57 protein-coding genes and 6 pseudogenes are annotated in these 57,671 nt (G+C 40.6%); 44 read left to right on the top strand and 19 right to left on the bottom strand.

Going from position 1 to position 57,671, the window contains the following annotated elements:
• Positions 1–46: 46 nt before the first annotated feature.
• Positions 47–649 carry a thymidine kinase gene (locus tag LC033_RS02615; RefSeq protein ID WP_226566715.1) on the top strand — a complete coding sequence of 201 codons (603 nt, stop codon included), beginning with the start codon at positions 47–49 and terminating at the stop codon, positions 647–649.
• 237 nt (positions 650–886) lie between these two features.
• Positions 887–2,593, top strand: coding sequence for an oxaloacetate-decarboxylating malate dehydrogenase (gene malS, locus LC033_RS02610; protein WP_226566714.1), 1,707 nt, complete (start codon positions 887–889; stop codon positions 2,591–2,593).
• Positions 2,594–3,552: 959 nt separating this feature from the next.
• On the opposite strand, the gene racA is transcribed toward malS, so the two are convergent.
• Complete coding sequence (racA, locus tag LC033_RS02605; RefSeq protein ID WP_226566713.1) at positions 3,553–4,101, bottom strand: chromosome-anchoring protein RacA; 549 nt, start codon at positions 4,099–4,101, stop codon at positions 3,553–3,555.
• A 211-nt stretch (positions 4,102–4,312) separates the two neighbouring features.
• On the opposite strand from racA, the gene prfA reads away from it, so the two are divergent.
• From prfA to LC033_RS02500, 21 genes are all read left to right on the top strand, one after another.
• The gene (gene prfA, locus LC033_RS02600) at positions 4,313–5,380 is read left to right on the top strand and encodes a peptide chain release factor 1 (RefSeq protein ID WP_226566712.1); all 1,068 of its coding nucleotides are present in this window, start codon (positions 4,313–4,315) and stop codon (positions 5,378–5,380) included.
• A complete protein-coding gene (gene prmC, locus LC033_RS02595) occupies positions 5,370–6,257 on the top strand; it encodes a peptide chain release factor N(5)-glutamine methyltransferase (protein WP_226566711.1) in 888 nt (295 codons plus the stop codon). The genes prfA and prmC overlap by 11 nt, the downstream gene beginning before the upstream one ends.
• Positions 6,258–6,395: 138 nt before the next feature.
• Complete coding sequence (locus LC033_RS02590) at positions 6,396–6,905, top strand: hypothetical protein (RefSeq protein WP_264188612.1); 510 nt, start codon at positions 6,396–6,398, stop codon at positions 6,903–6,905.
• Positions 6,906–6,995: 90 nt separating this feature from the next.
• A complete protein-coding gene (gene spoIIR, locus LC033_RS02585) occupies positions 6,996–7,652 on the top strand; it encodes a stage II sporulation protein R (protein ID WP_226566709.1) in 657 nt (218 codons plus the stop codon).
• Between the two features lie 66 nt (positions 7,653–7,718).
• Positions 7,719–8,162 carry a GNAT family N-acetyltransferase gene (locus tag LC033_RS02580; protein ID WP_226566708.1) on the top strand — a complete coding sequence of 148 codons (444 nt, stop codon included), beginning with the start codon at positions 7,719–7,721 and terminating at the stop codon, positions 8,160–8,162.
• A gap of 159 nt (positions 8,163–8,321) precedes the next feature.
• Positions 8,322–9,374, top strand: a complete 1,053-nt coding sequence (locus LC033_RS02575; protein ID WP_226566707.1) for an L-threonylcarbamoyladenylate synthase — start codon at positions 8,322–8,324, stop codon at positions 9,372–9,374.
• Positions 9,375–9,434: 60 nt separating this feature from the next.
• Positions 9,435–9,989, top strand: coding sequence for a manganese efflux pump MntP (locus LC033_RS02570; RefSeq protein ID WP_226566706.1), 555 nt, complete (start codon positions 9,435–9,437; stop codon positions 9,987–9,989).
• Between the two features lie 59 nt (positions 9,990–10,048).
• Complete coding sequence (locus LC033_RS02565; RefSeq protein WP_226566705.1) at positions 10,049–10,507, top strand: low molecular weight protein arginine phosphatase; 459 nt, start codon at positions 10,049–10,051, stop codon at positions 10,505–10,507.
• A gap of 142 nt (positions 10,508–10,649) precedes the next feature.
• Positions 10,650–11,099, top strand: a complete 450-nt coding sequence (gene rpiB / locus LC033_RS02560) for a ribose 5-phosphate isomerase B (protein WP_226566704.1) — start codon at positions 10,650–10,652, stop codon at positions 11,097–11,099.
• Between the two features lie 12 nt (positions 11,100–11,111).
• Positions 11,112–11,651 carry a TIGR01440 family protein gene (locus LC033_RS02555; protein WP_226566703.1) on the top strand — a complete coding sequence of 180 codons (540 nt, stop codon included), beginning with the start codon at positions 11,112–11,114 and terminating at the stop codon, positions 11,649–11,651.
• Between the two features lie 176 nt (positions 11,652–11,827).
• The gene (gene glyA / locus LC033_RS02550) at positions 11,828–13,075 is read left to right on the top strand and encodes a serine hydroxymethyltransferase (RefSeq protein ID WP_226566702.1); all 1,248 of its coding nucleotides are present in this window, start codon (positions 11,828–11,830) and stop codon (positions 13,073–13,075) included.
• Positions 13,076–13,221: 146 nt separating this feature from the next.
• The gene (gene upp / locus LC033_RS02545) at positions 13,222–13,851 is read left to right on the top strand and encodes a uracil phosphoribosyltransferase (RefSeq protein WP_003214553.1); all 630 of its coding nucleotides are present in this window, start codon (positions 13,222–13,224) and stop codon (positions 13,849–13,851) included.
• Positions 13,852–14,347: 496 nt separating this feature from the next.
• Positions 14,348–14,731, top strand: a complete 384-nt coding sequence (locus tag LC033_RS02540) for an ATP synthase subunit I (protein WP_226566701.1) — start codon at positions 14,348–14,350, stop codon at positions 14,729–14,731.
• A gap of 7 nt (positions 14,732–14,738) precedes the next feature.
• A complete protein-coding gene (atpB, locus tag LC033_RS02535; RefSeq protein ID WP_226566700.1) occupies positions 14,739–15,473 on the top strand; it encodes a F0F1 ATP synthase subunit A in 735 nt (244 codons plus the stop codon).
• Between the two features lie 48 nt (positions 15,474–15,521).
• Complete coding sequence (atpE, locus tag LC033_RS02530) at positions 15,522–15,734, top strand: F0F1 ATP synthase subunit C (RefSeq protein WP_003214968.1); 213 nt, start codon at positions 15,522–15,524, stop codon at positions 15,732–15,734.
• Positions 15,735–15,854: 120 nt separating this feature from the next.
• Positions 15,855–16,376, top strand: a complete 522-nt coding sequence (gene atpF / locus LC033_RS02525; protein WP_226566699.1) for a F0F1 ATP synthase subunit B — start codon at positions 15,855–15,857, stop codon at positions 16,374–16,376.
• On the top strand, positions 16,373–16,918 hold the full coding sequence (locus tag LC033_RS02520; protein ID WP_226566698.1) for a F0F1 ATP synthase subunit delta: 546 nt from the start codon (positions 16,373–16,375) through the stop codon (positions 16,916–16,918). Before atpF ends, LC033_RS02520 begins: the two co-directional genes overlap by 4 nt.
• A 16-nt stretch (positions 16,919–16,934) precedes the next feature.
• The gene (gene atpA / locus LC033_RS02515) at positions 16,935–18,443 is read left to right on the top strand and encodes a F0F1 ATP synthase subunit alpha (RefSeq protein ID WP_226566697.1); all 1,509 of its coding nucleotides are present in this window, start codon (positions 16,935–16,937) and stop codon (positions 18,441–18,443) included.
• Positions 18,444–18,531: 88 nt separating this feature from the next.
• A complete protein-coding gene (locus LC033_RS02510) occupies positions 18,532–19,398 on the top strand; it encodes a F0F1 ATP synthase subunit gamma (protein ID WP_226566696.1) in 867 nt (288 codons plus the stop codon).
• A gap of 24 nt (positions 19,399–19,422) precedes the next feature.
• The gene (atpD, locus tag LC033_RS02505; protein ID WP_226566695.1) at positions 19,423–20,844 is read left to right on the top strand and encodes a F0F1 ATP synthase subunit beta; all 1,422 of its coding nucleotides are present in this window, start codon (positions 19,423–19,425) and stop codon (positions 20,842–20,844) included.
• 24 nt (positions 20,845–20,868) lie between these two features.
• Positions 20,869–21,264, top strand: a complete 396-nt coding sequence (locus tag LC033_RS02500) for a F0F1 ATP synthase subunit epsilon (protein ID WP_226566694.1) — start codon at positions 20,869–20,871, stop codon at positions 21,262–21,264.
• A gap of 48 nt (positions 21,265–21,312) precedes the next feature.
• On the opposite strand, the gene LC033_RS02495 is transcribed toward LC033_RS02500, so the two are convergent.
• Positions 21,313–21,780: a YwmA family protein gene (locus tag LC033_RS02495; RefSeq protein ID WP_226566693.1), complete on the bottom strand. Its 468-nt coding sequence runs from the start codon at positions 21,778–21,780 to the stop codon at positions 21,313–21,315.
• Between the two features lie 169 nt (positions 21,781–21,949).
• Between LC033_RS02495 and LC033_RS02490 the strand changes: the two genes are divergently transcribed.
• The 6 genes from LC033_RS02490 (at position 21,950) to LC033_RS02465 (ending at position 27,415) form a co-directional block, all read left to right on the top strand.
• Positions 21,950–22,180, top strand: a complete 231-nt coding sequence (locus tag LC033_RS02490; RefSeq protein ID WP_226566692.1) for a DUF1146 family protein — start codon at positions 21,950–21,952, stop codon at positions 22,178–22,180.
• Positions 22,181–22,304: 124 nt separating this feature from the next.
• The gene (locus LC033_RS02485; protein WP_226566691.1) at positions 22,305–23,039 is read left to right on the top strand and encodes a YwmB family TATA-box binding protein; all 735 of its coding nucleotides are present in this window, start codon (positions 22,305–22,307) and stop codon (positions 23,037–23,039) included.
• A gap of 32 nt (positions 23,040–23,071) precedes the next feature.
• The gene (gene murA, locus LC033_RS02480; protein WP_226566690.1) at positions 23,072–24,379 is read left to right on the top strand and encodes a UDP-N-acetylglucosamine 1-carboxyvinyltransferase; all 1,308 of its coding nucleotides are present in this window, start codon (positions 23,072–23,074) and stop codon (positions 24,377–24,379) included.
• A 230-nt stretch (positions 24,380–24,609) separates the two neighbouring features.
• Positions 24,610–25,635, top strand: coding sequence for a stage II sporulation protein D (gene spoIID / locus LC033_RS02475; protein WP_226566689.1), 1,026 nt, complete (start codon positions 24,610–24,612; stop codon positions 25,633–25,635).
• Between the two features lie 325 nt (positions 25,636–25,960).
• Positions 25,961–26,659: a VWA domain-containing protein gene (locus LC033_RS02470; RefSeq protein ID WP_226566688.1), complete on the top strand. Its 699-nt coding sequence runs from the start codon at positions 25,961–25,963 to the stop codon at positions 26,657–26,659.
• A gap of 81 nt (positions 26,660–26,740) precedes the next feature.
• Complete coding sequence (locus tag LC033_RS02465; protein WP_226566687.1) at positions 26,741–27,415, top strand: VWA domain-containing protein; 675 nt, start codon at positions 26,741–26,743, stop codon at positions 27,413–27,415.
• A 50-nt stretch (positions 27,416–27,465) separates the two neighbouring features.
• Here the strand turns inward: LC033_RS02465 and LC033_RS02460 are convergent, their stop codons facing one another.
• Both LC033_RS02460 and LC033_RS02455 read right to left on the bottom strand, forming a co-directional pair.
• A complete protein-coding gene (locus LC033_RS02460; RefSeq protein ID WP_226566686.1) occupies positions 27,466–29,814 on the bottom strand; it encodes an FdhF/YdeP family oxidoreductase in 2,349 nt (782 codons plus the stop codon).
• Between the two features lie 112 nt (positions 29,815–29,926).
• Positions 29,927–30,277: pseudogene (locus tag LC033_RS02455) on the bottom strand (MFS transporter); the annotation flags it as partial.
• A 134-nt stretch (positions 30,278–30,411) separates the two neighbouring features.
• Between LC033_RS02455 and fdhD the strand changes: the two are divergent.
• Both fdhD and moaA read left to right on the top strand, forming a co-directional pair.
• Positions 30,412–31,200 (top strand): formate dehydrogenase accessory sulfurtransferase FdhD, encoded by a 789-nt coding sequence (fdhD, locus tag LC033_RS02450; RefSeq protein WP_264188606.1) that lies wholly within the window; start codon positions 30,412–30,414, stop codon positions 31,198–31,200.
• Between the two features lie 10 nt (positions 31,201–31,210).
• Positions 31,211–32,218, top strand: coding sequence for a GTP 3',8-cyclase MoaA (moaA, locus tag LC033_RS02445; RefSeq protein WP_226566685.1), 1,008 nt, complete (start codon positions 31,211–31,213; stop codon positions 32,216–32,218).
• A gap of 253 nt (positions 32,219–32,471) precedes the next feature.
• Here moaA and rpsN read toward each other — a convergent pair.
• The 4 genes and pseudogenes from rpsN to LC033_RS02425 all read right to left on the bottom strand — a co-directional run bounded on the left by rpsN (position 32,472) and on the right by LC033_RS02425 (position 34,747).
• Positions 32,472–32,728, bottom strand: a pseudogene (rpsN, locus tag LC033_RS02440) (30S ribosomal protein S14).
• A gap of 16 nt (positions 32,729–32,744) precedes the next feature.
• Positions 32,745–33,939: pseudogene (locus LC033_RS02435) on the bottom strand (GTP-binding protein).
• Positions 33,940–34,020: 81 nt separating this feature from the next.
• A complete protein-coding gene (gene rpmG / locus LC033_RS02430; protein ID WP_226566684.1) occupies positions 34,021–34,170 on the bottom strand; it encodes a 50S ribosomal protein L33 in 150 nt (49 codons plus the stop codon).
• A 142-nt stretch (positions 34,171–34,312) separates the two neighbouring features.
• Positions 34,313–34,747 carry a hypothetical protein gene (locus LC033_RS02425; RefSeq protein ID WP_226566683.1) on the bottom strand — a complete coding sequence of 145 codons (435 nt, stop codon included), beginning with the start codon at positions 34,745–34,747 and terminating at the stop codon, positions 34,313–34,315.
• A gap of 228 nt (positions 34,748–34,975) precedes the next feature.
• Between LC033_RS02425 and LC033_RS02420 the strand changes: the two genes are divergently transcribed.
• Positions 34,976–35,317 (top strand): TlpA family protein disulfide reductase, encoded by a 342-nt coding sequence (locus tag LC033_RS02420; protein WP_226566682.1) that lies wholly within the window; start codon positions 34,976–34,978, stop codon positions 35,315–35,317.
• A 231-nt stretch (positions 35,318–35,548) separates the two neighbouring features.
• Here LC033_RS02420 and LC033_RS02415 read toward each other — a convergent pair whose 3' ends face one another.
• Positions 35,549–36,043 (bottom strand): GNAT family N-acetyltransferase, encoded by a 495-nt coding sequence (locus LC033_RS02415; protein WP_226566681.1) that lies wholly within the window; start codon positions 36,041–36,043, stop codon positions 35,549–35,551.
• 131 nt (positions 36,044–36,174) lie between these two features.
• On the opposite strand from LC033_RS02415, the gene spoIIQ reads away from it, so the two are divergent.
• On the top strand, positions 36,175–37,071 hold the full coding sequence (spoIIQ, locus tag LC033_RS02410) for a stage II sporulation protein SpoIIQ (protein WP_226566680.1): 897 nt from the start codon (positions 36,175–36,177) through the stop codon (positions 37,069–37,071).
• A 337-nt stretch (positions 37,072–37,408) separates the two neighbouring features.
• Here spoIIQ and LC033_RS02405 read toward each other — a convergent pair whose 3' ends face one another.
• The 3 genes and pseudogenes from LC033_RS02405 to LC033_RS02395 form a co-directional block, all read right to left on the bottom strand.
• Positions 37,409–38,149, bottom strand: a complete 741-nt coding sequence (locus LC033_RS02405; RefSeq protein WP_264188605.1) for an amino acid ABC transporter ATP-binding protein — start codon at positions 38,147–38,149, stop codon at positions 37,409–37,411.
• A gap of 10 nt (positions 38,150–38,159) precedes the next feature.
• Positions 38,160–38,837, bottom strand: a complete 678-nt coding sequence (locus tag LC033_RS02400; protein WP_226566679.1) for an amino acid ABC transporter permease — start codon at positions 38,835–38,837, stop codon at positions 38,160–38,162.
• A gap of 39 nt (positions 38,838–38,876) precedes the next feature.
• Positions 38,877–39,721 (bottom strand): annotated as a pseudogene (locus tag LC033_RS02395) (transporter substrate-binding domain-containing protein); the annotation flags it as partial.
• A 216-nt stretch (positions 39,722–39,937) separates the two neighbouring features.
• On the opposite strand from LC033_RS02395, the gene LC033_RS02390 reads away from it, so the two are divergent.
• Positions 39,938–41,326 carry an MFS transporter gene (locus LC033_RS02390; RefSeq protein ID WP_226566678.1) on the top strand — a complete coding sequence of 463 codons (1,389 nt, stop codon included), beginning with the start codon at positions 39,938–39,940 and terminating at the stop codon, positions 41,324–41,326.
• 38 nt (positions 41,327–41,364) lie between these two features.
• On the opposite strand, the gene LC033_RS02385 is transcribed toward LC033_RS02390, so the two are convergent.
• Entirely contained in the window at positions 41,365–41,964 is a 600-nt protein-coding gene (locus LC033_RS02385; protein ID WP_226566677.1) for an undecaprenyl-diphosphatase, read from the bottom strand.
• Between the two features lie 472 nt (positions 41,965–42,436).
• Between LC033_RS02385 and spoIIID the strand changes: the two genes are divergently transcribed.
• From spoIIID to LC033_RS02365, 4 genes are all read left to right on the top strand, one after another.
• Entirely contained in the window at positions 42,437–42,715 is a 279-nt protein-coding gene (gene spoIIID / locus LC033_RS02380; protein ID WP_008343327.1) for a sporulation transcriptional regulator SpoIIID, read from the top strand.
• A 184-nt stretch (positions 42,716–42,899) separates the two neighbouring features.
• Positions 42,900–43,901, top strand: coding sequence for a cell shape-determining protein Mbl (gene mbl, locus LC033_RS02375; protein WP_226566676.1), 1,002 nt, complete (start codon positions 42,900–42,902; stop codon positions 43,899–43,901).
• Between the two features lie 138 nt (positions 43,902–44,039).
• Positions 44,040–44,879, top strand: a complete 840-nt coding sequence (locus LC033_RS02370; protein ID WP_226566675.1) for a flagellar hook-basal body protein — start codon at positions 44,040–44,042, stop codon at positions 44,877–44,879.
• Positions 44,880–44,909: 30 nt separating this feature from the next.
• Positions 44,910–45,728: a flagellar hook-basal body protein gene (locus LC033_RS02365; RefSeq protein WP_226566674.1), complete on the top strand. Its 819-nt coding sequence runs from the start codon at positions 44,910–44,912 to the stop codon at positions 45,726–45,728.
• 19 nt (positions 45,729–45,747) lie between these two features.
• On the opposite strand, the gene LC033_RS02360 is transcribed toward LC033_RS02365, so the two are convergent.
• The gene (locus LC033_RS02360) at positions 45,748–46,803 is read right to left on the bottom strand and encodes a tetratricopeptide repeat protein (protein WP_226566673.1); all 1,056 of its coding nucleotides are present in this window, start codon (positions 46,801–46,803) and stop codon (positions 45,748–45,750) included.
• Positions 46,804–47,021: 218 nt separating this feature from the next.
• On the opposite strand from LC033_RS02360, the gene fabZ reads away from it, so the two are divergent.
• Together fabZ and mscL are read left to right on the top strand one after the other, a co-directional pair.
• The gene (fabZ, locus tag LC033_RS02355) at positions 47,022–47,456 is read left to right on the top strand and encodes a 3-hydroxyacyl-ACP dehydratase FabZ (RefSeq protein ID WP_226566765.1); all 435 of its coding nucleotides are present in this window, start codon (positions 47,022–47,024) and stop codon (positions 47,454–47,456) included.
• Positions 47,457–47,581: 125 nt separating this feature from the next.
• Entirely contained in the window at positions 47,582–47,977 is a 396-nt protein-coding gene (mscL, locus tag LC033_RS02350; RefSeq protein WP_226566672.1) for a large conductance mechanosensitive channel protein MscL, read from the top strand.
• A gap of 26 nt (positions 47,978–48,003) precedes the next feature.
• On the opposite strand, the gene LC033_RS02345 is transcribed toward mscL, so the two are convergent.
• Positions 48,004–48,414, bottom strand: a complete 411-nt coding sequence (locus LC033_RS02345) for a YwpF-like family protein (RefSeq protein ID WP_226566671.1) — start codon at positions 48,412–48,414, stop codon at positions 48,004–48,006.
• 593 nt (positions 48,415–49,007) lie between these two features.
• Here LC033_RS02345 and LC033_RS02340 point away from each other — a divergent pair.
• Positions 49,008–49,865: a Cof-type HAD-IIB family hydrolase gene (locus LC033_RS02340; RefSeq protein WP_226566764.1), complete on the top strand. Its 858-nt coding sequence runs from the start codon at positions 49,008–49,010 to the stop codon at positions 49,863–49,865.
• 480 nt (positions 49,866–50,345) lie between these two features.
• On the opposite strand, the gene LC033_RS02335 is transcribed toward LC033_RS02340, so the two are convergent.
• Together LC033_RS02335 and LC033_RS02330 are read right to left on the bottom strand one after the other, a co-directional pair.
• Positions 50,346–53,123 (bottom strand): DEAD/DEAH box helicase, encoded by a 2,778-nt coding sequence (locus tag LC033_RS02335; RefSeq protein ID WP_226566670.1) that lies wholly within the window; start codon positions 53,121–53,123, stop codon positions 50,346–50,348.
• On the bottom strand, positions 53,110–54,717 hold the full coding sequence (locus LC033_RS02330; RefSeq protein WP_226566669.1) for an SWIM zinc finger family protein: 1,608 nt from the start codon (positions 54,715–54,717) through the stop codon (positions 53,110–53,112). The genes LC033_RS02335 and LC033_RS02330 overlap by 14 nt, the downstream gene beginning before the upstream one ends.
• Before the next feature lie 186 nt (positions 54,718–54,903).
• Here LC033_RS02330 and LC033_RS02325 point away from each other — a divergent pair, with 186 nt between their 5' ends.
• Positions 54,904–55,047, top strand: a complete 144-nt coding sequence (locus LC033_RS02325; protein WP_003214884.1) for a YwzD family small protein — start codon at positions 54,904–54,906, stop codon at positions 55,045–55,047.
• A 116-nt stretch (positions 55,048–55,163) separates the two neighbouring features.
• Positions 55,164–56,483 carry a UDP-glucose dehydrogenase family protein gene (locus LC033_RS02320; RefSeq protein WP_226566668.1) on the top strand — a complete coding sequence of 440 codons (1,320 nt, stop codon included), beginning with the start codon at positions 55,164–55,166 and terminating at the stop codon, positions 56,481–56,483.
• A gap of 98 nt (positions 56,484–56,581) precedes the next feature.
• Here the strand turns inward: LC033_RS02320 and budA are convergent.
• A pseudogene (gene budA, locus LC033_RS02315) lies at positions 56,582–57,016 on the bottom strand (acetolactate decarboxylase); the annotation flags it as partial.
• 15 nt (positions 57,017–57,031) lie between these two features.
• On the opposite strand from budA, the pseudogene LC033_RS02310 reads away from it, so the two are divergent.
• Positions 57,032–57,520 (top strand): annotated as a pseudogene (locus LC033_RS02310) (flavin reductase family protein); the annotation flags it as partial.
• Positions 57,521–57,592: 72 nt separating this feature from the next.
• Here LC033_RS02310 and LC033_RS17135 read toward each other — a convergent pair.
• Positions 57,593–57,671, bottom strand: a 79-nt coding sequence (locus tag LC033_RS17135; RefSeq protein WP_326849188.1) for an IS3 family transposase, incomplete at its 5' end; no start/stop codon positions are given.

Raw genomic sequence — 57,671 nt, 5'->3', positions numbered from 1 at the left:
TTTTTTACGTGGATTGATGGAATTTTAAAACGGGGGAGAAGACCTTATGTATGTGATGAAACAAAGCGGTTGGCTTGAAGTCATCTGCGGTAGTATGTTTTCTGGAAAGTCGGAAGAATTGATTCGGAGAGCCAAAAGAGCCACCTTTGCCAAACAAGAAGTGAAAATATTCAAACCAGCAATTGATAATCGATATAGCACAAGCTCAGTTGTATCACACAACGGTTTATCAGTAGATGGAATTGCAGTAGCCTCACCAAAAGACATAATAACGCACATATCAGAAAAAACAGATGTCATTGGCATTGATGAGGTGCAATTTTTTGATGAGACAATCATTGATATTGTCACTCAATTGGCCGATAAAGGCTACCGAGTCATTGTTGCAGGCCTTGATCAAGACTTCAGAGGAGAGCCATTTGGTGTTGTTCCTCATTTAATGGCATCTGGAGAGCTTGTAACAAAACTTCAAGCAGTTTGTTCGGTATGCGGCTCCTCAGCGAGTAGAACACAACGATTGATCGACGGTAAACCCGCATCCTATGATGATCCCATTATTTTAGTAGGTGCGCAGGAATCATACGAAGCACGCTGCAGACATCACCATGAAGTACCAAAGCTTGATGTTGGTAAAACACTTGACAATTAAAGAAATAGTAAATGATGCTATGATTTGTTTTTCTAAATTTTGGCTGAACCTTAAATAACACTAAGGAAAAATACGCTTGCGTTTTGGCATAAGCAGGCATAAAATGACTAACTGTAGTGTAGTAAAGCATTTCAACGAAAGTTTGATTTCTTGTCGTATTTTTTTGGTTAAGGATTTTTCTCCTTAATCATTCTTTTGAATAATATTTAACCTTATTTAAGGAAGAGGGTATTTTTGATGAACAACGTGAAGAAGACAAAAGAAGGGTATCTCGAAACCAATTTGACAGGTAAAGATGTATTATCGATTCCAACGTTGAACAAAGGCGTTGCTTTCTCTGAAGAAGAAAGACAAGAGCTTGGCCTAGAAGGATTGCTTCCACCAACTGTTCTCACATTAGAACAACAAGCGGAAAGAGCGTACAAGCAATTTCTTGCTCAGCCAGATCGTCTTCGTCAAAACGTATACTTAAATGATTTACAAAACCGTAACGAAGTGTTGTTTTACAAGCTTTTAACAGACAAGCTTCGTGAAATGCTTCCTGTTGTCTACACACCAACTGTTGGTGAAGCGATTCAAGAATACAGCCATGAATACAGAAGACCTCATGGTGTCTATCTTACAATCGACAACATCGACGGCATTGAGAAAGCATTTGAAAACTTGCATGCAACAGCAGGCGACATTGACCTCATCGTTGCAACTGACTCTGAGAGTATTCTTGGAATTGGTGACTGGGGTGTTGGTGGTATTAACATCGCGATTGGTAAATTGGCTGTTTACACTGCAGCAGCAGGTATTGATCCAAGCCGTGTTATTCCAGTTGTATTAGATGTTGGAACAAACAATGAAAAACTATTGAATGATCCATTATACATCGGTAACCATCACAAACGTGTACAAGGTGAAAAATACGAAGAGTTCATTGATGCTTATGTTAAAGCAGCACTTAAATTCTTCCCGAAAGCGTTGCTTCACTGGGAAGACCTCGGAAACAAAAATGCACGTAACATCATGAAAAAATACAACGACAACATCCTAACGTTCAACGACGATATTCAAGGTACTGGTGCCATTACTTTAGCGGGAGTTCTTGCTGCTGTCAAAAAAACTGGTACTCAATTGAAAGATCACCGTGTTGTCATCTTCGGAGCTGGATCAGCTGGTATCGGAATCGCAGATCAAATGCGTGACACAATGGTACTTGAAGGTTGTCTGACTGAAGAAGAAGCAAACAATGCATTCTGGACATTAGACTACAGAGGGTTGTTAACAGACCAATTTGAAGCTGAAGTGCTTGATTTCCAAAAACCGTACCTTCGTACATCTGATGAAGTGAAGGGCTGGGCACGTGATGAAAAAGGACAAATCTCATTTGCAGAAACAGTGCGACAAGTAAAGCCAACGATCCTTATCGGGACATCAGGTCAAGGCGGCGCATTTACTGAAGAGATCATTAAAGAAATGGCAGTTCATACAGAACGTCCTGTTATCATGCCAATGTCTAACCCAACACCACTTGCTGAGGCAGTGCCAGAGGATCTATTCAAATGGACAGACGGCCGTGCACTTGTTGCAACAGGTAGCCCATTCGAAAACGTTGAGTACAGCGGAATTGAACATGAAATTGGACAATCAAACAATGCATTTGTTTTCCCTGGACTTGGTCTAGGTTCTATCGTAACGGAATCAAAAATCATCACAAAAGGCATGTTCGTCGCTTCTGCGAATGCGATTGCTGAAATGGTTGACCATGATAAACCAGGAGCTGGTCTCCTTCCAAGCATTGATAAATTACAAGAGGTGTCAATCCGAGTGGCGATTGAAGTTGCGAAAGCAGCGATTGAAGATGGAGTTGCAAGAAAAACACCTGATAATATTGAACAAGCTGTGAAAGACGCAATGTGGATTCCTAAATATAAAAAAATTGTAAGAGCATATTAAAATGTGTAATGCGGCATTGTTTAGGATCATCTAAGCAATGCCGCAATCAAAAGAATAGTAAGATGGACTTTTTAATCGTTGAAACTGCACTTTTGTGAAAAAAGAAAACAAAGATCGCATGTTGCGCATCTCAATTAATCAGAAAGCAGCGGATCCTCACGCGGAAAGATTCTCCTTTCCATACGGCCAGAAACCGTTGAGTTCAGTTTTTCACACAGCAAGGAACTCACGGCGGTATGCACGTTACCGTTGAGCCAGATAGTAAAAATGGGCCAAACTCCGCTCTCTCAAGCTAGTATTAGGTATTATTCATGGGGTATTTATTTTTCAAAAAAACAGTTTTTACTAGATTTTTTGTACTTTGTTATTATACTATTTTTATTGACATTACTTGCTGCTGTTACAGAAGCATTCATAACGCCTTATTTACTGAACAAATTAACATTTGGACTCTTATGTTTAATAAAAAGCAGATAGATAAATTACTGGACGATCATACAGAAGAAGAACAAAAAGAAACGAAAAGTAAAGTTAATACTTCATTTATAATAGTATTTTATTTCTCGATACTACTATCAATCTGTACTTTCTTTTTTGATTATAGATATTTTTTGATTACTTTGTTTGGCCCGACCATTTTAGTCATATCCCCACCTTTACAATTAAAAAAAGGTATTTATAGAATTTTTTCAGCCCTATATTTAATACTTTTATTTACAGTTACTTTCTTTTGGCTAAATTAAGTGAAGAAAAACTCGAACTGATTGCCGGCATCGCGGGTTTAGCAACTTCCAAAAATAAACAAAGATGACGTGCTTGCCATTCTCCGTATTTCCATACTGTTGAATAACAAATTGTTCTATGTGAAAATATGAAATTAACCATAAAATCCTTCTCGGAAATGGAATTGCACTTACCATATAATATAGTTGAAAGGCTGCCTAGCGAGGCAGCCTTTCTTAGCGAAACGAATGAAATAGAGGGAAGAGTACACGCTTCTTTTTGATCTCAGGGTGTGCGATTTTCTTCTCTTCTTCTACTTGTGACGATTGTTTCAATGTTGTAGTGAGGCGTTCAAGTTTAGTCGTTAAATCTTCAATTTCTCTTCGGTGCTGAAGCAACTGATAGGACACACATTCATCTGCCTTTTTGGCCAGTTTTCGTTCAAGCTCTTGTAAACGTTCTTCAACATGAGCGACTTGTGATTGCTGCTGAAGGAGCTTCTTCACTTGTCCTTCTAAAGCTTCAAGCCGTTGTGTAGCAGCGGTAGTTTCTACAGCGGGTGATAACTGCTGAACCGTCTCCTCATGGATGGACATTTTAATGTCCTGAAGGAATACGCCTTCATTCATTTGGTGTTTGACCTCTTTAAGTAGCTTTACAATGTCTTCATGAAATTCATAATGTCCAAGTTCATTCCGGGCGACAGGAATGTTGAGCTTCTTGACCCAACGATGAATCGTTTTTGAAGAGACACCAATTTCCTTAGCAACCTCATTTGTATTCAAACCAAATGCCCTCCCTTTTTTCAATTACAAGTATCATTCTCTTGAAGGAGGACATGTTCCTTCACGTTAGACAAAACAAGTAACCAATCGCCAAAGATCGTGTTTTCTAGCAAAAAAATGTAGCGACATCATTGTTTTGGAAATTTTTTTTGACTGTCATACCCCTCTATACTATAATTAGACTGTTACGCACAAAACAGAGGTGAAGGCCATGTTAGACCGTTTAAAATCAATCGAAGAACGCTATGAAAAGCTAAATGAATATTTAAGTGATCCTGAAGTGGTAAACGATCCTAACAAGCTTCGTGAATATTCAAAGGAACAATCAGATATTCAAGAAACTGTTGAGGTATATAGACAATATCGTGCAGCTTACGACCAGCTGAATGATGCGAAAGCGATGCTAGAAGAGAAGCTGGATTTCGACATGCGCGACATGGTCAAGGAAGAAATTTCAGAGCTCACAGAGGAAACGGACCGTTTAGAAGACGGGCTGAAAATCCTGTTGATTCCAAAAGATCCGAATGACGATAAGAACGTTATTGTTGAGGTTCGTGGTGCAGCAGGTGGAGAAGAGGCTGCTCTTTTTGCAGGAAACCTTTACCGTATGTACAGTCGTTATGCTGAAATGCAAGGCTGGAAAACGGAAGTCATGGAAGCAAGTATCACTGGAACGGGCGGTTATAAAGAGATCATCTTTATGATCAGCGGGAAAGGCGCTTATTCCAAATTAAAGTTTGAAAATGGCGCACATCGCGTGCAGCGTGTCCCCGAAACAGAATCAGGCGGACGAATTCATACATCGACTGCGACAGTGGCTGTATTACCTGAGGCAGAGGAAGTTGAAATTGATATTCACGAAAAAGATATTCGTGTCGATACGTTTGCATCAAGCGGACCCGGTGGGCAGAGTGTAAACACAACCATGTCTGCTGTTCGATTAACTCACCTTCCAACAGGTGTTGTTGTTTCCTGTCAGGATGAAAAGTCGCAAATCAAAAACAAAGAAAAAGCAATGAAAGTGTTACGTGCTAGAATTTATGATAAATTCCAGCGTGAAGCACAAGCTGAATATGATCAAACACGTAAATCTGCTGTTGGAACAGGGGATCGATCGGAGCGTATCCGTACGTACAATTTTCCGCAAAACCGTGTAACAGATCACCGCATTGGGTTGACGATTCAAAAGCTTGATCAGATTTTAGAAGGAAAACTTGACGAGGTCATAGATGCATTAATTATGGAAGACCAAGCAAGAAAGCTTCAAAATGAAAAATAATCAACGAACGATTTTCGAAGCCCTTAAATGGGCTTCTTCTTTGTTAACGGAAGCGGGCAGAGACCAAAATGCAGCAAAACTTCTTCTGATGCATGTGCTTGGGTGGAGCAGAAGTGAACTTCTTGCACGTTTTCATGATCCGCTGCCAGAGGCGCAAGATCGACTGTTCAGCGAGTTTGTCACACAGCATGAGCTTGGCGTGCCTGTTCAGCATTTAACGGGTGTTGAATTTTTTTATGGCCGTCCTTTTGAGGTGAACAAACATGTTCTCATTCCTCGTCCTGAAACAGAAGAAGTCGTTCTGGCGGCGTTGAATATGGTGAATGAAGTATTTCCGCATGATCTGCCGCTGACAGCAGTTGACGTTGGCACAGGAAGCGGAGCAATCGCTATTACGTTAGCTCTTGAAAAAGAATCTTTATCTGTCATAGCGACTGATATCTCACGTGATGCTCTGGCGGTAGCGAAGCGGAATCAAGAAGCGCTAGGTGCAGACGTTCATTTTTTACATGGAGATTTACTTGAACCTATCGTGGATCATGGCATCAAAGTGGATTTGTTTATTTCCAATCCACCCTATATTGCAGTAGAAGAAATGGACAGTCTATCAGAGGTTGTCACAAAGCATGAACCAGTCAATGCGCTGACTGACGGACGTGATGGGCTATGGTTTTATCAGCGGCTCGTTCGTGATCTCCACAACGTATTAAATAAGCAAGCGGTCGTTGTCTTTGAAATTGGACACACGCAAGCACAAGATGTAAAAGCCCTTCTCGTGCAGGCATTCCCTACAGCTAATGTTCGCATCGTAAAAGACATTAACGGAAAGGACCGAGCTGTTTGCGTACACATTCAAAACGGAAGTCCGGCTGAATAAAGTCGGACTATTTTATTATGTAAAGATGAAACTTATGGTAAAAGAGAAACGTATATACATAAGAATGAACATTCTGATCATGATGTTTTTACATAAATTTGTTTTGAAGGAGCGAATGGTGTGAACAGAAGGTATGCGATGGTGTTGGTCATCGTCGGTGTACTATTGATTGTGAGTGCTTGCGGTAAACCTAGCTTTAAAAAAGAGGCAGCAGCATTTGGAGAAAGCTATAAAAAAGCACAATACACAGTGAATCGAACGGATGACCTATCTGACATGAAGGAGAAGTTAAAGTATTATTTAACCGAGCATGAATATCAGGAATATACACAAGACAGCATGTTCCCAAGTGTTTTAGAAGCAGCTGAGGATCAAGATTGTCAAATTGAGCTGAAGAATATTACGTTTACGCCTTCTGATGAAAGTGATGACAGAATTGAATTTGATTATGAAATGACGATTCAATTTATTGATCAAAAAGGAAAGGTCAAAAAAGAAATCGAGAAAAAAGGGCAAATGACGGTCATCCAAACAGAATCAGGTTTAAAAATCAGCCGAGATTGGGACGGGAGACTATATCCCTCTGACTACCAATCCTCACTCCAAAGTCGTTCTGAAATGGAACGGCTTTTTTCATTTGACTCATAATCTATTAAAAAAATCATTTTTGCTGTTTAAGAGATAAATTTCCTGGACACAATGTTTGTAGCGAAGAAAAAAAGTGGGGGAGAACACAACATGTTCAAAAGTAAAATGATAATTTGTCTTTATATATTCCTATTATTATGTGGGGCTTTTGCAAACCTTGGACGAGAGGAGACAGCGACTGCTTCTGCAAACCAGCCTGTTGTGATACCAGATGAAGCGATTCGTTTACGCATTTTAGCGAATAGTGATCGTTCAGCGGATCAAGATGTGAAAAGAAGCATTCGTGATGAGGTCAATGCCAATATCACTGAGTGGGTCAAAGACCTGACATCCATTGATGAAGCGAGACATGTCATTCGTTCAAAGCTACCTGAAATCAATCGTATCGCCAAAACAAAATTGAAAGAACAACATATTGATCAATCGGTATCGGTCAATTTTCAAAAAGCTTCTTTTCCAACAAAGCTTTATGGAAATTTCGTCTATCCTGCTGGGAAATATGAAGCCATTTTGATTACGTTAGGAGAAGGGGATGGAGCCAATTGGTGGTGTGTGTTATTCCCACCTCTTTGCTTTATCGACTTTTCAAATGGAGAAGCCATTGCATCGCCAGAAGGGGATGATGAAGCCAAGGGGGCAGAGCAGCAAACAGATGAGTCTGTGAATGAAGTGGTGAAAGAAGAGAAAGAAGAGACTGGAGAAGTGAAGTTCTTTCTGTTCGAATGGGTCTCTAGTCTTTTCTCTTAAAACAATTGGTATAAATCTGTTTTTGCCTCATAGAGTTGAAGTAAGAGATCAAAAAGAGGTGAAAGCATGTATTATCAATTAAGAATGGCCACAGAAGAAGATGTCCCAGCTATCAATGCTTTTCTTGAAAAAGGACAAGCCAAGGGCGGGGTGACGATTGCAGAGCGTACGGCATTTGTTGTCATGGAAGATGCTGACGGGAAGCTGGCAGGAAGCTTAGGCCTTGAACAGCTCAATGAACATGAGGGGTTACTCAGGTCACTTGTCATATCAGATAAACTCGGTCAGGGACACATTGTTTCTTTGTTTCAAAGTGTACAAACATTGGGGGAAAAACGAGGTGTGGATACCTTTTATGTCGTAGCCAACCATTCGTCCTCACATGATTTTTTAGCATTAATGGGTTTCTCACTATTAGAAGAAATTCCGGATAGCGTGTGGGTATCTACACATGCAAAGGAGTCACTGGGGAAAAAACAGGCTGTGGTGCTGCAAAAAAAGAGTAGTTAATCAAACAAACGGATTTATACACATACTTATCCACTGTTAAACAAGCGTTATCCACAAATTGTGGACAACGCTTGTTTTATTGAGCATCATCTTTTATACTTTCAAAAGGATAATTGAGATATATCAACAGTTTTATCTTTTTTAAAAGGAGTTTGTCTGATGTTAAATACAAAAAGATGGTCTGTGGATTTAAAAAAGGATTTATCTACATACTATCCACAAATTGAACAAGCAGCCTTGCTGTTGCAGCAAAACGAAGTTGTCGCTTTCCCGACAGAGACTGTTTATGGACTAGGGGCAAATGCGAAAGAGACAGAGGCCGTTATGAAAATTTATGAAGCGAAAGGGCGTCCAAGTGATAATCCGTTGATTGTCCACATTGCGGAAGTTCAACAGCTTCATGAATTTGCGCTAATAGAAAATGAAAAAGCGAAGGCGTTGATGGCTGCTTTTTGGCCAGGTGACTTAACCATTGTTCTCCCATGTAAGCCGGGCACTTTATCAAAGCAGGTCACAGCAGGTTTATCCACAGTTGGCGTGAGAATGCCCGATCATTCCATTGCGCTTGAACTCATCCGTGTAGCTGGACTGCCAATTGCCGCACCAAGTGCCAATCGGTCGGGGAAACCTTCTCCGACACAAGCTGACCATGTAGCAAGTGATCTGGATGGAAGAATTGCTGGAATTGTCGATGGCGGTTCCACTTGTATTGGCGTGGAATCAACTGTTGTATCCTGTGTAGACGAGATTCCAGTGATCTTAAGGCCGGGCGGTTTGACAAAAGAAGCGTTAGAAGAGGTAGTAGGGACAGTCAGAGTCGACCCAGGGTTAACGAAAAAGCACGAGGCGCCAGTATCTCCAGGGATGAAATACACACATTATGCACCTGAAGCGCATATGTATATTTTTCATGGAAGTGATGAAGAGATGCAGCGTCACATTCAGAAGTATCAGGCTGAGGGTCAAAAAGTTGGTGTGCTGACAACCGAAGAAAAGAAAACGTTGTTTACGGCAGATGTTGTTTATAGCTGTGGATGGAGAGAAAAGCCTGAAACCGTCGCTGCAAACTTATATCGTGTGCTTAGACAATTTGATGTAACGGATGTAGACTTGATCATTTCAGAAGCTTTTTCAGAGCAGGGCGTTGGTGCTGCGATTATGAACCGTCTTCAAAAAGCTTCAGGAGGGCGTACACTCTCTTCGTTCAACTAGTTCTAACCTTTTTTGGACAAACATAGGTTAAAGGAGAATGCGTGTCCAAGGGGGAATTACATGAATGAACTAGCTGGCGAATTGCTTACGCTCAGTATCATGGCTTTTGCACTTGGGATGGATGCCTTTTCGGTTGGACTTGGCATGGGGATGATTCGGCTGAGATTCCGCCAGATTATTTATATTGGACTTGTAATTGGAATATTTCATATGCTTATGCCGCTTGTTGGCATGCTGACAGGTCAGCCTTTATCTGGGTGGCTCGGTCTCCTTTCAACCTATATCGGTGGAGCGCTGCTTTTAGTGCTAGGGGTGCAAATGATCATTTCCTCTATCCGAAAAGAGGATGAACCATTTATTGCGCCTGTTGGGGCCCGTCTCGTCCTTTTTGCGACAAGTGTGAGCTTAGACAGTTTCTCTGTTGGTTTAAGTCTAGGGATTTATGGATCTCGGGTGTTGATGACCATTTTATTGTTTGGCTTTTTTAGTATGATGCTTACATGGATCGGATTATTACTTGGTAAACAGGTTCATTCATGGGTCGGTTCATATAGCGGGGCGCTTGGCGGTCTCATTTTACTAGCCTTTGGTCTCAAATTAATATTTCCGCTATAGACAGTCTCCTTACATAGTAGAATGAAATCCTATATAATAGAAGAAAAGGAGGGCGAAAGATGAATATCTTATTTGTTTGTACTGGGAATACATGCAGAAGTCCGATGGCTCAAGCCCTTTTTGCTTCGATTGCTAATGAAAAAGGTTTGAGAGTAACTGTAAAATCTGCGGGTATCTTTGTCTCTGGTGCAGGAAAGGCTTCTCCACAAGCGGTCGAAGCATTATTTGAGAAAAGCATTCCACTCAATCACTCATCGTCAAAACTGACAGAAAATCTCCTTCACGAAGCCGATTATGTCTTTACCATGACAATTCAGCATAAACAGTTGATTGTCGAGCAATTTGCAGATGCACAAGAGAAGATTTTCACATTAAAGGAATTTGCGACAGGGACAGAAGGTGATGTATCTGATCCTTTTGGAGGAAGTCTTTCCATTTACCAGGAAACACGTGATGAACTAGAAGCATTGCTGTATCAGCTTGCTGAGAAATTTAAACAGGATAGGACATCCTCATAAATGGACAACCTGTTAAACCGTTGCGTAAACGGTTTTTCTGCTTTTGTTTGCAAATGACTAGGCAGAGGTTAAAATATAACTGTGAATAAAAGATTGAATGGAAGACACGAAAGATCAACTCACCCTTAGGAGGAATTGCGCGATGAAAGTAGCCATTGCATCCGATCACGGCGGAACGAAGATTCGTGAAGAAATCAAACAACTGATGGATGAATTAAAGATTGAATACATTGATATGGGTTGTGAATGTGGATCAGGTTCTGTAGACTACCCAGATTATGCTTTTCCTGTGGCCGATATGGTGGCAAACGGAGAAGTCGACCGTGGCATTTTAATTTGCGGGACAGGCATTGGCATGAGCATTTCAGCTAATAAAGTGAAAGGCATTCGCTGTGCACTAGCACATGATACGTTTAGCGCGAAGGCAACTAGAGAACATAATGATACAAACGTTCTTGCAATGGGAGAACGTGTGATTGGACCGGGATTGGCAAGAGAAATCGCACACATTTGGCTAGCGACAGAATTTACTGCAGGACGCCATGCTGTGCGGATTGGTAAAATCGCTGATTATGAAGAAAAGCATCTATAAGGAGCGCTTAACATGAACATTGGTCAAGAATGGCTTGAAATGTTAAAAGAGTTTCACCAAACAGTCGAACTGCGTGAGGGACAGAGCTTAGTGATTGGCTGCAGTACGTCGGAAGTCGCTGGGGAACATATAGGTACAGCAGGAAGTGATCAAATTGCTGAAGCGATCTATCAAGAGCTGAATCAGCTAAGGCAAGAGACCGGAATTGAGCTGGCATTCCAATGCTGCGAGCATCTGAATCGTGCCCTCGTCGTTGAGGAAGAGGTGGCTTGTCGCCTTCAATTAGAGATTGTGGCAGCGGTCCCTGTTTGTAAGGCGGGTGGTTCTATGGCAGCTTATGCGTATCAGCAAATGGAACACCCTGTGTTAGTTGAATCCATTGAGGCGCATGCAGGAATTGATATCGGCGATACATTGATCGGAATGCACTTAAAGCGAGTAGCTGTTCCTGTCCGCCTCAGTCGTCATCAATTAGGACAAGCACATGTGTCGTTTGCGAAAACACGTCCGAAGCTGATTGGCGGAGAACGGGCGGTTTATACAAGTTCATAGCTCGGATATATTTCTAATATAATGTTGAATGATAAAGACGATTTACCACTTGAATATTCGGTTTTTCATAAAAAAGAAGTCGATTTACCAAAAAAAATTTTACATTTTACTCAAAAACCGTGTACAATGAGATGGTGAAAACATCGAATGGAAATAGATTGGAGAGGATTTCGCTGATGAAACATTTACCTGAGCAAGACGCACAAGTATTCAAAGCAATTCAACTAGAGCGGAAACGCCAGCAGGACAAAATCGAATTAATTGCATCAGAAAACTTTGTAAGCGAAGCAGTCATGGAAGCACAGGGTTCTGTCTTAACAAACAAATATGCTGAGGGCTACCCTGGAAAACGCTATTATGGTGGCTGTGAACATGTAGACGTTGTAGAAGATATCGCACGTGATCGCGCAAAAGAGATTTTTGGTGCTGAGTATGTGAACGTACAGCCTCACTCGGGTGCTCAAGCGAATATGGCCGTTTACTTTACGATTCTTGAGCACGGCGATACAGTGCTAGGCATGAACTTATCTCATGGTGGGCATTTAACACACGGAAGCCCTGTGAACTTTAGCGGGGTACAGTACAACTTTGTGGAATATGGTGTAGATAAAGAAACGCAGCATATTGACTATCAAGATGTACTTGAAAAAGCACGCGAGCATAAGCCGAAACTAATCGTTGCAGGTGCGAGTGCATACCCACGTCAAATTGACTTCAAAAAGTTCCGTGAAATTGCTGATGAAGTCGGTGCTTACTTTATGGTCGACATGGCTCACATTGCCGGTCTTGTTGCAGTAGGTCTTCATCCAAACCCAGTTCCTTACGCAGATTTTGTGACAACAACAACACACAAAACATTACGCGGACCTCGCGGCGGAATGATCCTATGCCGTGAAGAGTTTGGTAAAAAGATCGACAAATCGATCTTCCCTGGTATTCAAGGTGGGCCACTGATGCATGTCATCTCTGCAAAAGCTGTTTCTTTCGGTGAAGTATTGAACGGAGATTTCAAAACATATGCACAAAACGTGATTGATAACGCAAAACAACTAGCTGAAACACTTTTATCTGAAGACATTCAGCTTGTATCTGGTGGAACAGATAACCATCTTGTTCTTATCGACTTGCGCTCTCTTGGCATTACAGGAAAAATTGCAGAAAACATTCTTGATGAAATTGGTATCACAGTGAATAAAAATGCGATTCCTTATGATCCAGAGAAGCCATTCGTCACAAGTGGTGTACGTGTAGGTACAGCCGCAGTGACAAGCCGCGGATTCGATCAAAAAGCAATGAAGGAAGTTGGTTCCATTATTGCGCTTGCTCTTAAACATCATGAAGATGAAGAGAAATTAGCAGAGGCGAAAAAGCGTGTGTCTGATCTGACTGCTCGTTTCCCTCTATATAAAGAATTAGATTATTAAAAAGTAGACCCATTTGCCTGTTTTTGGCATGTGGGTTTTTTTGTGGGATTTGCGAATCATATTGAAAGATGGTGTCTTTTTATGTAGAATTGTAAGAAGTGTGCAAAGTTCACCGGAAGATGACAGAAAAGGAGTTGTACCTAGCAGTGGCAAAGGTTTATGTATTTGATCACCCGCTTATTCAGCACAAACTTACATATATTCGTGACGTTCATACAGGAACAAAAGAATTTAGAGAGCTAGTGGATGAAGTCGCCACGTTAATGGCATTTGAAATCACAAGAGACTTACCGCTTGAAGAGGTGGATGTAGAAACACCTGTACAAGTAGCTAAATCAAACGTGATCTCAGGGAAAAAACTCGGTGTTGTGCCAATTTTAAGAGCAGGTCTTGGAATGGTAGACGGGATTTTGAAACTCATTCCAGCTGCTAAAGTGGGACATGTCGGTTTATATCGTGATCCAAAGACATTAAAGCCTGTTGAATATTATGTGAAGCTTCCATCTGATGTGGAAGAGCGTGAGTTTATCGTAGTAGACCCAATGCTTGCAACTGGTGGATCGGCAGTTGAAGCGTTAAACAGCCTGAAAAAACGCGGTGCGAAAAACATTCGCTTCATGTGTCTGATTGCTGCCCCTGAAGGTGTTGAAGAAATGCAAAAACATCATCCAGATGTTGACATCTACATTGCAGCATTAGATGAGAAATTGAACGAGAAAGGTTACATCATCCCAGGCCTTGGTGATGCTGGTGACCGTATGTATGGAACAAAATAAGATTATGTATATAGAAGCCCACATGCAAACATGCATGCGGGGCTTTTTTTGAAAAATATGAGAAACGGTTGATATCGTATTTAAAAAAATCATGTATACTGAACATTAACATTTTTTCAATGAAAGTCACATCTCTCCTAAAGTTTGATGAAATTGTGAACATTTTGTGTGCTCTATCCGTATAGAAAAGTTTTTTAACTTTTAACCGATTGACACATCATAGACGCTATTGTATGCTAAACGAGGGTATTATGGTAAGGTTTTCATAGCCTATAGCACTCTACTAATCCTCATTGTGAACCCTTTAATTATCGGGGTTTGTATCAGCGAATGAAGCAGAATCCCATAGATCTAAAGATTACAAGTCTGATTGTGCAATTAGACCGATGGGTGATTGATTTTTTTCGACAGGACGGCTTATCATAAGCGTCTTCTACGCATTTTTCATCACCATTTATCACCTTTTTTACAATATTTTTCATCAGGAGTCAGATGAATGAACGATCCAAATGCGATTTTCCGCAGACAGAGTAAATATATGTTTTATCTATTGGCAATTTTTGTGTTTGGCTATGCCATGCCTGGTTTTAAACCACTGTTTCTTGGTTTGATTATCGGCACAACTTTTGCTTTCTTTAATTTATTCCTACTTATACGGAGAATGCATGCTTTTGATCGGGCGGTTAAAAAAGGAAAATCCATTCGTTCAATGGGAAGTACAGCCAGATGGGCGAACGCGATTCTTGCAGTAGCGATTGCTAGTCGTTACCCTAATGAAGTTCATCTGGCAGGCGTTGTTATAGGATTGATGACAATATATCCTGTCATTATGATAGATTCCTTTATTCAACTTAAACGTTCTACTATGAAAGAGAGGTGAATACTCTTTGGGTCACAGTTCAAAAACGACAGAATTTTTAGGGTTAACGTTCAACTTATCCAATGTTCTTATGATTACGATTGCTAGTATCATCGTTCTTCTCATAGCGGTGCTGACTACTCGTGTTCTGTCTATACGTCCGACAAAGGCGCAGAACTTCATGGAATGGATTGTTGATTTTGTTCGAAATATCATAGGTAGTTCGATGGATATGAAAACAGGAGCCCCATTTCTAGCGCTTGGCGTTACATTACTCATGTACATATTTGTTTCAAACATGCTTGGACTGCCATTCTCGATTACGGTCGATCACAACTTGTGGTGGAAATCGCCAACAGCAGATCCTGCAATCACAATGACACTAGCGATTATGGTCATGGGATTGACCCATTACTACGGTGTGAAGGCAAAAGGAGTTAAGGGATATACGAAAGACTTCTTAAAACCAATCCCATTTTTGGTTCCACTGAAAATCATTGAAGAATTTGCAAACACGTTAACGCTTGGTTTGCGTCTTTATGGAAATATTTTCGCTGGAGAGATTCTTCTTGGTTTGCTTGCAGGACTTGCGACCAATTTCTATTCGCAAAACATTGCGATTGGAATTATTGGTACATTAGGCGCCATCGTGCCGATGATTGTATGGCAGGCATTCAGTTTGTTTGTCGGAACAATTCAGGCATTTATCTTTACCATGCTGACAATGGTTTACATTTCCCATAAAGTCAGCGACGAACACTAAAAATTTGAGAGTCCAAAAAGGACGTTAATTTAAAGGAGGAGCTTTTTAATGAATTTAATAGCAGCAGCAATTGCAATCGGTTTGGGAGCACTAGGAGCAGGTATTGGTAACGGTTTAATCGTATCTAAAACAGTTGAAGGAATCGCTCGTCAGCCAGAAGCTGGTAGAGAACTAAGAACACTTATGTTCATCGGGGTTGCTTTAGTTGAAGCACTTCCAATTATCGCTGTCGTTATCGCATTCTTGGCATTCTTTGGTTAATATGTGAGAAGCGTTCTAATATGAATTTTAATGGCGAAGATCAGATTAGTTCGAAACTTCGCCATTCCTTTATGTTTTGTTTCTTAACATATTATTTAAAGAAGGGAGTTGCCGTACGGAATGTCTCAGTTACCAGTGGTTTTAGGAGCAGGAGGCTTAAGCCTCAATGCAGGGGATATTTTATTCCAGCTTATTGCGATGCTCATCCTGCTTGCACTTTTAAAGAAATTTGCGCTTAAACCTTTATTAGGGATTATGAAACAGCGTGAAGATTATATTGGAAATGAAATTTCAAGTGCTGAACAAAAGCATGTTGAAGCTGAAAAGCTTCTTGAAGAACAACGTGTCTTATTGAAAGAAGCACGCGAAGAATCACATACACTCATCGAAAATGCGAAAAAGCTTGGTGAGAAACAAAAAGAAGACATCATTCAAGCAGCACGTCAAGAGTCAGAGCGCTTGAAAGAGTCTGCTAGAACTGAAATCGTGAAAGAAAAAGAACAAGCTGTGGCTGCGCTGCGTGAGCAGGTTGCATCATTATCTGTGTTAATTGCATCTAAAGTGATTGAAAAAGAACTTGATGAGCAAGCACAAGAGAAATTGATCCAAGAGTACCTTAAAGAGGCAGGCGAAAGCCGATGAGCGTGACTATTGTCTCTAAGCGTTACGCTTCTGCTCTTTTTGACATCGTTCTTGCTTCTTCGGCAGTAGACGAAACTGAAAAAGAGCTGAATGAGATCAAAAAAGTTCTAAAGTCTGATCAAGAACTGAACGACTTTCTTGTTCATCCAAAGATTACGGCAGACAAAAAGAAACATTTGATTGCAGAAGCTTTCAAAGGTGTTTCAACTTACGTATTGTACACAATGTATTTACTGATTGACCGCGGACGCACGAATATTTTTCCTGAAATGACGTCTGAATTTGTGAAACTTGCAAACCGGACGAAACAAATAGACGATGCGATCGTGTATTCAGTTAAACCGCTTAGCGGGTCTGAAATTCAATCTTTATCTGAAGTATTTGCCAAAAAAGCCGGAGTCACATCACTGCGTGTTGAAAATGTGATTGACAAGGATCTAATAGGCGGAGTAAAAATCCGTATCGGAAACCGCATTTATGACGGCAGTGTGAGTGGAAAACTTTCCCGCATTGAACGTCAGCTTGCAGGCGAAAATCGTTAGAAGGGGTGAAACCTTAGTGAGTATCAAAGCTGAAGAGATTAGCGCACTGATAAAGCAGCAAATCCAAAACTATCAATCTGAAATTGAAGTAAAAGATGTCGGTACAGTCATTCAAGTAGGGGACGGTATCGCACGTGTTCATGGCCTTGACAACATTATGGCAGGAGAACTGGTTGAGTTCTCTAATGGTGTAATGGGTATGGCTCAAAACCTTGAAGAGTCTAACGTAGGTATCGTTATTTTAGGACCTTACAAAGATATCCGCGAAGGTGATGACGTAAAACGTACAGGTCGTATCATGGAGGTTCCAGTAGGTGAAGAGTTAATCGGACGTATTGTGAACCCACTTGGTCAGCCTGTTGATGGACTAGGTCCAATTTTAACAAGCAAAACACGTCCAATTGAAAGTGAAGCACCAGGCGTTATGGATCGTAAATCTGTACATGAGCCGCTTCAAACAGGAATTAAAGCCATTGATGCCTTGATTCCCATCGGACGCGGACAGCGTGAATTGATCATTGGTGACCGTCAAACAGGTAAGACATCTGTTGCAATTGATACGATCCTTAACCAAAAAGATCAAGACATGATCTGTATCTATGTAGCAATCGGGCAAAAAGAATCAACCGTTCGTGGTGTTGTTGAAACACTTCGTAAGCATGGTGCGCTTGATTACACAATCGTTGTCACAGCTTCGGCATCACAGCCAGCACCACTTCTTTATCTTGCTCCTTATGCGGGTGTAACGATGGGGGAGGAATTCATGTATAATGGCAAGCACGTACTTGTTGTTTATGATGACCTTTCTAAACAAGCGGCAGCTTACCGTGAGCTTTCATTATTGCTTCGTCGTCCTCCAGGTCGTGAGGCATTCCCTGGTGATGTTTTCTATCTTCACTCTCGTTTATTAGAACGTGCAGCGAAGCTTAGTGACGAAAAGGGTGGCGGTTCTATCACAGCATTGCCTTTCGTAGAAACGCAAGCTGGCGATATCTCTGCATATATCCCAACCAACGTGATTTCGATCACAGATGGACAGATCTTCTTACAATCTGACCTCTTCTTTTCAGGCGTACGTCCAGCGGTAAACGCAGGATTGTCTGTATCCCGTGTAGGTGGTTCTGCACAAATCAAAGCGATGAAAAAGGTAGCAGGTACACTTCGTCTGGATCTTGCTTCTTATCGTGAGCTTGAAGCCTTCGCTCAGTTTGGATCTGATCTAGATCAAGCGACTCAAGCGAAATTAAACCGTGGTGCTAGAACAGTTGAAGTCTTAAAACAAGACTTGAACAAACCGCTTAAAGTTGAAAAACAAGTAGCGATTCTTTATGCACTCACAAGAGGATATTTAGACGATGTAGCAATTGCTGATGTAAAACGTTTTGAAGCTGAGTTATTCTTGTACCTTGAAGAAAACCATAAAGAATTGTTTGATACAATCTCTCAAACAGGAAACATGCCTGCTGATGAAGAGTGGAATACAGCAATCGAAGGCTTTAAACGTACGTTTGCGCCAAGCAACTAATTAGTAATCTTTCCGAGAGAAAAAGATTCTCTTTTTCTCTCTTTTCACGTAAATGAACACGGATTCCTGAAAAAAGGTGGTGAAATCTTTGGCCTCATTACGCGATATTAAGTCAAGGATCACGTCAACGAAAAAATCGAGTCAGATCACAAAAGCGATGCAAATGGTATCAGCTGCGAAACTGAATCGCGCTGAAAACAATGCGAAGTCTTTTGTTCCTTACATGGAGAAAATCCAAGAAGTCGTTGCTTCAATAGCAACAGGAACAAGTGCTAAGCACCCAATGCTTCTTTCAAGACCTGTCAAGAAAACAGGTTATCTCGTCATTACATCTGATCGAGGGCTTGCAGGACCTTTTAACAGCTCGATTTTGCGTGCCGCTTACCAAACCATTCAATCTCGTCATCAATCCGTTGATGAATATGCGGTGATTGTTATTGGTAAAATCGGACGCGACTTCTTCAAAAAGCGCAGTATTCCAGTTATTTCTGAAGTAACAGGGCTTGGAGACGAAGTAGCGTTTGCTGATATTAAAGAATTAGCAAGCAGTACAGTTCAAATGTTCTCTGACGAAGCGTTTGATGAACTTTACATGTTCTACAACCATTTTGTCAGTGCCATTTCACAAGAAGTAACAGAGAAAAAATTATTGCCGTTAACGGAACTTTCGGCCGCAGCGACACCAAATAAACGTTTCGCATCTTATGAGTTTGAGCCTTCTGAAGAAGAAATTCTTGAAGTTCTCCTTCCTCAATATGCAGAGAGTTTGATTTTCGGTGCGCTTCTTGACAGCAAAGCAAGTGAACATGCTGCAAGGATGACAGCAATGAAGAGTGCAACAGACAATGCGAAAGAATTGATCGACAACCTGACACTCTCATACAACCGTGCTCGTCAAGCAGCGATTACACAAGAGATTACAGAAATTGTCGGCGGAGCAGCTGCCTTAGAATAGAAATAATTGTCAGGAGGGAATGCAATGAAAACAGGACGCATCAGTCAGATCATGGGACCAGTCGTAGACGTTCGTTTTGGAGACGGTCACTTGCCTGAGATTTATAATGCGATCAAAGTTTCGCATAAAGCGGAAAGCGAAAGTGAAGTTGATATCGACTTAACTTTAGAAGTAGCACTACATTTAGGTGATGATACAGTTAGAACCATCGCAATGGCATCAACAGACGGTGTTAAACGCGGCATGGAAGCTGTTGACCAAGGATCACCAATTTCAGTACCAGTTGGTAACGTAACACTTGGACGTGTATTCAACGTACTGGGAGATAACATTGACTTAGATGAGCCACTTGGTGTGGAAGCTCAGAGAGATCCAATCCACAGGCAAGCGCCTTCTTTTGACCAACTTTCTACAGAAGTTGAAATTCTTGAAACAGGTATCAAAGTTGTTGACCTTCTTGCTCCTTACATCAAGGGTGGAAAGATCGGTCTATTCGGTGGGGCTGGTGTAGGTAAAACCGTTCTGATTCAAGAATTGATCAACAACATCGCCCAAGAACACGGCGGTATTTCTGTATTCGCTGGTGTTGGAGAGCGTACACGTGAAGGAAACGACCTTTACTATGAAATGAAAGATTCTGGCGTTATCGAAAAAACAGCGATGGTTTTCGGCCAAATGAACGAGCCACCAGGTGCACGTATGCGTGTTGCCCTAACTGGTTTGACAATGGCAGAGCATTTCCGTGATGAACAAGGTCAAGACGTATTGTTCTTCATCGATAACATTTATCGCTTTACACAAGCAGGTTCTGAAGTATCAGCCCTTCTTGGACGTATGCCTTCAGCGGTAGGTTATCAGCCTACACTTGCAACAGAAATGGGCCAGCTTCAAGAGCGTATCACGTCAACAAACGTAGGATCGGTTACATCGATTCAAGCAATCTATGTACCTGCGGATGACTATACAGATCCAGCTCCAGCAACAACGTTCGCTCACCTTGATGCAACAACGAACCTTGAGCGAAAGCTGACAGAGATGGGTATTTACCCAGCTGTAGATCCACTTGCATCTACATCTCGTGCACTAGCACCTGAGATTGTTGGCGAAGAACATTATGCGATTGCGCGTGAAGTTCAGCAAACATTACAACGTTATAAAGAGCTACAAGATATCATTGCCATTTTAGGTATGGATGAATTATCTGAGGACGATAAGCTTGTGGTACACAGAGCTCGTCGTGTTCAATTCTTCCTATCTCAAAACTTCCACGTAGCAGAACAGTTCACTGGCCAAAAAGGTTCTTATGTTCCATTGAAAGAAACTGTTAAAGGCTTCAAGGAAATCTTATCTGGCAAATACGATCATCTTCCGGAAGATGCATTCCGCTTAGTCGGCCGCATTGAAGAAGTGGTTGAAAAAGCCAAAGAGATGGGTGTAGAGGCCTAATCTGGTCCTTAGGAGGGTAAAAGCATGAAGACCGTTCAAGTCAATATCGTTACTCCCGACGGCCCAGTGTATCAAGCGGATGTGGAAATGGTCAGTGTAAGAGCAGAAAGCGGTGAGCTTGGTATTTTAGCTGGCCACGTTCCAATGGTTGCTCCGCTAAAAATCGGTGCAGTTCGCTTAAAACATAGTGGATCAACTGAGTTGGTTGCAGTCAGTGGCGGGTTTATTGAAGTTCGCCCTGAAAAAGTAACCATTCTTGCTCAGGCCGCTGAAACATCAGACAAAGTTGATGTAGATCGTGCAAAATCAGCGAAGCAGCGTGCTGAAGGGCATTTGAACCACCCGAATGAAAGTGATGTACGCCGGGCGGAACTCGCATTAAAACGGGCGTTAAACCGTTTAAATGTAGCAGGGAAATAAAACAGAAAATCCTTCTTATCATTTTGATAAGAAGGATTTTTTTAAGAATTACAGTAGAGACTGATACATCGACACATAAGGATGAGATGCTTGCTTTTCAAGGTATAAGTGCTCGCAAAACTGCGTACTATGCCACGTTTTATCGTTTCGGCGCAAACCAAGGGTATATTGATGCGGGGAGTCCATATAAGGCCGTACCACCCAGTCAGCAAACGAATGATGCCGGATGACAACCTCTCCCATATACACACTCATCATCGCTTCTAATGCATCAATTGGCATTTTCCACTCAGCAAAAAGCTGCTGGGTAAACGCATCAAAGTATAATGACTCTAACTGATACAGGCTTTCCTCTGAATAATCCAAAGAAATGTTATGAAAATGACACAAATGTGCTAATTCTTCTAGCTGTGTCTGTCTATAATCAAAGTAGAAAGCAATGGCCTCCCATTCATGATCAAATGAGGGAACCAATTCTCCGTACAAATCAACAAAGTGAGGAAAAGAATCTTTCAATATGTTCAGCTCCTTCCACACGCAGTATATCATCTTCTAGGCATCAACATAAGAGGGGATCCACACTAAATGTAGCTCTTTTTTCCAAATGATTCATCTTTCCGATTTTCGAGGATATAATGAAAGGGAGTTTTCCTTAACAGAAATAAATAAAAGGAGGATTCACTATATGGAAGACGTAGGACAACAAGCAATTGTAAGTATTGTGATTCACCTGTTTTTTATTGCTATTACGTGGTGGGCATTGCTTGCCGTAAATATTGATCCACTAATTAAAAAAGGGAAAATCGTTCAGGCAAGATTACTGATGATGCTCATAACCATTGCCATCTCATCGGCAGTCAGCAATTTCTTCCTAGATTATTTAAATTTCTCAAGACAAATCCCTTATATGTTCTAGCATAAGGTTTGGTCACAGCCTTTTGCGGGAACGTAAAAAGAAGTGTCAAAAGTATGGTCATTGACCTTTTTCACGTATGCATTTATCTCCTTATGGCAACACTGGTAGCAAGGGGGAATGACAAGTGAGAAAGTATTTGAAAGGTTTGCCATTATTTGCGTTTATTCTTTTTTTTGTTCTGATGATTCAAGGTGTTCGTGGGGAAGAAGCATCACCACTCGTTCAAATGGCGGAAGGTCTAAAAAGGCATCAAGTAGAAGTAGATGGATGGACCCTTTATGCCAAAACAAATGTAGACTTTTCAACCGAACAATTTTCTAAAAAAGTGAAACGTTTGAAAGACGACCTACGACAGTATAAGTGGATCGAAAAAAAAGAGGAACATGTCACCAAAGTCACAGGAATATACAAAGATGAAAAAAATGATACATCTTCGAAAATTTTATTCGTGAAGACCGACACAAAATCCAACCCAAAGTCGTACATATTATATGAGCAAAAAGGTGCTCGCCCACTGAATACCTGGGAGCATACATATGATCAGTTCGTTCGTCATGCAAAAAGCATATTACAAGAAAAAATTATGATTTTTACTTGTCTCGATGGTCATGTAAATGGTATGATGGATGTTGTTTTGCAAAAAAAAGCTGAAATGTTAGCAAATGAATTTCAAGCAAAACCAGTTGAGTACCTCGTTGAGTCTAATTTTGTATCGCTTTCCGCTTATACAGATAAGTGGGAACAGTTCATTATGACTTCAAATGATAAAATGAATGTTCAAATTGCCATCAGAAGTTCGGAAATGAACGAAAAACATACGATTACGGTTGGCACACCAATTGTAACGACTGAATATTAATATAGAGAATTTGGGACGCGGAGGGGAAGACCTTGGAAAAAATCATCGTCCGCGGCGGTCAAAGGTTAAACGGCACAGTTAAAGTAGAAGGTGCAAAAAATGCCGTTTTACCAGTTATCGCTGCATCTTTGTTAGCAAGTACAGAAAAAAGCGTAATTTGTGATGTGCCTACGCTCTCCGATGTATATACAATCAATGAAGTGTTACGTCATTTAGGAGCAGAAGTACATTTTGAAAATAACGAAGTATCAGTAGATGCATCTCATGCACTAAAAACTGAGGCTCCGTTTGAGTATGTCCGTAAAATGCGAGCATCTGTGCTTGTCATGGGACCACTTTTAGCTAGAACAGGTCATGCAAGAGTTGCATTACCTGGAGGCTGTGCGATTGGTTCAAGACCAATTGATCAGCATTTGAAAGGCTTCGAAGCAATGGGAGCTAAAATTCAAGTAGGTAATGGTTTCATCGAGGCTGAAGTAAAAGGCCGTTTAAAAGGTGCGAAAATCTATTTGGATTTCCCAAGTGTAGGTGCAACTGAAAACATTATTATGGCAGCAGCATTAGCTGAAGGAACAACGATTTTAGAAAACGTAGCAAAAGAACCTGAGATTGTTGATTTGGCAAACTACATTAATGCCATGGGCGGTAAAATTCGTGGGGCTGGTACTGGTACAATCAAAATTGAAGGTGTGAAAACACTTCATGGTGCAAAACACAACATCATCCCTGACAGAATTGAAGCGGGTACTTTCATGGTGGCAGCAGCCATTACAGAAGGAAATGTCCTTGTAAAAGGCGCAGTACCAGAACATCTGACTTCACTTATTGCAAAAATGGAAGAAATGGGTATTAAAATCATTGAAGAAGAAGAAGGTTTAAGAGTCATTGGACCATCTGAGCTCAAACCAATTGACCTAAAAACAATGCCTCATCCTGGTTTCCCAACGGATATGCAATCTCAGATGATGGCGCTATTGCTTTGTGCCAACGGAACAAGCATGATTACAGAAACGGTATTTGAAAACCGTTTTATGCATGCTGAAGAATTCCGCCGAATGAATGGCGATATTAAAATTGAGGGTCGCTCTGTCATTATTAATGGGTCGGTTCAGCTTCAAGGAGCTGAAGTGGCAGCTACTGACTTAAGAGCAGGAGCAGCACTTGTACTTGCTGGATTAGTGGCAGAAGGTCATACACGTGTCACCGAATTGAAGCATATTGACCGAGGATATGTGAACTTCCATCAAAAACTTGCAGCAATCGGTGCAAATATTGAAAGAGTGAATGATGAAGCAGTAGATGTGACACAAGAACAAGTTGTGTCAGATCTGAATGCATAAAACAGGAATCAGTGTGTCCATTGCGGCATGCTGATTTTTTTTTAGAATCATAGAATGCCTCATTTTCAAAGCTTATTATTAGTGTATCCAATCATTTTAAATTTTATTCATAAAGACGAACAGCATGATATCATCAAAAAACTTGTCCAATAATTGAAAGAAGCTGTCATATTGGCTTGTGCTTGCCCATAGGATAAAAGAGATTCAATGACAAATGGGGGCAGCCAAATATGAAATCAATGATATGGACAATAGCAGGGATATGTATCATCATTTTAATGATTCCAACCTTACTCGTGTTGCCTACGTTTCAAGGAAAATCGGAAGCCAATCAACACGTAGCAGTAGAACCATCAGTTAAAAAAGAAGTGAAAGGTTCAGTCAAAATGAAGCAATCACCGGTCTCCATTCCTGTCTATCGTTCAGCTCATCAGCAAGTAGAAAACATCCCGTTAGAAGAGTATGTGATCGGTGTAGTAGCTTCTGAAATGCCAGCTGATTTTGAACTGGAGGCGCTCAAGGCACAGGCACTCGCCGCTAGAACGTATATCGTCAGACAAATGATCATTGATAAGACCGTAAAATCACCCAAAGGCTCTCTTGTGGATGATACACAAATGTTCCAAGTCTATAAAAACAAGAAGGAACTCAAGAAAATTTGGGGGAAAGCGTATAATTGGAAATTAAAAAAAATCACCGAAGCCGTTGCCAGCACACAAGGGAAAGTACTGACATATGACGAAAAACCAATTGATGCCTCTTTCTTTTCAACAAGTAACGGGAAAACGGAAAATGCAGAAGCTTATTGGAAAAACGAAATTCCTTATTTGAAAAGTGTCTCCAGTAAATGGGATGCCAAATCACCAAAATTTCAAAACACAAAAACCATTCCGATCAGTGAATTTCAACAAAAACTAGGTGTGAACCTCAGCCAGCAGCAACAGGTTGGAGAGATTGTAGAACGGACACCAGGAAATCAAGTCGCTAAAGTTGTGATAAATGGTAAAACACTTACAGGAAGAGACATTCGGGAATCATTAGGACTTCACTCTGCGGACTTTACGTGGGAACGAAAGGGCCAGCAAATTGTCATCACGACAAGAGGCTATGGCCATGGTGTAGGGATGAGCCAGTATGGTGCACATTTTATGGCGCAGTCAGGCAAAAAAGTAGAAGACATTGTCAAACACTATTATACAGGCATTCAAATTGAATCAGCCGATCGTTTTCTCAACACGTATATGGCGAAGAAATAAAAGCTAAGATGCCTCAAAAACGGGGTATCTTTTTATATGTTCAAAGAGGTTTGAACAGAATGTGTCAAATTGCGACTAAAGGCGCAGGTCAGGAAATCTTCAACATTTATGTCCCGACAAGAACTGATGGCCGATACAAAGTCCCTCGAAAGAAAGAGAAAACGAGGAGATAAATGAAGCATTAGGTGAAAATATCTAGACATCTGACAGAATTTTAGTGTTTTTGATAAAAGAGAAAAAGGGATATCGAGTCCTATACCATTCCAAGAAAGAATATCTTACGATTAAGATGTTTCAAACAAATACATAAGGAGGAAGGAAAAGTATGTTAAAAAAAGTATTGACACTCGTAGCCTTAACAGTATTGACAGTATCAATGTCAATCTCTTCACCAGTATTTGCAGAAGCATCAACAGCCAAAAAACATAAGAAAGATGTAAGAGTCACAATCTTACTTGATGCAAGTGGAAGCATGGTAAGAAAAGTAGATGGAGAGCGCAAATTTGATCTAGCAAAACAAGAGGTATTTAAATTTGCACAGTCGCTTCCGAAAAACGCTAAAATTCGTATGAGCTTGTTTGGTTCTGAAGGAAACAACAAAAATTCAGGTAAAGCTCACTCATGTGACGTCATTAGAGGGGTATACGACATACAGCCTTACGAAAAGCAAAGGTTTGAAAACTCTTTAAACGGATTTGGACCAAATGGCTGGACACCAATTGCTCGTGCTCTTGAAAGTGCGAAGCAATCGGATAAACAGCTTCATAAAGGAACGAAACACATTGTGTACTTAATTACTGATGGTGAAGAAACTTGTGGCGGAGATCCAGTAAAAGTAGCAAAAGAATTGCATCAATCAAAAGGCCATACTGTTGTCAATGTCATTGGATTAGACTTTAACGAAGGCTACGAAGGCCAATTAAAGCAAGTCGCTAAAGCTGGTAAAGGTCATTACTACCAAGCAAGCACTCGTAAAGAGATGGGTTCTATCTTTACGGCAGAATCATTAAAACTACACGAATAACTTGCTGAAGAAAAGAGAAACGATTGAGTATGCTTTCGTTTCTCTTTTCTGTACAAAAGTAAAAAAGGGAGGCTTTCATTTATGAAAAGAAATATCATATTAACCATTTTAGCTAGTCTGGTCTTGCTTCTTTCTTCACCTGCTCATGCTGTGACGAAAAAGGAGCCTGCTCATGTGGTCATATTACTAGATTTAAGCGGCAGCATGGCACAATCAATTGAAGGTGAAAAGAAAGTTGATATCGCAAAACGTTCGATTCAAAGCTTTGCGAGTATTTTATCAGAAGATACCCAAGTCATGCTTCGAGTTTTTGGCCACGAAGGAACCAATAAGAATGCAGGAAAAGCCGTTTCTTGTGCAAGTTCTGAAGCAGTTTATGGATTTGGACCATATGAAGAAGCAGCTTTTCAACAAGCACTGAAAGTGTATGGACCAACAGGCTGGACACCACTTGCAAAAGCATTAACCGATACGAAACAAGATTTTGAAGATAACCAAGCTGAAGGGAAAAATATTGTATATGTTGTCAGCGATGGTGAAGAAACATGTGGTGGCAGTCCTTCACAAGCAGCAAAGGAATTACATGAAGCCAGGATTGATACGATCGTCAATATCATTGGCTTCGATGTGAATGAAAAAGAAGCAAAAAGCCTAAAATCTGTTGCAAAAGCTGGTGGTGGGCAATACCAACAAGCAGTAAATGAAGAAGAATTGAACCACATTCTTCAACAAGAAGCGAGCGCTTTGGGTCAGTAAGATGCGAAAGGAAGCTGGGGAAAGCAACCCCAGCTGTTTTTGATCAAAAATCAATTTAAGGTAGTTTCTAACTCATCGATTCGTTTCTCCACGTAGTGCTGATCCTTTCTCGCATGAAAGGTTTCGGCTTTTTCTAATATCGCAGCCGTATTATATTCTGGAATCTGTGAATAGCTCTCATAAACACCTTTAGGAATTAAAACGTTTCCTTCGGGCCAATAAACAGCGATATTGCCACGTTTCAACTCCCCGAATTGAGCAACTCCTTGATAGGACCCATATTGATTAAAAAGGACAACTGGATCACCTTCTTGGACGTAAAGCTCTTTTGCATCTTCTTTATTCATCAAGATAGAATGCCGTTTTCCGCCATTAAAGGCATCCTTTTCACTGTATATCATGGAGTTAAATTGTTTACCTCGTCTTGTCGTGATATTGAAATGTCCCTCAGTTTTTCGGTAATGAGGCAGCTGAGCAGGCAGAAGGTGGCCCTTGCCATCCGGTGTTGGACAAATCCCATCTTCGCATAACCATGCCCCTCCCCATTGAAAAACGTCCCCTTTATGATGCAAATGCTGTATTCCATCATAGTTTCGATTCGCGATGGCAATCTCACGGCGAATTTCTTCAGCATTTTCAAAATGAATCAGCTCAGCATCTTTTGGACGGACCCTTTTTGCAAGGTCAATATAAATGTCCCATTCAGCTCTAGATTCTTCAATACGTGGACCATCAATTTCTGGACTGAAATATACCATGCGTTCCGTACTTGTTGATGTACCTCCCCCTGGTTGTTCATATCTTGTCATAGCAGGCAGAACAATTACCGTCTCTTCTGCTTCTACCAGTGTAGAGGTATTCAAGATAATATCTTGATGGACCCGGAGTTCAAGTTCAGATAATGCTTTTTCGATTGCTTCTGGATTAGGCATCGTTTCTAAAAAGTTTCCACCGCTAGTGAACAGCATTTTGAGCTTCTGCGGATGTTCTTTTGGAAGAGCCATCTTTTCAAATGATTGACCAATGGTGTCACCATGCCATTTCGGAATGTCAAATTCCCATATGTTCTCGATTCTTTCAATATTCTCTTCATCAAAATCACTGCCTGGCAAAACAAATGGATCGGCACCCATTTCGCCTGAGCCCTGTACACCACTGTGTCCACGAATCGGCATAACGCCACAATGTTTTCTTCCAATAAACCCACGTAACATCGCAAGGTTTGCCACTTGTGATATATTATCAGTTGCAAAACGATGCTGGGTGAGACCCATGCTCCAAATAAAAACGCCTGAATTGGCATTGGCAAGGAGCACTGCAAAATCCTTCATTCTTTCTTTTGACAAGCCTGACGATGCTTTTAGATCCTCCCACTTCAACTGTGCTACATGTTGCTTTAAATCCTTTATGCCGGTTGTATGTGCTTGAATAAATTCATGGTCAAGAGCGGAATGAGGAGCATGCTTCTCCATGTCAAACCAATGTTTGATGACGCCATTCATAAACGCAATATCGCCGCCTATATTGACTTGGTAAAAATCATCAGCTATTTTTGTGCCGAATAAAGCACTTTCTGGAATAGAAGGAACCCAGTACTTTTCCATAGCAGGCTCTTTATATGGGTTGATGACAATAATTTTCGTTCCTTTCTTTTTTGCGGCGTACATATATTTTGTGGAAACAGGCTGATTATTTGCTGCGACAGAGCCCCAAAAAATCAATACATCCGTTCCGATCCAATCACTGTAATTGCAGCTAGAAGCACCTATGCCAAGAGAACGTTTCAGACCGGTTTTGCTTGGTGAATGGCAAATACGAGAAGCATTATCGATATGATTTGTTCCCATAAAACGTGCAGCCTTCGCAGCAGTATAATACACTTCATTTGTGATCCCTCTAGCCGTTAAGTAGAAAGCGAGCTGTTGTTTATCAATTGATTTGATTTTAGCTGCGATTCGATCTAATGCTTCATCCCAAGAAATACGTGTAAAGGCATTTTCACCATTTTCTCGGATCAGTGGATAAGGAATACGCCCAAGTTTACGAAGAGAGGTGCTATCCATTTGTTTTAGCTGATGAATATTTTCGAACCATTTTGGTTCAATAGCTGGCATTGTGTTAAGGCGAAGTACATTTAGCCTTGTCGTGCATATATGGGGTCCTGCGAGTGTCTGATCGTATAAACCTGATACACCAAGGGCGCAGCCGTCGCAAACGCCCTGTGTTAATATACGGTACGCATAGGGAAGGTTATCTTTGTTTTCCCATGCCACCTTCATTGTATCTCGGATATGTTTAGGTTTTACTTTTCCGAGACCCATAGGAGCAACAGAGGCCCATAGCTTTGGTGAGGGTTTTTTGTTGAGTTTAATAGGCCCCTTATGTTTTGTTTTCCCCATGATATCATCACCCTCCTATTACTTTGTAAAGCGTTTTCATATCTAAAAATTATCTTTAGATTGTGATTCTGTCAAATTCAAATTAAGGACGGGCAGAGACGGAGGAAGTCTATCCTACACCTAATCCTATTCCAGCGAGTACACCATAAAATAAATAGAGGAGAGGTAGTGAAGACAGGTAGACAGCGAACACTGACCCAGTCATTCCGATACCGAAGAAAAAAGCTGAGAAGAACCCCGATGCTCTTGGACCATATTTCTCAACGAAATGTCCCATGAAAGCCGCAGATAAACCTAAAAATAAAATGGCAATGCTGAAAGTAAGGCTTATTTCTGTTAATGACCACTGAAATGTTTGATGTAAAGGGTTCGTAAAAACACTCCATGCATAAACAGATCCAATAGATAAATGAATTCCCACAGCACTTGTAGCAATAAGCCAACGATTTTTTGATTTGTTCATTGTGTTTCCCCCGTATAAAGCAATCAAAAAGTTTGATAAGATAGAAATATGTTACATTTTTATGACTTTTTAAAATAATATCACAATTCGGTTGGATCATATAACTAAATTTGTGTTGAAAGGAAGATCATCCATTGAATCCTTCTGTTAAAAAGAAACGAGTCATACACCAATATCGTGGAGGCCAATTTACCTGCAAAACAGATGAAGTTGTAGAAGAATTGCCTTTAACTGTGATGGTGAATGGAGAAGAGTTTGTGACACTCGTTTGTTCACCAGAGCATTTGAAAGAATTGGTTATCGGCTTTTTAGCTTCAGAAGGAGTCATTCGATTTGAAAATGAGATTAAAAGGTTTACAATAGATGAAAGTATGGGATTTGCATATGTTGATTTAATTCAATCAAGGCGTTTTCATTCATCAGACTTTACAAAACGAGTGATTGGATCTTGCTGCGGGAAGGGGAGGCACTTTTATTTTCTCCAAGATGTGAAGACGGCAAAAACAGCGATTGATCAAATCAATATGTCTGCGGAAACCTGTATTCACTTAATGAAATGTTTACAAGCCGAAAGCCAATTATTTCAACATACTGGTGGTGTCCACAATGCTGGACTGTGTGACACAGAGAAACTACTCATCACTAGAACTGATATAGGAAGACATAATGCTTTAGATAAAATCTATGGATATTGTTTACTTAACCGAATCCCACTGAGAAATAAAATCCTAGTGTTTAGCGGCCGGATATCGTCGGAAGTTCTATTGAAGGCAGCAAAATTAGGAGTATCTATCGTGATGTCAAAATCAGCACCTACTGAGCTAGCGCTTAAAATGGCAGAAGAATTAAATATCACAACAGTTGGATTCGTCAGAGGGGAATCTTTTAATATCTATACCCATCACCAGCGTATTACAGAATAGGAGGCAAAGGATGGTCAGTAATTTGGATAAAAGACATCGACCATTACGCGATCTAAGAATATCGGTAACGGATCGCTGTAACTTTAGATGTAAATACTGTATGCCTGCTGAAATTTTTGGACCAGATTATCCTTTTTTGAATAAAGAAGAATTGCTTAGCTTCGAAGAGATCGAACGACTTGCTACACTTTTCGCAAACGACTTAGGTGTGGTGAAATTACGCATCACAGGCGGTGAACCTTTAATACGAAAAGACTTGCCAATCTTAATACAAAAGCTCGCCAAAATTCCAGGTATTGAAGACATCGCTATGACAACTAATGGAACGCTTTTACCTATATATGCTGATCAATTAAAGAAAGCAGGTCTGCAGCGAGTCACTATTAGTTTAGATTCATTAAATCCGGACCGGTTTAAGCAGATGAATGGAAGACAAATTCCCATCCAAAAAGTGTTTGATGGGATTGAGGCTGCAAAAAAAGCTGGACTTGCTATTAAGATAAATATGGTTGTCCAAAAAGGTGTGAATGATCAGGATATCTTACCAATGGCAGCCTATTTTCAAAAAGAAGGACACATTCTGCGATTTATCGAATTTATGGATGTTGGCAATACGAATAAATGGAACCTAGAGTACGTGATGACGAAAAAAGAGATCATTGATCTGATTCATTCAAAATATCCTATTAAACCTGAACCCCCTCGATATGCAGGTGAAGTAGCCAATCGTTTTTTTTACGAAGATGGTTCAGGAGAGATTGGTATTATTTCTTCAGTTTCAGATGCTTTTTGTGGAACTTGTAATAGAGCAAGACTATCTGCACGTGGTGAATTGTTCACATGTCTCTTTGCATCATCAGGTTTTGATCTAAAACGGATGATGCGTACAAAAGAAGAGGATGAAGATATAACGAACATATTAAAGAAACTATGGTCAAATAGACATGATCAATATTCAGCCGAGAGAGAGCAAAAGAAAGATCAGAAAAAAGTTGAGATGTCATACATCGGTGGATAATGACAACAAAATATCATGATCATGTATTTTTGAAAAGAAGAGGAAATGTCATAATTACTGTTGAAAATATTTTTTTTGAAAACAGGACAATTCATCATGCACTCAATCAACATAAAAAAACAGCAAAGATTCTGCTGTTTTTTTAAATGCTATTTTGCACTTCAATAATGGGGGGGTAAGGATCGAAAAGAAGTTTTTATTCATTTTGTGTTGCTTTACTTTGACAGGAACTATGATAAGATCGAATCAATCTTTACCAACTCGATTTTTTCACTCCTGGGATCTGTCCTTTATAGGCAAGCTCAAGAAAAGCAATTCGAGACATTTTAAATTTTCTCAAGTAACCTCTAGGGCGGCCCGTTAATTCACAGCGGTTTTTTAAGCGAGTGGGGGAAGAGTCTCTAGGCAATTTCTGCAAAGCTTCATAGTCACCTTTTTCTTTTAACTCTTTCCTTAATTCTGCATATTTTTCAGCACAAGCTCTTTTGCAATTTTTGATTTCTTTGCCACTTAAAACCCTCCTGGTTTAATTGTGTATTTTCCATTGAAAGGGGTCTTCAAACGTTGTCCAATCTTGATCAAATTCCTCAGGTGTGAGTAAGCATTGATCTAGTGTACGAATAATATCTGCTTTTGGTAAATCTACACCGATAAAAACAAGTTTTGTATGTCGATCACCAAACTCTGCGTCCCACTCATCTAGAATTTCTGGTTCTTGATTTAAAATCCGTGCTCTTTCTTGTTCAGGCAAGGCAGCAATCCATTATGCAATTGGTTCAATTGCAACGGATTTTCCGGCTTGTGAAATTAAAATGGTTAAATCATGATGTGTAGCTAGCCATGTAAATCCTTTAGCGCGAACGATCTGCTCTGGCATCTGATCTAACCATGTATTCAGCCTGCCGGTATGGAAAGGAAGCTTTCTTTCATAAACGAATGATGAGATTTGGTATTCTTCTGTTTCAGGCGTATGCTGAGAATGTCCAGCATTGATTTCTTTGATCCAGCCTGCAGAAGCACTGGATTTTTCAAAATCGAATAAACCAGTATTCAAAATGTCACTAGGCTGTACGTTACCTTTTGAGGTTCTAATAATAGTTGCTTCTGGTTGGAGTGTGGTCAGTACGTGCTCGAGTCGATCTAGTTCTGATGCTGATACAAGATCACATTTATTGATAATCAACACGTCACAAAATTCAATTTGATCGATAAGTAAATCGGAAATTTCTCGTTCATCGTCATGGGAAACAGCTTCTTTACGATCCAATAAACTTTCTCCTGATTGGAAATCAGTCCAGAAACGGTTTGCATCTACTACTGTGACCATTGTGTCTAGCCTGCAAAAGCGTGTCAAATCTATGCCCATTTCTTCATCAATGTAAGAGAAAGTTTGAGCGACAGGGATAGGTTCACTAATACCTGTAGACTCAATGACAATATAATCGATATTACCAGCCTTACAAAGGCGCTCTACTTCAATTAATAAATCCTCTCTCAATGTGCAGCAAATACATCCATTAGATAGTTCAACAAGCTTCTCATCTGATCGAGAGAGTTCGCCACCTTGCTTGACTAATTCCACGTCATTATTAATTTCGCTCATGTCATTTACAATAACAGCACTTTTACCCTTTACGGTTCTGAAGAACATGATTTAATATCGTTGTTTTTCCAGCTCCCAAAAAGCCGCTTAATACTGTAACAGGTATTCTCTTATTCATTTGTTTTTGTCCTTATTGGAAATGCCCATTTTGAATTCCGCCTCACTTAAAAAGTAATCATTACGATTTGAATCCTAAAAATTATTTTGTTTTTCGATGAAGTGTGTATTTCTTTAATCGAGGAGAATATTTTTTTAACTCCAATCGGTCTGGATTCGTTCGTTTATTTTTTGTTGTGATATAGTTTCTGTCACCTGTTTCAGTACAGGCTAAGGTAATTTTCACGCGCATAAATGATATGACCCTCCTTTAATTCGTAATAGTTACGATTTGTATTTTAACATAATAAAGGTTGATTTTCAAGCTAAGTATGATGATCAATGCCAAATCACAAAACGAAAGAGGTATCGTATTTAATTGATACCCCTCTCCATTAATAAAAGTCACCGAGTTCTTCTTCGTAATGATCCTCGTACTGTTGGACATCGTTAGGGAACTCTTGGAGAAATGCTAATCCACCTAATATAAAGATCAAAATGATGGCGATGAACGAGAGAATAACTGTGACAATACTTGAAATGGAAAATAGTGTCTGTATTTTTATCATCTTAGCGTATTGTTCTAATAATTCTTCGTAAGAAGTATCAGGACCTTGAATCAATTGTTCAGCTGCTCTTACAGATTTTTGGACATGAACCCCCATCATAATGAGAAAAACGCCAAGGGCAGCAGGAAGAACAAGCCAAAACCCAATCCACAACCCAATCAGGATAGCTAGCCCACCTGAAATATAGAGAAAGATGCTGCCAACCTTTCCCCACTTTGCTATTGATTGAAGAGATTGAATGATTTTCTCAGTTTGTTGCAATCGTGTTCACTCCTTTATATATTCACTCTTTATCATACTTGAGTAAGTAGTACTTTAGGAAGAGTGGATGTTGTTCAGTTGCCATTTTTTCTATTTTCACTTACCTATTTATGGATAAATAAATTACTTTTGAATAAAAATAAAATTCTTTGATGGGGTTAAACTGAAGGAAGCAGATGTTGGTGATCCTGCCCCGTTATTTCGAAGCTATACGCATGAAGGCAAAAAGTGATTTTGAAAGAGTACTTGCAAAAAGTGAAAGCCGTGATGCTGTTATTTGTGAATTCTACCTGTATGACGTGTAAAAGCATTTTGGCTGATATGCAGGATTCATTCTCACGTGATGATGCCCATGTCATTTTTATGAATGGCGATGAACAAGCGGATGATTCTTCGCTGCTACAATTGCTGCCGGCGCAAGCTGTATATATACGTTCTTCACAAATTATGGAGCTGTATGGGGTAACTGTTGTTCCGCAAGCGATACTCATTGATGAACAAGGAATCATCTTGCAAAGAAAACCGCTTCAAAATGCAAAACAATTTGAACAGCTATTACATGCTTCATAAAAAAAGCGTTTTTCCCTTTAAGAGACGCTCCAGTGTGTAGACAGCCCCCCGCATTCAGTGTCAGTCCTGCGTGCTGGTGCTCACGAATGTCAAATTCGGCTCCGGTACTCGCCCTTTCTGGTCTTCAAAGATTTTCAATTACGCTGAAAATAAGACAAAGGACTAAAATAAATATCATTTTAGCCCTTTGTCAGCAATCTGAAGCCTATCTTTCTTTAAGGGGACGCTCGTTTATAATTCTTTTCCTAGGATATCTAAATCGTACCTATTGCCGTCCATTTCTGCGATGCGTGGTAAGTGTCCCCAGGTCTCAAATCCGTGCTTTTTAAATAGTCGAATGCTGGCTTCGTTGTGGTCGAAAATAAAGGCAAGCAATGTTCGGATGCCTAATGAGGGAGCCAATTCGATCGCCTCCTGTAAGAAGAGCGAGCCTAAGCCTTTTCCTCGATAGTCTTGATTCAAGTAAATGCTCATTTCAACGGTTCCATTGTATGCAGGTCTTCCGTAAAACGTTTCAAAGCTGAGCCAACCGTAGATATTGCCTTTCTCATCTGTTTTTACATAGAGAGGCCTTTTCTCTGAATGATTCAAAAACCACTGACGGCGGTCTTCAACTGTAACAGGTTCAGTATCGGCTGTCACTTCTCTTGAAGCAATCGTTGTATTGTAAATATCGACGATCGCTTTAAGGTCATCTTCTGTTGCAATGCGGTTGAAAGTTTTCATAATATAGTCCCCCATCTTTTTTTCACATCATACATATTATTGAGGAGATTGCGCAAAATAAAAAGAAAAAAATGATTTTGTGTGTATATATTTTCTGCAAAGTGTTCAGAATGTTGCTGAGGTGATGAAAAATGAGAGAGGAAGAAAAGAAACGTACTTCCAAAATCACAAAAGTTCAGCAATTTTTCCGTAAGCGCTGGGTATTCCCTGCTATTTACTTGGTCAGCGCAGCGGTCGTATTAACAGCAGTTCTTTGGTATCAAGCTGTATCAAAAGATGTGAAAGACCAACTATCTAATGGAAATCAAATAGGACAAGAACAGCGTGATGATGCCGTTGAAGTTGGAAAGCCAATTGAAAATGTTGCAATGCCGGTCCAGAATTCGGATAATGTTTCTGTCGTGAAAAAGTTCTATGAAGCAGATGCTGATCAAAAAGAGAAAGAAGCAGCACTTGTAAACTATAATAACACCTATACCTTAAGCAAAGGTATTGATCTTGCAGATAAAGATGGCAAAGTGTTTGATGTCACAGCTGCTCTTAGTGGAACGGTGGTTCAAGCCAAAAAAGATCCAGTTCTCGGTCATGTCGTTGAAATTGAACATGAAGATGGATTGTCGACTGTTTATCAATCGTTGTCTAAAGTAAATGTAAAAGAAGGCGATGAAGTGAAGCAGAATGATGTCATCGGTGCTTCTGGTAAAAATCTGTATGGTACAGAAAGCGGAAACCACGTTCATTTCCAAATTCGTATGGAAGGTTTAGCGCTAAATCCACTAAGCTTCATTGATAAGCCTGTTTCTACTATTGAAAAAGCAGCACAAGAAGTAACGGAAGAAGCGAAAGAACCTGCTCAGCCAAAAGCTAATGACAAAACGAAGGAACCTGCTGCTGAAGATAAGGCCAAAGAGCCGGCTGGAGAAAAATCTGAAGAAAAGTCTGATGAGAAGGGGAAATCCTCTGATCAAGAAAAGTCTTCAGACTCCTCTAAAGACAGCAGTCAGTCAGAAGAAACAAAACAATCTTAATGTCCTGGAAGATCCTCTGTGTATATGTGTACGCAGAGGTTTTTTTCTGTCTTAAAAAGATCCTCCGCCATATGGCGGAGGATGTACTATAAGGCGGCAGGTCCCTTTTCACCTGTCCGGATGTGAATTGTATTTTCTATTTCTTATATAAACATTTTCCCCCCTGGTTCGCCTGTTTAAGTACCTTCTGAGCTGTTTCAGCGGTTCGACAGGTACTTTTCTCAAGACGATTTCGATCTTTCAACCATTTATTTCCTGGCGAAAAAGCCAGAGAATAGCCAAACACAATCCAGACGACAATATAAATGAGGATCACTAAAAATAAAGGGCGTTTGACCTATAAAATCGAGCTGAGAAACAGTTTGGTTCGCTCCTCCTGAGGAGAATCGAACAATTCCGATGGGATGCCTTCTTCCACAATACGCCCTTCGTGCATATATACGATACGGTCAGCTACTTCTTTAGCAAAGCCCATTTCATGTGTGACAATGACCATTGTCATGCCTTCTTTTGCGAGGCTTTTCATGGTTTGGAGCACCTCGCCTACAAGCTCTGGATCAAGGGCAGACGTAGGCTCGTCAAATAACATAACATCAGGCTTCATTGCGAGAGATCGTGCGATGGCAACACGCTGTTTTTGTCCACCCGAAAGTTTAGAAGGGTACACTTTGGCTTTATCAGCAAGCCCGACTTTTTCTAATAATACTTTGGCTTCAGCGATGGCCTGTGCTTTCTTTGTTTTCTTCACCATCACAGGTGCTTCAATGATGTTTTCGAGCACGGTTTTGTGCGGGAAGAGATTAAAATGCTGAAACACCATGCCTATTCTTTGCCTCATTTCGTTTAATTGATTCCGCTTTGGATGAACTGGACTGCCATCGATGATGATATGACCGTCATTTTTTATTTCTAAAAAGTTCATACATCGGAGCAAGGTGCTTTTCCCAGATCCGCTTGCACCAATTAAGACGACCACATCATTTTCATATACGGTGAGATCAATATCCTTTAAGACATGTAAATTCCCAAAGTGTTTATTGAGTTTTTCAACACGAATGATTTCCTTTGATTCTGTCATGCTTCTCCTCCTAATGATCACTGACTGAAAGTTTCTTCTCAAAGGTTTGGACAACGAATGTTAATAGCAGGACAAGAACTAAGTAATAAACGGCCACAACGAGTAAATACGTCATATTGTCAAAGCTGTTGGAGCCTTGAGTGGTGGCCACGTTAAATAGTTCATTGACGCTAATAAAAGCGGCAAGGGATGAGTCTTTTAAGCCTATAATAAATTGATTACCAAGGGGGGGAAGGGCGCGCCGCATCGCTTGCGGGAGAATGATGCGTCTCATCGTTAACATACGGCCCATGCCAAGAGAACGTCCTGCTTCTTTTTGACCTTGGTCGATCGATTGGATAGCGCCTCTGAATATTTCTGCTATATAGGCACCGTTATGAAAGGCAAGCGCTATGGAAGCAGCCCAGAAGTCGGGTATGTTTAATTCCGTGAGTCCAAAATATAAGATGAAAATTTGAACAATGAGTGGTGTCCCCCGGACAAGAAAGATATAGGCATTGGCGATATAACCGAAAATCGCTACGCGGGATATTTTCAGCAAAGCAAAGAAGAGCCCAATGAACATACCGATGAAGATGCTGATCACAGTCAGTTGTAAGGTCAGCAGCATCCCTTCTAGGAAAACGCCTCTAGAATCAAGAAGCGTTTGAAAAAAGTGTGATAGGCTAGGCAAAACAATCAGCTCCATTTGAAGAAAGTGCGCCTAAAAGGGCGCAAAATCTTGGTTTTAATCTTGTTTGACGGTAATATCTTCGTCAAAGTACTTTCCGCTAATTTGTCTTAATGTTCCGTCTTTTTTTAGTGCATCAATCGCATCGTTGATCTCTTCTAAAAGCTCTTTATTTTTTTTTGACACAGCAATTGCTTGCTCACTTTGTCCGAGCCTTTGCTGCGCTTCAATTTCTAATTTTTTCTTCATGGCTTCTGCACCTGTGGCAAAATCAGTGACGACCGCATCGTGTTTGCCGTTGGCTAGTGCTTCTAAAGCGACAACATCACTGTCATAATATTTTGGTTCCTGCCCGCTATGTTCCTTTGTAATATCAGCGTAGGAAGAGCCTTTTGATACAGCGATTTCTTTGTCTTTTAAGTCATTTGCACTGTGAATGTCTGCTCCAGGTCTTGTGAAGATTTGCGGACCGGAGTAGTAGTAGGGCTTAGAAAAAAGGACGTGTTTTTTTCGTTCCTCATTGATGGTATGACTTGCAACTGCGGCATCAAATTTCCCTGCTTTCACGCCTTCGACGATGCTTGCGAACTTATATTTTTTCTGAACAGGCTCTAGGCCGAGCTTGTCACTAATCGCATTTCCTACATCGATATCAAAGCCGGACATCTGATTTCCATCCATGTAACTGAATGGGTGAAATTCACCTGATGCTGCAAAAATAAATTTTCCATCCTCCAAAATCGGCGACCCTTTCGCTGTAGAATTACGTTTATCTCCGTTCCCATTCGTTTCATTTGAACCACACGAAGACAGAAGTAATACTGCAACCGAGAAAAGGGCTGGGACCCAAAACCGTCTTTTTTTATTAATATTCATCTCCTCCTTTTTAGCCACCCTCCTATAAGGAGAAAGTAGTCTTTTCAATATGTGTGTATCTTACCATTTTTTCCTCTTATTCTCAATTATATTTGTGTTATTCCAACACTCACCCTTTTTAAAATGTATGTCTTACTTTTCCAAGCGAGAACATGAATTGCTAAGGGTATAAAATGGAAATGAATCTCATAATAACGGAAGAATGGGCAAAAAACATGCCATTTAACAGAGGGGGCGGGCGTATGAACAAATGGAGAGGCAACCGAAAAGTCTTTTTAACAGCTATCGCATTTGGAACGATGTTAAATCCACTGAATTCTTCGATGATTTCTTTGGCCTTGCATCAAATTCAGCATGATTTTGGTTTGTCGTTTACGACCGTATCTTGGCTTATTTCTACTTTTTATTTAGCAAGTGCGGTGACGCAACCGGTCAGTGGTCGAATTGGGGATCATTTGTTGAGCCGAAGAACGTTATTTTTATTTGGACTATCTCTTGTGGCCATCTCGGCTATTTGTGCGCCATTTGCTCCGACCTATGCGGTGCTGATTGTTATTCGGCTGTTGCAGGCGATTGGAAGTAGTGCCATTTATCCTTCTGGTGTGGGACTCATTTGGGATCATATCAAGGAAAGACAGGCTTCGGCATTAGCGGTTTTGTCTATTTTTGCTTCAGCGATGACCGCACTTGGTCCGACGGTTGGCGGGTTTCTGATGACTATTGGCGGATGGCCTGCTATCTTCTTAGTGAATCTGCCTTTTATTCTCATCAGTTTTTTTCTTTGCCTAGCCTTGTTTCCTAAGGAGCAAAAGAAGAGAAAACTGCGGATAGGCGAAGCTGTACGAAAGCTCGATTTACCAGGAATGCTTCTTTTTACAGCTTGTATTGTACTGTTGCTTTCCTTTTTATTATCACTTGCTGAAGGTATTCAGTATGTACAAGGTATTCTTTTTCTTATCAGTGCAGGCGCTTTTATATGGTGGGAATATCAGGTGGATGAGCCGTTTATTCAAATTCGGATGTTTCGAAAGGATAAGCGGTTGTCACTTGTGTATATTCAATTTATCATCTTAAATATTTTCTTCTATTGTCTCTTTTTTGGTTTGCCGAGTTATTTTCAGGATGAGTTGGGTTGGCGTGTGGAAATGACGGGGCTCTTTATGCTGTGTATGTCTGGAGTGAGCATTATTGTGTCACCGCTGACAGGGAAGTGGGTGGATGGAGGGGATGAACGTCATCCGATTTTAGCAAGCAATGTGTTGATGCTTACAGGTGCTTCTGCCATGACATTCTTTTTTTTCCCTGCGCCATTATGGGGAAAAGGAGTGGTTCTTGCGGTGCTAGGACTCAGTTACGGAATTGGTAATGTTGCACTTCAAGCTGCGATGCTAAAAGCAAGCCCTCAGCAAATGATTGGTACGTCCTCTGGGCTTTTTCAAACGTGCCGGTACCTTGGTTCTATTTTGTCATCTGCCGTGCTTGGAATGCTGTTTGGTGAGGAAATCGCTGGTTCTCATTTTGAGCAATTAGGCTGGACATTGATTATCATTTCTCTTATCGGCATTGGGGTAAGTCTTTATTTTTCAAGTATGGTTAGAGGAAGACAGGCGATAAAAAAAGCGACTGGATAAAGCGGAAGAAGACTCTTCATCACTTTATCACAGGTCGCTTAAGAGTTGGATAGGTCAGAGCCCTGATCCTTTTGCTTCCTTCTAAATATTTTCCCAACAATGGTCTCGTAAAACGTCACAATGCGATCAATTGGAGAATCAAAGAACTTCCATAATTTATTCATGATAAAGACAACCACAATTGATACGACCAAGCTTCCTAAGACATCAAATGGATAATGGTGACCGACCCAGATGCGGGAGAACCCTGTGAGTAATCCAAAGACGAGCAACATATTGCCGAGTTTTTTATTACGGGATCTGATGGCTAATGAAAGAGCCAGTGCTCCTGTTGTATGGTCACTTGGGAAGGAAGCGTCAGCTGAGTGCGGGATGAGTGTGTCGACTTTATGTGCCACAAACGGCCGCTCTTCATAATAAAACAGTGTAATGGCAAAATTGACGATGAGTGCCACGATACCTGTTACACCGGAAAAGAAGACATGCTTCTTTAATTTGTGATTACCTAAAAACCAGCAAATCAATAAGACAAGGGCATACACCAGAATAGCCTTTTTCGTAATGAAAATCATGGCCTGATCTAAAAACTCAGAATGATGAGCCATCCCATGTATGACTTTAAACAATTCGTAATTCAAAACATCACCTATACTTTCGCTAAAACGCCAACTATTTTTCAAACGAGCCTAAATGTTTCATTTGAAATATCTTATATTTTAACATGTTTCCGATGAAGTTTAAAACAGTATCCTATTCTGACATTGAGACCTTTTGTGCTTTTGCTTCTTACGGTTTTCGTTCGTTCCAATAAAAAACGCCCATGCTAAAGATAAAGATGCCTGCAATCAAATAATCATTTTAAAAGTCTGTACCGCATTTGCCTTTTTCCGATAAATCCCTTGTCCATCTTCATTTTTAGCATATTCCCTATGCAATGCTAATACACTGTTACAAACCTGACAAAGAGAGTGTTTGAGGTGAGGGATCGTGTTTGGAATTTTCTACCTAATGGATGAGAAATTAAGACGAACAAGCGCCGCTGAAAATGGATAATCTTCATACGGATCTCATTTCACACTTCTCACATCCATTTTAGGGAGGTCGAGTGGTGTGCACGATTACATCAAAGAGCGAACAATCAAGATAGGAAAGTATATCGTGGAGACAAAGAAAACCGTTCGTGTTATTGCGAAAGAATTTGGAGTCTCTAAAAGTACTGTACACAAGGATTTAACAGAAAGACTGCCAGAAATTAATCCAGATCTGGCTAATGAGGTAAAGGAGATACTGGATTATCATAAATCAATCCGTCACTTGCGAGGAGGAGAAGCCACCAAGTTGAAGTATAAAAAAGAAGAAATTTTAGAAGGCGAGCCTGTGAAACAGTAAGCTTAGTTCTTTGTTCATAAACATGATATATATATCTTCCTCATATCGGTAGTTTCTAACCACAAATTTTGTGAAGATTTTTGTAAAGAAACATCTTTTTTTCTGCAAATTATGATAGAATATATAATTAGGGAAGAATGTGGTATTTGCTATGGAAACAGATTTTCAAGGAGGATATATATAGATGTTTGCTAGGGATATTGGAATTGATCTTGGTACTGCAAATGTGCTGATTCATGTTAAAGGAAAAGGAATTGTGTTAAATGAACCATCTGTTGTAGCTCTTGACAAAAACAGCGGGAAAGTATTGGCTGTTGGAGAAGAAGCTAGACGTATGGTTGGACGTACGCCTGGGAATATTGTTGCGATTCGTCCATTAAAAGATGGCGTAATTGCTGATTTTGAAGTAACTGAAGCGATGCTCAAGCATTTTATTAACAAATTAAATGTGAAAGGTCTGTTCTCTAAGCCGCGTATGCTCATCTGCTGCCCGACAAACATTACATCTGTTGAGCAGAAGGCGATCAAAGAAGCTGCTGAAAAAAGCGGGGGGAAGCATGTATTTCTTGAAGAAGAGCCAAAAGTAGCAGCAATTGGTGCTGGTATGGATATTTTTCAGCCAAGTGGAAACATGGTCGTAGATATTGGAGGCGGAACGACAGATATCGCTGTCATCTCGATGGGTGACATTGTAACCGCCTCTTCTATTAAAATGGCTGGAGACAAATTTGATCTGGAAATTCTAAACTATATTAAAAAAGAGTATAAGCTGTTGATCGGTGAGCGCACGGCAGAGGACATTAAGATCCAAGTTGCAACGGTATTCCCAGACGCACGTCACGAAGAGATCTCGATTCGTGGACGAGACATGGTGACGGGATTACCAAGAACGATTACCGTCACAAGCAAAGAAGTAGAAGAAGCCTTACGTGAATCTGTATCTGCAATTGTTCAGGCAGCAAAACAAGTGCTTGAGAGAACACCGCCTGAATTATCGGCTGATATCATCGATCGTGGCGTCATCATCACAGGTGGTGGAGCTCTTCTAAACGGGCTTGATCATTTGCTTGCAGAAGAGCTAAAAGTACCGGTATTCGTTGCTGAAAACCCAATGGACTGCGTAGCAGTTGGTACTGGCGTGATGCTTGATAACATGGACAAGCTACCAAAGCGTAAACTCAGCTAATGAAATCCCTCATTCTTTTGAGAAAGAATGAGGGATTTTTATTAAAGAAGCCTGCCAATATGCCGATATATTTCATAGAAGATTGTTCATTAATGTTTTTAGGTAGGTCATGTGAAAGAATCATAATGAGGTGAGCACGTGTTAAAAGGACTATACACCGCAACATCTGCCATGATCGCTCAAGAGCGGCGGACAGAAATGCTTTCAAATAATATCGCAAATGCGAATACACCAGGTTATAAAGCTGATGAAGGGGCCATGCGGGCGTTTCCAGAAATGCTGCTGAGCCGAATGGAATCAGGACGTTTCCAAACATCCTCAGGCAAAGGCTTTAGTGTCCCACAACAAACACCGATTGGTGGAATTAATACGGGGACATATATGCAGGAATTGATTCCTCAATTTACACAAGGAACATTGAAAACAACAGATCAAACAACAGATATCGCATTAGTAGAAAGTAATGTGCCAATCAACCCAGAGACAAATCAAAAATCAGCGTTATTTTATGCAGTCAATACACCAGAAGGCGTTCGTTATACGAAAAGTAGTTCAATTACATTAAATGTACAAAATCAGTTGACCATCAATGGCCGTGCCCTTCTTTCAGTGACGGGACAGCCGATTACGGTTCAGAGTGAGAATTTCAAAGTGAATGCAGATGGAACTGTGAGTGAAAATGGACAAAATCTCGGACAAATCGATGTGAGAGTAGCAATGGACACAAGAAACCTTGCGCGTGAAGGAAATGATTTATACCGCACGGCTGATAACCAACCCCTGCCAAGTGCAGTAAATAACGGTCAAATGTCCTATACGTTAAGCCAAGGTGTATCTGAGCTATCGAACGTGGATGTCACGAAATCATATACAGAAATGACAACAGCCTATCGTGCGTTTGAAACAAATCAAAAAGTGGTTCAGGCATATGATAAAAGCTTAGAAAAAGCAGTGAATGAAATTGGAAGAGTGTATTAATAAAGAAATGAAAGGGAAAGGAGGATTCTTATGCTTAGAACGATGATCAATGCAACTGTGTCGATGAACGAGGTGCAAAAGCAGCTTGATATCATCAGTAACAACATTGCCAACAGTGAAACAACAGGGTATCGCGCGAAAAATACCCGTTTCTCAGAGCTGGTCAGACAGCAGTTTAATCAGGTAGATGAAAAAAATGAGCAGGTGGCAAACAGTCGTCTGACACCTGATGGATTAAGGCTTGGAACAGGTACAATGGTCAATGCATCCATTAACTCATTGCAAGGTTCTATCAAAGAAACAGGGCGTGATCTTGATGTTGCGTTTGGGACACCATCGCAGTATTTACAGGTCAATGCCGGTGGAAATATCCGTTATACAAGAAGTGGTTCGCTGTATTTACAGCCAGGTCATAACCGTAATCAGGTACAGCTTGTCACAAGTGAAGGCTACCCGATTCTTGATGAAAACGGAAATGCGATTGTCTTAAATGCTAATTTCCGTAATATTTCAATTGATAAAAATGGGCGACTCACGGCTATTTCTAGAGATAATCAACGGAATCAGCAGGTGAATCTAGGCGTTGTACAAGTCAATAATTCTTCAGCCCTTATCTCTGAAGGAGATAATTTATTCTCAGTAGACGGTAACTATCAAGACGCATTAACGGCACTGAATGGGGGCAATCGCCAAGCCATTCAGCTTCAGCAAGGTGCACTTGAAAACTCGAATGTGGACATGTCTAAAGAATTAACAGATCTCATGACAACACAGCGCTCGTATCAGTTGAACTCAAGAACCATTACGATGGGCGATCAGATGCTAGGATTGATTAATACCATTAGATAATGAGCAGGCGGCGTGTGTGTCAGCCTCTCATGATGAAAAAGGCGGCTCGCTCAAAGTCGCCCTTTTTTTTATAATAATCTGAGACATCTGCAAGCAGATCCTCAAGATCAATCCAGGCTTCTTTTTGTTCAAGACATGTGACGAGCGTGGCAATTTGCTCATCTGCCTTGGGCGTTTGATTATACAGAAGGAATAAAATTTGAAACTTCATTCTTAATATATCAAACTGAGAGGCAACCGCTTCTTTTAGCCCTTTTTGTATATACTTCATTCCTTCTTCCGTTAAATTTTCTTTGAAACAGGAACGCACGGTTTCGTAAAGACATGATACATAGGAATAAGTGGACTTCCGGTATGCTGGGAGACGAAGCGATTTTTTAAAGTATTCAAGTGCTTCCTTATGACGGTTTTGTCTCGATTGAACAAAACCAGCGTCATAATAAACAATACCGAGTAGTTCTTGGTCATCGATCATTTTTACGTATTCGATCATGTCAATAAAAATAGCTTCTGCTTCCTCATATTTTTTTTGATCGCTAAAATTAAGTGCAAGCACAATTTTACAGCGATAAATGCTATGGACATCCCCGTGCTTTGCAAAGATATCCATGGCTTTTTGAACATGACGAATCGATAACAATGAGTAGCGGTTGTTATAATAAATTCCACTTGTACGAAAATGAAATTCTGCTTCCTCCAGCTCATCGTTTAGTAATGGCAGTCTTTCTTCTGCCATTTCAATATAATGAACGGCATCATTTTGATCGCTGTTTAAAGATTCGTATAGTCCGAGAAAGAAGTAAAAGTAATATTGCAGTTCTTCGTTCATTTGATCTCTATGAAGCATCAGTTCATGTTTAAGCTTTGCTAAGTCCTTTGCCTGATTCATCCAGAGCTGATGGCGAAATAACATGAGTTGATAATGTAAGTAAAGCTCCTGTTTCTTTACTAATTTTCGTTTATGTTTTGTTAATGTTGTTTTGATATCTTCAGCCTTCGAAAAATGTCGATTCTTCAGCATTGTATACCACGAATGGAGAAGTTTTCTAATGGATTTATCGCTTATAAAATTCATTTTTACCCTCTTATTCAATCAATGATGTAATATATTTTACCATATTTGTAAAATAACAATGAGTGTAGTGTGGATTATATTTGATGACAATAGGTAACAATAAATTCTATTTTTTACCATTGATGTTGTCAGAGCATTGAAAAATGCCGACATTCATAATATACTTCTATTGGAATCAAATGAAGATTAGAGATTTAGAAAAAAGGAGAGATCAAGATATGCTTGATGCTCAGCAAATTCAAGAGATTATTCCACACCGTTACCCTTTTTTATTGGTTGACCGCATTGTAGAGGTTGAAGGTGAGAAAAGAGCGGTTGGGATTAAAAATGTCACAGTCAATGAAGAATTCTTTAATGGTCATTTTCCAGGATACCCAGTCATGCCGGGTGTGCTCATTGTGGAAGCACTAGCTCAGGTTTTTGGTGTGATTATGCTAGGAAAAGAAGAAAACAAAGGGAAAATTGGTTTATTTGCAGGGATTGACGGGTGCCGATTCAAAAGACAGGTCAAGCCTGGCGATCAGCTTCGTTTAGAGGTTGAAGTGACACGTCTCCGCGGTCCGGTCGCAAAAGGAAAAGCGTTAGCAACAGTGGATGGTGAAGTAGCGTGTGAAGCGGAACTGACATTTTCTATCGGTCCTAAAGTATCATGATTTGCCTGGCGGTTCATCTTACATGAACCGTTTTTTATATAGAAAAGTTCAGTCTGAACGGATAAGGGCTTGCGTTTTTTACAAAAAACGTCATATTAGACAAAAAAAGATGAAGGTGATAAAGGATGTTGAAAGAATTTAGAGAGTTTGCAGTCAAGGGGAATGTGATCGATTTGGCTGTAGGTGTAATCATTGGGGGAGCATTTGGCAAAATTGTCACTTCTCTTGTGAATGATTTAATCATGCCTCTTGTCGGTATTATCATCGGTGGGCATGATTTTAGCGGTTTATCCATTAAAATTGGATCTGCTCAAATTTTATATGGGAATTTCATTCAAACAGTCGTTGATTTCTTGATTATCTCATTTTCCATTTTTATCTTTATTCGTTATTTGAATAAACTGAAACGGAAAAAGGTAGAGGAAGAAGAGGTTGTAGAATCACCAGATCAAACAGAAGTTTTATTAACTGAAATTAGAGATCTATTAAAAAATCAAAGCCAATCAAAAGATGTGCAATAGAAAAAGAGCGCTATCCCCGCTCTTTTTTATGTGTTTTGTTTAAAAGCATCCAGCAGTTTTTCTCCTGAAAGCCCCTCTTTGACGAGGTCTTTTAATACTTCTTCGGTTTCTGTTCTGTAACGATTTGTAATCATTTTACCATCAAGTAACACGGAAATGTTTTCTTCTAAGGCAACGATGTTTTTGACTTGGACTGATAGATGAACAGGGCGGTTGTTTTCTTTTGTGATCGTCACAAGAATCTTCACTTCTGTATGCTGCTGAGAGAGTACCTCAAACACCTGTCTATGTTTCTTTGGAAGGAGTGCCTCGATCATCCAGTGATTTTCACCGTCTTCTTTATTAATGATTAAACCGTCACGAAGGGGAATGCTGGACATTTTATCTTGCTTAGGATCAAGTTCAATTTTTATATCAATCAGCCTAAATGTTTTCATATTTATCACCTCACAAGCGTTCGTTATTCGTATGTACAATTATAGCATACAACATCTGTATAAATGAAACCGCTACCTACTCAGAACTAGCTGTACTGAAATTGAAAGGAGATGTTTTATGGAGCCCTATCAACTGCGAAAAATACACATTGTCGAAAAGAATGATAACCTCAGGCGGTAAAAAGTAATAATTAAAGGGTAAATAGAGAATTTGAAAGGCGATTTTGTCATTTTCATGTTTTGTCTTCTGCGTTTTTTCTAAGTAGACTAGGGGTAGTTGAAAGGAAAGGAGGCAAGCCTTGAATTAAAAGGTAAGGTCTAGCATCTGTCAGTCCCCCTCTAGCTAAAGCGGATAGACTTTGCCTGATGCACATAAACACTGCGTAATAGAACCGTTTCTTCTTTGTATAAGTCACGTGTCCCCTGCGAATCCCCATATGTATCCGGTCATGTCTCGTGGCCGGGTACCCTTTTTATTGATTAAGACGATCAGCCCTTGCAAATAGTGGATACTCATTTCATAATGATGATGGATTTGATAAATGGAATGTCAGGTTAAAGTGGAGACAAAAAAGGAGAGAACGATGACAAACATTCAATTAATCGCAACGGATTTAGACGGTACTTTATTGAACAGTGAACACAAAGTGAGTCAGGAAAACGAGCAGGCATTAAAGGAAGCAACAGTGAGCGGAATTGAGGTTGTCGTTTCAACAGGAAGAGCGTATTTTGATGTGAAGTCTATTTTTGATGAGCTTGGTATGAATACGTGGGTGATTAGTGCCAATGGAGCTGTGATTCATGATCCAACTGGACAAGTGTACCATTCAGCTACTTTACAAGAAGAAAAGGGCAAACACATATTATCCTGGCTTGAGGAACGTGATTATTACTATGAAGTCTTTACGAATGAGGCCATTTTTACACCGAATCGTGGCAGAGAGCTTCTTGCTATCGAAATGGACCGCTTAAAAAGTGCAAATCCAGAAGCTGATAGAGGTGTTCTTAAGCAAGCGGCAGAAGTTCAATACAGCCAGTCGGGTTTTGCCTATATTGATACATATGAAGAATTGTTTCGTGAGGATCAGAAGCTTTCGTTATACAACATCTTAGGCTTCTCTTTCTTTCAAGACAGACTGAAGGCCGGGTGGGATATGTTCGGACAAGATTCAGATTTAACATTGGTCAGTTCGGCCGATCATAACTTTGAGATCGGGTCAAAAGATGCGTCGAAAGGGCAGGCATTAACAAGGCTGTCAGAAAAGCTAGGTATTCCTTTAAGCCAGACAGCAGCTGTAGGAGACAGTTTAAATGACGAATCGATGCTTCAAGTAGCTGGCATAGGAGTTGCGATGGGTAATGCGAGAAAGGATATAAAAGAAATAGCTGATCACGTCACGTTAACAAATGATGAACATGGTGTTGCGCATATGATTCAACATCTTTTGTAGTAAATGAATCGATGTATTTGTATAAATCACAGATGAAGCGCATTCTTTTAATCATGAATATTACCCGCTTGTAAGGAAATTAAGGAGAGTTAACGAGTGGCGCTGGAATCTTATAGGTCCAAAAATCTGCATTTAATCAAGGAAGCCTGAGACTATACTCAGGTAGGCCTGACGGTGAGACCAGTCTTTACCTGATAATCCTTTAATATATGTGAACAAGGGCTTTTTAGATATGACAGCTATCAAGAAACCGAAGTACTAGGGAAGAATTGTCGTTTCCTTCAAGGAGATAAAACTGGGCAAATCGCTTTAAAACAAACTAAGACAGCTATTGAGAACAAAGAGGATGGCACTGTTCAACTAAAAATTACAAAAAATCTGGACAAATGTTTTGGAACGAATTTAACAACCTGCTAATGTCAATGATTTAAAAAAGAGGATTTTTCGTCAAACTTGAGAAAAGTCCTCTTTTTGTTGCGATTAAGATGATTGAGCTGCTGCACTTAATGTGAATAAATCTTCTAGTTCGTTCGTCGATAGCTCTGTAATCCAGCCCTCGCTTTGGATAATTTGATCATTTAATGTTTGTTTTGTTTCAAGCATTTGATCGATTTTTTCCTCGATCGTGCCAGTTGTGATCATCTTATGGACGTGAACAAATCGCTTTTGTCCGATACGATAAGCACGGTCTGTCGCTTGGTTTTCTACGGCTGGGTTCCACCATCTATCGTAGTGAATGACATGATTTGCTGCGGTTAAGTTGAGTCCTGTTCCTCCTGCTTTTAAAGAAAGGATTAAGATATTGAATTCTTTCTTCTGGAAGCGTTCCACCATGTTGTCCCGCTCATGTTTTGATAGGCTGCCATTTAAAAATTGAACAGGTTCTCCAAACATCTTCTCCGCTAGCTGCTTGATCATGTTGCCCATTTTAATATACTGCGTAAAGATGAGACAGCTTTCTCCTTGTTCATGTATCGCTTTCAACAGCTCTGCTAATTTATCCATTTTTATTGAACGCTTCCGCAATTTCACATCTGTCCCGCTTTCCTTTAAATAGAGAGCAGGGTGATCGCAAATCTGTTTGAGTCTGCCGAGCATACTTAAGATGATGGCTTTACGCTGCATACCTGTTAATGAAGCCATATGTTCGAATGTATCCTTGACGAGCTGTTCATATAAAGACGCCTGCTCAGCGGATAACGGGATGAATGCTTTTTCTTCTAGTTTCTCAGGCAGGTTCAGGGCGACCTCTTCATCTTGTTTTGTTCGTCTTAATAAGAATGGTTTGATTAGCTGCTGTAGCTGTTCAATTCTTTTTTCTTCACGATCTTTTTCAATCGGAAGGACAAATTTTTTATGAAAGCTGGTCAGGCTGCCGAGATACCCTTTGTTGATGAAATCGAAAATGGACCAAAGCTCCGTCAAGCGATTCTCCATCGGTGTGCCGCTGAGGGCAATGTGATGCTGTCCTTTTAATTGCCTGATCGCTCTCGATTGTTTCGTATGGGCATTCTTAATGTTTTGTGCTTCGTCTAAACAAATGGTATTCCACTTTGCTGATGTTAATTCATCACGGTCAGAATGTGCGAGTCCGTACGAAGTCAGGACAATATCTGTAGACTCGTACGCTTTTGTAAAGTTCTCACCTTTTGGACGTGATGGTCCATAATGTAGTGCGATGCGCAAATGTGGTGCAAATGTGACAAGCTCTCTTTGCCAGTTTCCTAAAACAGAAGTGGGCGCAATGATGAGAGACGGAGAGGCGTTTTGCTGCTGCTCCTTCAAATAGGTGAAATAAGCGATCATTTGAATCGTTTTCCCAAGTCCCATATCATCTGCTAAACAGGCCCCGAACCCATGAGATCTTAAAAACAGAAGCCAGTTGACACCATGCTGCTGATACGGACGCAGTGTGCCTTTAAAGGACTCACTCATTTCGTAGGAAGGTAGCTCATGTGTATCATTTAACTGATGGACAAGTCCTCTTAATTGAGATGAAAGTTCAAAATGTATATGAGCAAATGTGGAACGATCTAAAAGTTCTGAAGTCGCTTCAGAGGACGCCTCTTGATCAGCCAGTTCACGTGACAAAATATCAGACATGTGAAGCCCTTCGTTTTCGGCACGCTCCATCCATTTTTTCATTTGCTGAATGAAGGTCGGATCGATTTTTATCCATTGTCCGCGAATGTTGACAAGGCGGCGTTTACTTTGGACAAGCTCGTTGAACTCAACTTCTGTCAGCTCGATACCATTTGTGGCAAAGCGCCAATTAAAGTCCATTAAGGCGTCCATTCCGACATACGATTCCCCTTGTGGTGTAGATGAAATCCTTGCTTTTAGCATCATCTTGCTTTCCTTTACGATCTGCCACCACGATGGGAGCAGGATCTCAATACCCATATTCACAAGCGTTTCACTTGCTTCAGATAGGAAGAGCCACGCTTCTTCTTCTGACATGAGGGTAGTGCCAGAAGTGAAAGAGAGCCAAGGGACAACTTGACTGAATCGCTCTAGCTCTCTTAAAATTTTTTCTTGATAAGGACGCCAGGATCTTTTTAAAGAACGGATGCCTTCAAAAAAGTGAAGGTCGTTGTTTTTTTTATCGCGCAAAAACAATTCGATTTTCCAATCATCCCCGTCATAGTCTGGTTCATTTAAGCGCAAGCCGACAGTGAAAGGCGTCTCATCATTGATCCAGCCAATCGTCTCTAAGAAATCCTGCTCATCTAAAAAATGCCCCTGGAAGGATGAAAGGGCAGGCGATTGTGCAGTCATTTGGTTCCACTTGTGCTGCAAGGCATCATCATATTGAATGTAATCCTGTACGGCAAAGGAGAACCAATCAGCTGTATAGCCATCTAATATGCCTTCTTTGTCTTTAAACCGAAGCACACCTTCTGTCCATGCCTCATAATCGGGAACGAAATCTTTATCCTCAATGAATTCGTATATGGTAGAGGCTGTTTTCATAAGGGCCTCGGTTTCATCCGTTATTGTTACAAGACTAAAGGTATTAAATGAATTTTTTCCTAGCAATTCAACGGTCATCCAAGGGCTTAATAGGAAGGCAGGTGTGCCAATAAAGCTCACATCTTCTAAGAACGTTCCGTAAAAAGATGATTCATGCCATTGGAAAAGCTGTCTCTTCATTTCATTAAGCGGAACAGGGTGTCCGTCCTCTGCTTGCGCTGAAATGGTGAAAGAGTAATCTTCTGTTTGTTCTGCATGAATGACAATTAGTTTATGGCGTGTCATCAATCAATTTTCCTTTCTTCATTTCCTCTTGGAACGCACGCAGCCGTTTTGTTGAATCTTGCAGTTGCTTTACATATCTTTCCCAAATTGCATTTTTTTTCGTTTTATGATAAAGCGTCCGCAGTTTTTTTAGCATTTTCACAGACTCTCGATAGGCACTTCGGTTTTTTTGATCGAGAAGCAGTGAGATTTCACGGTGGTACGATGGAATGAGCGCTTCAGGCTCTTCCTTTGCAATTTGTTGGATCAGTTTTTTCTCCAATTCACTGATGGAGAAGCCGTAAAGGCTGTGAATTTCAATCCATTCTGTATATCGCTGCTGAGCATATAAAAGCTCACTATATTCAGTGAATGCATAGGGCATGCAGATTTGGCAATAGCGTTCATATAAATAATGATCCTTCGTCTGCTTAAAGTACGCTTCTAAATAAAAGAAGAAATCACTGACAGCTCCTCGCAGCTCTCTGTAGGGTAGGTTCAACTGACAATATTCTTCTAATATATAGGAGATCTCATTGTACCAGAGCTTAAGTCGCTTCCAGTCCTTGCGGTTTGTGAGATCCTTTAGCCAATTGAGCACATTTGGTAGCATATTCACATTGAGCATTCGTAATTGCTGAAAGAGTCTTTTGTCTTCCTTGAGCAAATAATCCATGTGCATCAGGCCGATGGCACGTTCAACTGTTTGTTCTTGCTGCTGAGCGTTCTTTAGTAAGTCTGTTTCTTTTTTGACCCATTTCCCTCTATTTAATATGGTTCCCCAAATCTCCATAAAGACCGCTACCCGTTCATGCTGAAAAGGTCCGATGATTTGAAGAAGTGTCCGAACGACAGTTGGTGTGTTTTCAAGAAACGGATCGAGGGAAAAGGAAAGGGCGTATGTCTTTAAATGATCCACTGAATCAAAAATGGTGTTCATGAGCTGTTCTACATATGGATTCATGGCATAAAAGTCCTTTTCGGCATCAAGTCGGCCGAGTTCGATGAGCTCATGGAGCCTTAGCCACACATCGATGGACGTATGGATCGCATACAAGCTCTTGAATTCAGGTGAAGTAGGTGCGTGTTTTTTCAGGATCGATAAATAGCCGTAATACAAATGCTGTGGTGTTTGCTGATGCTTTGGCGCCTGTTTCAGCCAGAGGTTAAATTCCTCTTGGAAAAAAGTTAGCCAGCTCTGGAGTGATTGTTCGTCTGGGCGCTTCACATGGAAGTGCTGTCGAATCAATTCTTTGCTGCGTTGTAACTCATCCTTTTCTGACCAATTCTCTGTAAAGTTGGTCACGCTCTCTACTTGAGCGTATAACGAAAAGAAGACAGCGAGAATATGTTTGCAAAGTCCATCCGCAGGGCACGAGCAGATGCTTCTCACTGGAAACAGCACATGAAGGTGGACTCTTGCTGCCACGACATCATGTACATAAGCTGACCATTCCGTATCAGACTCTTGCTTGAGTCGATATACGCTGTCCTGTCTATAAGTAATCAATGCTTTTTTGATCAGTTGTTTGTTTTCATCTGTCGTAGGAAAAAGTTCTTTGATCTGTTCGGCTGTTTGTTTGATTTCTTCTTCGTTGATGTTGTGCTGAAGCATTTGATCCGCTCCTAACCAAGTAAAAGATTCCAATTCTTTTATTATAGCTCAATGGTGATTTATAAAAAAGTTTTTCATGAAAATGGTCATAAATTTCAAAAGCTGTCGAATGATGTATTAGAGTATTGCATAAACCAACCATACAGCATATAATAATGAAATTAGTGGAATTGAAAGGATACAGACATGGATAATAAGGGTTTAAATCAAGAAGAGTTTTTAAAGATTTTGATGTACGCTCATGATATTGGAGAAAATTCAAATGATGTCACTACAAAAGAAATGCTTGAAAATCTGATTGCTCATATTCGAAATGGTCTTGTTTCATAAAGGTGATCCCCTGCTAGTTGTGGCAGGGGGTTTTTGTTTGCTTTTATGAATGGAAAGAAAACTCCCAGCATACGATGACATTACAAGCATAAGGCGTATGGGGAGCTGATAGGGTCATGAATATTGCGATTGCAGGCTGTGGATATGTCGGGCTCGTCACGGGGGTGTGTTTAGCGGAGGCTGGACATGACGTGACGTGTATTGATATTGACCGGCAAAAGGTCATGCAGCTGAAGCAAGGGAATCCTACGATGTATGAGCCGGGGTTAAAGGAACTGCTGAAACGGAATCTTGAGCAAGGACGTATTCATTTTCACGTCAATGGAGAGACAGCCTATCCGCAGGCTGATGTGTTAATGATTGCCGTCGGTACCCCGCAGCAGCCAGATGGTCAAGCCGATTTGCAGTATGTGATTCAGGCTGCAAAAGAGATGGGGGGAAAAGCGAAGTCAGGTGCGGTTCTTGTGGTGAAAAGTACAGTGCCTGTTGGAACGTGTGATCAAATCGATCGTTTTATTCATCAAGAATTAGGACGAAATGAACCGCTATCTATTGCATCTAATCCAGAGTTTTTACGAGAAGGGTCTGCCATTTCAGATACATTGAGAGCGGATCGGCTTGTAATTGGGGCTGAAACGAAGGATATATTAGACCAGCTAGAGGACATGTATGTTGACTTTCACCTTCCGATTGTGAAAACAGATCGTAAAAGCGCAGAAATGATTAAATACGCATCGAATGCATTTCTTGCGACAAAAATTAGCTTTATGAATGAAATAGCCTCGATTTGTGGTAAAACAGGTGCTGATGTTGTAGAGGTAGCACAGGGGATGGGACTTGATCATCGGATCGGTTCTTCTTTTCTTAGAGCGGGTATTGGCTACGGGGGTTCCTGTTTTCCGAAAGATACAAATGCACTTGTCAAAATCGCAGGGCATGTGTCCCATGATTTTGAACTATTGAAGGCTGTGATTAAAGTAAACAATGAGCAGCGAGCCAGCTTTATCCGAAGTATTCAGGAGCGGCTGGGGACAAAGCTGGAAGGGAAGCGAATCGCACTTCTTGGCCTGTCCTTTAAGCCTAATACAGATGATATGAGAGAAGCGCCATCGATTCCGATCGCTCATGAGCTGCATCAATTAGGTGCGGAGCTTGTGGCCTATGATCCTGTGGCAATTCGTCAGGCAGCGAGTGAACTGCCTGATCAAGTCTTTTTTGCTCAAACCATTGAAGAAGCGATACAGGATGCCAGTGCGGTCTGTATTTTAACAGAATGGGCTGACGTTCAGGCTTTCCCACTCTCAGCCTATAAGGAATGGATGAAACAGCCACTTATTTTTGATGGTCGAAACTGCCATACACTTGAAGCAGCAGAACAAGCAGGGATTGAATATCATTCTATTGGACGCAGGCCTGTCTCTCCTATTTATATGTAAAAGAAAACCGATAACAGGTGATGTTATCGGTCAGCTTGTAGAGAAACCTATTTTTTTCTACAGGCTGAACACCCCGGGATCGCCGGGGTGTTCTTCGCTTATTTATCTGGACTGCTTTCCGCACTGGCTATTTGCTGTGCAAGGTCAGCTCGATCGATATCTGCTTGGAAGAAATCCTGCGTATCTGGCAGGTGTAAATTCATATGCATTTTTTGGGAAATTCGGATGGTGACTTGATCAACGGTGTAATCGAATACGTGCCTGCCGACACGTCGATCCTCATCAATAAAGTGAAGATGGTATCCACTCACCGCAATGCCATGTGCGTACTGAGGTGTACGGAAACCTGCGATGGTCCCTTGAATATCATCGAAATCGAAAATGGGCTGTGACTTTACTGCCTCCACCATTGGAACGTAAGGTTTTTCTTGTTTTTCGACTGTGCGGGTTTGAACCTTTTTGAATGATCCATCAATACGAATCGCATAAAATATATTCTTACTTGGCAAAATGCAATCAATCTCTTCTTCTAGCTCTAAGGCTGTCATTTTAGTTTCTTCAATGTCATCAGTGGCGATCCTCCGCTCATCGCCGTTTCCATCGGACGACGCCAAGGAGAGATGAAAGATACAGCAAAGCATATTACAGGTAGAGGAGAGTTTGTTGTTCATGTGAGTGATGAAGCGCTGATAGAGGATATAAACGAAACGGCTGCTACTTTGCCAGAGGAAGAGAGTGAGCTGGATCGAACTTGCCTTCATCAAGTAAAGAGCAGTGTTGTTACAGTTCCAGGCATCAAGGAAGCACGCATTCGCTTTGAATGTCAGTTGGAAAAACATCTGACCTTTCAAAATGAGGAAGGTGAGATCACGGTCGATCATATCATTGGTCGGGTTGTGTGCGCGCATTTAGATGAGTCTGTCTATGATCCGGAAAAAGGATATATTTCAACAGACGTATTAAAGCCAGTTGCACGCTTAGCAGGGAATGATTATGCCCATTTAGGTACGTCATTTGTGCTCAAAAGACCAGAATAACGTGAAAAAACCCCGAGAGATATCGGGGATTCGGGACTGACCCCCGTTTTTGAGACAGGGATCAAAACACCTTTATACAGCCAATTGCCGATAGTTTATCGGTGATTGGTTGTTTAGTTTTGTTTGAATACGAATGTTGTTATAATAATAA

The sequence above is a fragment of the Bacillus stratosphericus genome, from assembly GCF_020524495.1.
Lineage (GTDB): Bacteria > Bacillota > Bacilli > Bacillales > Bacillaceae > Bacillus > Bacillus stratosphericus_B.
The sequence above is the reverse complement of the archived record's forward strand: the minus strand, read 5'-3'. Positions and strand labels throughout refer to the sequence as shown.

Coding starts and splice junctions, on each gene's coding strand:
- prmC (WP_226566711.1), top strand. CDS start 5,370: ATGAAAAATAATCAACGAACGATTTTCGAAGCCCTTAAATGGGCTTCT.
- LC033_RS02320 (WP_226566668.1), top strand. CDS start 55,164: ATGAATATTGCGATTGCAGGCTGTGGATATGTCGGGCTCGTCACGGGG.
- LC033_RS02500 (WP_226566694.1), top strand. CDS start 20,869: ATGAAGACCGTTCAAGTCAATATCGTTACTCCCGACGGCCCAGTGTAT.
- LC033_RS02360 (WP_226566673.1), bottom strand. CDS start 46,803: ATGAATTTTATAAGCGATAAATCCATTAGAAAACTTCTCCATTCGTGG.
- fabZ (WP_226566765.1), top strand. CDS start 47,022: ATGCTTGATGCTCAGCAAATTCAAGAGATTATTCCACACCGTTACCCT.
- LC033_RS02520 (WP_226566698.1), top strand. CDS start 16,373: ATGAGCGTGACTATTGTCTCTAAGCGTTACGCTTCTGCTCTTTTTGAC.
- LC033_RS02575 (WP_226566707.1), top strand. CDS start 8,322: ATGTTAAATACAAAAAGATGGTCTGTGGATTTAAAAAAGGATTTATCT.
- LC033_RS02590 (WP_264188612.1), top strand. CDS start 6,396: ATGGTGTTGGTCATCGTCGGTGTACTATTGATTGTGAGTGCTTGCGGT.
- rpiB (WP_226566704.1), top strand. CDS start 10,650: ATGAAAGTAGCCATTGCATCCGATCACGGCGGAACGAAGATTCGTGAA.
- atpD (WP_226566695.1), top strand. CDS start 19,423: ATGAAAACAGGACGCATCAGTCAGATCATGGGACCAGTCGTAGACGTT.
- LC033_RS02465 (WP_226566687.1), top strand. CDS start 26,741: ATGAAAAGAAATATCATATTAACCATTTTAGCTAGTCTGGTCTTGCTT.
- mscL (WP_226566672.1), top strand. CDS start 47,582: ATGTTGAAAGAATTTAGAGAGTTTGCAGTCAAGGGGAATGTGATCGAT.
- LC033_RS02490 (WP_226566692.1), top strand. CDS start 21,950: ATGGAAGACGTAGGACAACAAGCAATTGTAAGTATTGTGATTCACCTG.
- moaA (WP_226566685.1), top strand. CDS start 31,211: ATGGTCAGTAATTTGGATAAAAGACATCGACCATTACGCGATCTAAGA.
- malS (WP_226566714.1), top strand. CDS start 887: ATGAACAACGTGAAGAAGACAAAAGAAGGGTATCTCGAAACCAATTTG.
- LC033_RS02615 (WP_226566715.1), top strand. CDS start 47: ATGTATGTGATGAAACAAAGCGGTTGGCTTGAAGTCATCTGCGGTAGT.
- LC033_RS02565 (WP_226566705.1), top strand. CDS start 10,049: ATGAATATCTTATTTGTTTGTACTGGGAATACATGCAGAAGTCCGATG.
- LC033_RS02555 (WP_226566703.1), top strand. CDS start 11,112: ATGAACATTGGTCAAGAATGGCTTGAAATGTTAAAAGAGTTTCACCAA.
- spoIID (WP_226566689.1), top strand. CDS start 24,610: ATGAAATCAATGATATGGACAATAGCAGGGATATGTATCATCATTTTA.
- rpmG (WP_226566684.1), bottom strand. CDS start 34,170: ATGCGCGTGAAAATTACCTTAGCCTGTACTGAAACAGGTGACAGAAAC.
- atpE (WP_003214968.1), top strand. CDS start 15,522: ATGAATTTAATAGCAGCAGCAATTGCAATCGGTTTGGGAGCACTAGGA.
- LC033_RS02390 (WP_226566678.1), top strand. CDS start 39,938: ATGAACAAATGGAGAGGCAACCGAAAAGTCTTTTTAACAGCTATCGCA.
- LC033_RS02400 (WP_226566679.1), bottom strand. CDS start 38,837: ATGGAGCTGATTGTTTTGCCTAGCCTATCACACTTTTTTCAAACGCTT.
- LC033_RS02335 (WP_226566670.1), bottom strand. CDS start 53,123: ATGACACGCCATAAACTAATTGTCATTCATGCAGAACAAACAGAAGAT.
- LC033_RS02415 (WP_226566681.1), bottom strand. CDS start 36,043: ATGAAAACTTTCAACCGCATTGCAACAGAAGATGACCTTAAAGCGATC.
- LC033_RS02365 (WP_226566674.1), top strand. CDS start 44,910: ATGCTTAGAACGATGATCAATGCAACTGTGTCGATGAACGAGGTGCAA.
- atpF (WP_226566699.1), top strand. CDS start 15,855: ATGTCTCAGTTACCAGTGGTTTTAGGAGCAGGAGGCTTAAGCCTCAAT.
- LC033_RS02470 (WP_226566688.1), top strand. CDS start 25,961: ATGTTAAAAAAAGTATTGACACTCGTAGCCTTAACAGTATTGACAGTA.
- spoIIQ (WP_226566680.1), top strand. CDS start 36,175: ATGAGAGAGGAAGAAAAGAAACGTACTTCCAAAATCACAAAAGTTCAG.
- LC033_RS02325 (WP_003214884.1), top strand. CDS start 54,904: ATGGATAATAAGGGTTTAAATCAAGAAGAGTTTTTAAAGATTTTGATG.
- LC033_RS02580 (WP_226566708.1), top strand. CDS start 7,719: ATGTATTATCAATTAAGAATGGCCACAGAAGAAGATGTCCCAGCTATC.
- LC033_RS02570 (WP_226566706.1), top strand. CDS start 9,435: ATGAATGAACTAGCTGGCGAATTGCTTACGCTCAGTATCATGGCTTTT.
- LC033_RS02330 (WP_226566669.1), bottom strand. CDS start 54,717: ATGCTTCAGCACAACATCAACGAAGAAGAAATCAAACAAACAGCCGAA.
- glyA (WP_226566702.1), top strand. CDS start 11,828: ATGAAACATTTACCTGAGCAAGACGCACAAGTATTCAAAGCAATTCAA.
- LC033_RS02405 (WP_264188605.1), bottom strand. CDS start 38,149: ATGACAGAATCAAAGGAAATCATTCGTGTTGAAAAACTCAATAAACAC.
- LC033_RS02540 (WP_226566701.1), top strand. CDS start 14,348: ATGAACGATCCAAATGCGATTTTCCGCAGACAGAGTAAATATATGTTT.
- LC033_RS02345 (WP_226566671.1), bottom strand. CDS start 48,414: ATGAAAACATTTAGGCTGATTGATATAAAAATTGAACTTGATCCTAAG.
- mbl (WP_226566676.1), top strand. CDS start 42,900: ATGTTTGCTAGGGATATTGGAATTGATCTTGGTACTGCAAATGTGCTG.
- prfA (WP_226566712.1), top strand. CDS start 4,313: ATGTTAGACCGTTTAAAATCAATCGAAGAACGCTATGAAAAGCTAAAT.
- LC033_RS02460 (WP_226566686.1), bottom strand. CDS start 29,814: ATGGGGAAAACAAAACATAAGGGGCCTATTAAACTCAACAAAAAACCC.
- spoIIR (WP_226566709.1), top strand. CDS start 6,996: ATGTTCAAAAGTAAAATGATAATTTGTCTTTATATATTCCTATTATTA.